The 55,399-nt window shown below is 70.2% G+C and carries 53 protein-coding genes and 1 tRNA gene (1 of these 54 cut by a window edge); 34 read left to right on the top strand and 20 right to left on the bottom strand.

What is annotated here, in order from left to right; translation table 11 throughout:
• The 9 genes from nuoL to G5C66_RS21015 form a co-directional block, all read left to right on the top strand.
• Nucleotides 1-1,716, top strand: partial view of an NADH-quinone oxidoreductase subunit L gene (gene nuoL / locus G5C66_RS21055; RefSeq protein ID WP_165112885.1) — the 3' portion only. Its footprint begins 150 nt before the window's first position; the window shows 1,716 of its 1,866 coding nt (coding positions 151-1,866); its start codon lies off the left edge, out of view; its stop codon occupies nt 1,714-1,716.
• Nucleotide 1,717: 1 nt separating this feature from the next.
• Nucleotides 1,718-3,142, top strand: coding sequence for a complex I subunit 4 family protein (locus tag G5C66_RS21050; RefSeq protein ID WP_165112884.1), 1,425 nt, complete (start codon nt 1,718-1,720; stop codon nt 3,140-3,142).
• A 4-nt stretch (nt 3,143-3,146) separates the two neighbouring features.
• The gene (gene nuoN, locus G5C66_RS21045; protein WP_165112919.1) at nt 3,147-4,691 is read left to right on the top strand and encodes an NADH-quinone oxidoreductase subunit NuoN; all 1,545 of its coding nucleotides are present in this window, start codon (nt 3,147-3,149) and stop codon (nt 4,689-4,691) included.
• Entirely contained in the window at nt 4,688-5,701 is a 1,014-nt protein-coding gene (locus G5C66_RS21040) for a polyprenyl synthetase family protein (RefSeq protein ID WP_338144263.1), read from the top strand. Before nuoN ends, G5C66_RS21040 begins: the two co-directional genes overlap by 4 nt.
• 61 nt (nt 5,702-5,762) lie before the next feature.
• On the top strand, nt 5,763-6,680 hold the full coding sequence (gene rarD / locus G5C66_RS21035; protein WP_165112883.1) for an EamA family transporter RarD: 918 nt from the start codon (nt 5,763-5,765) through the stop codon (nt 6,678-6,680).
• A gap of 145 nt (nt 6,681-6,825) precedes the next feature.
• Nucleotides 6,826-7,902, top strand: a complete 1,077-nt coding sequence (locus tag G5C66_RS21030; protein WP_165112882.1) for a sulfate ABC transporter substrate-binding protein — start codon at nt 6,826-6,828, stop codon at nt 7,900-7,902.
• A 7-nt stretch (nt 7,903-7,909) separates the two neighbouring features.
• Complete coding sequence (gene cysT, locus G5C66_RS21025; RefSeq protein WP_165112881.1) at nt 7,910-8,761, top strand: sulfate ABC transporter permease subunit CysT; 852 nt, start codon at nt 7,910-7,912, stop codon at nt 8,759-8,761.
• Nucleotides 8,754-9,596: a sulfate ABC transporter permease subunit gene (locus G5C66_RS21020; RefSeq protein ID WP_165112880.1), complete on the top strand. Its 843-nt coding sequence runs from the start codon at nt 8,754-8,756 to the stop codon at nt 9,594-9,596. Before cysT ends, G5C66_RS21020 begins: the two co-directional genes overlap by 8 nt.
• Before the next feature lie 13 nt (nt 9,597-9,609).
• Complete coding sequence (locus tag G5C66_RS21015) at nt 9,610-10,587, top strand: sulfate/molybdate ABC transporter ATP-binding protein (protein ID WP_165112879.1); 978 nt, start codon at nt 9,610-9,612, stop codon at nt 10,585-10,587.
• A gap of 116 nt (nt 10,588-10,703) precedes the next feature.
• Here the strand turns inward: G5C66_RS21015 and G5C66_RS21010 are convergent, their stop codons facing one another.
• Genes G5C66_RS21010 through G5C66_RS21000 form a run of 3 tightly spaced genes read right to left on the bottom strand, consistent with a single transcriptional unit; the run spans nt 10,704 to nt 12,192 of the window.
• Complete coding sequence (locus G5C66_RS21010) at nt 10,704-11,162, bottom strand: Rrf2 family transcriptional regulator (RefSeq protein ID WP_165112878.1); 459 nt, start codon at nt 11,160-11,162, stop codon at nt 10,704-10,706.
• Nucleotides 11,163-11,201: 39 nt separating this feature from the next.
• Entirely contained in the window at nt 11,202-11,696 is a 495-nt protein-coding gene (locus tag G5C66_RS21005) for an SRPBCC domain-containing protein (RefSeq protein ID WP_165112877.1), read from the bottom strand.
• Between the two features lie 4 nt (nt 11,697-11,700).
• Nucleotides 11,701-12,192 (bottom strand): YajQ family cyclic di-GMP-binding protein, encoded by a 492-nt coding sequence (locus G5C66_RS21000; RefSeq protein ID WP_165112876.1) that lies wholly within the window; start codon nt 12,190-12,192, stop codon nt 11,701-11,703.
• Nucleotides 12,193-12,316: 124 nt separating this feature from the next.
• On the opposite strand from G5C66_RS21000, the gene G5C66_RS20995 reads away from it, so the two are divergent.
• The 3 genes from G5C66_RS20995 (at nt 12,317) to G5C66_RS20985 (ending at nt 13,280) form a co-directional block, all read left to right on the top strand.
• Nucleotides 12,317-12,398, top strand: a tRNA-Tyr gene (locus tag G5C66_RS20995).
• Between the two features lie 112 nt (nt 12,399-12,510).
• Nucleotides 12,511-12,840 (top strand): nucleoside triphosphate pyrophosphohydrolase family protein, encoded by a 330-nt coding sequence (locus G5C66_RS20990; protein ID WP_165112875.1) that lies wholly within the window; start codon nt 12,511-12,513, stop codon nt 12,838-12,840.
• A 26-nt stretch (nt 12,841-12,866) separates the two neighbouring features.
• Nucleotides 12,867-13,280 (top strand): pyridoxamine 5'-phosphate oxidase family protein, encoded by a 414-nt coding sequence (locus G5C66_RS20985; protein WP_165112874.1) that lies wholly within the window; start codon nt 12,867-12,869, stop codon nt 13,278-13,280.
• Between the two features lie 6 nt (nt 13,281-13,286).
• On the opposite strand, the gene G5C66_RS20980 is transcribed toward G5C66_RS20985, so the two are convergent.
• Nucleotides 13,287-14,165 (bottom strand): helix-turn-helix domain-containing protein, encoded by an 879-nt coding sequence (locus G5C66_RS20980; protein WP_165112873.1) that lies wholly within the window; start codon nt 14,163-14,165, stop codon nt 13,287-13,289.
• Between the two features lie 166 nt (nt 14,166-14,331).
• Here G5C66_RS20980 and G5C66_RS20975 point away from each other — a divergent pair, with 166 nt between their 5' ends.
• Nucleotides 14,332-15,345, top strand: coding sequence for an alpha/beta hydrolase (locus G5C66_RS20975; protein ID WP_165112872.1), 1,014 nt, complete (start codon nt 14,332-14,334; stop codon nt 15,343-15,345).
• On the opposite strand, the gene G5C66_RS20970 is transcribed toward G5C66_RS20975, so the two are convergent.
• Nucleotides 15,238-16,026: a carbonic anhydrase family protein gene (locus tag G5C66_RS20970; protein ID WP_165112871.1), complete on the bottom strand. Its 789-nt coding sequence runs from the start codon at nt 16,024-16,026 to the stop codon at nt 15,238-15,240. The two genes, G5C66_RS20975 and G5C66_RS20970, sit on opposite strands and share 108 nt — an antisense overlap.
• A gap of 119 nt (nt 16,027-16,145) precedes the next feature.
• Here G5C66_RS20970 and G5C66_RS20965 point away from each other — a divergent pair, with 119 nt between their 5' ends.
• The gene (locus G5C66_RS20965; protein ID WP_165112870.1) at nt 16,146-16,523 is read left to right on the top strand and encodes a VOC family protein; all 378 of its coding nucleotides are present in this window, start codon (nt 16,146-16,148) and stop codon (nt 16,521-16,523) included.
• A 10-nt stretch (nt 16,524-16,533) separates the two neighbouring features.
• Here the strand turns inward: G5C66_RS20965 and G5C66_RS20960 are convergent, their stop codons facing one another.
• Nucleotides 16,534-17,301: an IclR family transcriptional regulator gene (locus G5C66_RS20960; protein ID WP_338144262.1), complete on the bottom strand. Its 768-nt coding sequence runs from the start codon at nt 17,299-17,301 to the stop codon at nt 16,534-16,536.
• Between the two features lie 162 nt (nt 17,302-17,463).
• On the opposite strand from G5C66_RS20960, the gene aceB reads away from it, so the two are divergent.
• The 7 genes from aceB to G5C66_RS20925 all read left to right on the top strand — a co-directional run bounded on the left by aceB (nt 17,464) and on the right by G5C66_RS20925 (nt 24,095).
• A complete protein-coding gene (gene aceB, locus G5C66_RS20955; protein WP_338144261.1) occupies nt 17,464-19,053 on the top strand; it encodes a malate synthase A in 1,590 nt (529 codons plus the stop codon).
• Complete coding sequence (locus tag G5C66_RS20950) at nt 19,050-20,303, top strand: DUF6986 family protein (protein WP_165112867.1); 1,254 nt, start codon at nt 19,050-19,052, stop codon at nt 20,301-20,303. Before aceB ends, G5C66_RS20950 begins: the two co-directional genes overlap by 4 nt.
• A 50-nt stretch (nt 20,304-20,353) precedes the next feature.
• Nucleotides 20,354-20,821, top strand: coding sequence for a helix-turn-helix domain-containing protein (locus tag G5C66_RS20945; RefSeq protein WP_165112866.1), 468 nt, complete (start codon nt 20,354-20,356; stop codon nt 20,819-20,821).
• A 100-nt stretch (nt 20,822-20,921) separates the two neighbouring features.
• Entirely contained in the window at nt 20,922-21,431 is a 510-nt protein-coding gene (gene uraD, locus G5C66_RS20940; RefSeq protein ID WP_165112865.1) for a 2-oxo-4-hydroxy-4-carboxy-5-ureidoimidazoline decarboxylase, read from the top strand.
• Nucleotides 21,428-21,766 (top strand): hydroxyisourate hydrolase, encoded by a 339-nt coding sequence (gene uraH / locus G5C66_RS20935; RefSeq protein ID WP_165112864.1) that lies wholly within the window; start codon nt 21,428-21,430, stop codon nt 21,764-21,766. Before uraD (G5C66_RS20940) ends, uraH begins: the two co-directional genes overlap by 4 nt.
• A 1-nt stretch (nt 21,767) precedes the next feature.
• Nucleotides 21,768-22,673: a factor-independent urate hydroxylase gene (pucL, locus tag G5C66_RS20930; RefSeq protein ID WP_165112863.1), complete on the top strand. Its 906-nt coding sequence runs from the start codon at nt 21,768-21,770 to the stop codon at nt 22,671-22,673.
• A 9-nt stretch (nt 22,674-22,682) separates the two neighbouring features.
• Nucleotides 22,683-24,095: a nucleobase:cation symporter-2 family protein gene (locus tag G5C66_RS20925; RefSeq protein WP_165112862.1), complete on the top strand. Its 1,413-nt coding sequence runs from the start codon at nt 22,683-22,685 to the stop codon at nt 24,093-24,095.
• 430 nt (nt 24,096-24,525) lie between these two features.
• Here G5C66_RS20925 and G5C66_RS20920 read toward each other — a convergent pair whose 3' ends face one another.
• The 6 genes from G5C66_RS20920 to G5C66_RS20895 form a co-directional block, all read right to left on the bottom strand.
• Nucleotides 24,526-25,827 carry a guanine deaminase gene (locus G5C66_RS20920; protein WP_165112861.1) on the bottom strand — a complete coding sequence of 434 codons (1,302 nt, stop codon included), beginning with the start codon at nt 25,825-25,827 and terminating at the stop codon, nt 24,526-24,528.
• 8 nt (nt 25,828-25,835) lie between these two features.
• Nucleotides 25,836-26,663 carry a xanthine dehydrogenase accessory protein XdhC gene (gene xdhC / locus G5C66_RS20915; protein ID WP_165112860.1) on the bottom strand — a complete coding sequence of 276 codons (828 nt, stop codon included), beginning with the start codon at nt 26,661-26,663 and terminating at the stop codon, nt 25,836-25,838.
• Nucleotides 26,664-26,667: 4 nt separating this feature from the next.
• Complete coding sequence (gene xdhB, locus G5C66_RS20910) at nt 26,668-29,052, bottom strand: xanthine dehydrogenase molybdopterin binding subunit (protein ID WP_165112859.1); 2,385 nt, start codon at nt 29,050-29,052, stop codon at nt 26,668-26,670.
• Entirely contained in the window at nt 29,049-30,515 is a 1,467-nt protein-coding gene (locus G5C66_RS20905; RefSeq protein ID WP_165112858.1) for a xanthine dehydrogenase small subunit, read from the bottom strand. Before G5C66_RS20905 ends, xdhB begins: the two co-directional genes overlap by 4 nt.
• Nucleotides 30,512-32,467 (bottom strand): 2-oxo-4-hydroxy-4-carboxy-5-ureidoimidazoline decarboxylase, encoded by a 1,956-nt coding sequence (uraD, locus tag G5C66_RS20900; protein ID WP_165112857.1) that lies wholly within the window; start codon nt 32,465-32,467, stop codon nt 30,512-30,514. Before uraD (G5C66_RS20900) ends, G5C66_RS20905 begins: the two co-directional genes overlap by 4 nt.
• Before the next feature lie 287 nt (nt 32,468-32,754).
• Nucleotides 32,755-34,287, bottom strand: a complete 1,533-nt coding sequence (locus tag G5C66_RS20895; protein WP_165112856.1) for a PucR family transcriptional regulator — start codon at nt 34,285-34,287, stop codon at nt 32,755-32,757.
• Nucleotides 34,288-34,470: 183 nt separating this feature from the next.
• Between G5C66_RS20895 and G5C66_RS20890 the strand changes: the two genes are divergently transcribed.
• The 8 genes from G5C66_RS20890 to G5C66_RS20855 all read left to right on the top strand — a co-directional run bounded on the left by G5C66_RS20890 (nt 34,471) and on the right by G5C66_RS20855 (nt 43,173).
• Nucleotides 34,471-35,304 (top strand): hydroxypyruvate isomerase family protein, encoded by an 834-nt coding sequence (locus tag G5C66_RS20890; protein ID WP_165112855.1) that lies wholly within the window; start codon nt 34,471-34,473, stop codon nt 35,302-35,304.
• On the top strand, nt 35,196-36,230 hold the full coding sequence (locus G5C66_RS20885) for a 2-hydroxy-3-oxopropionate reductase (RefSeq protein WP_420901753.1): 1,035 nt from the start codon (nt 35,196-35,198) through the stop codon (nt 36,228-36,230). The genes G5C66_RS20890 and G5C66_RS20885 overlap by 109 nt, the downstream gene beginning before the upstream one ends.
• A 1-nt stretch (nt 36,231) precedes the next feature.
• Nucleotides 36,232-38,007 (top strand): glyoxylate carboligase, encoded by a 1,776-nt coding sequence (gene gcl / locus G5C66_RS20880; RefSeq protein ID WP_165112853.1) that lies wholly within the window; start codon nt 36,232-36,234, stop codon nt 38,005-38,007.
• A gap of 3 nt (nt 38,008-38,010) precedes the next feature.
• On the top strand, nt 38,011-39,141 hold the full coding sequence (locus G5C66_RS20875) for a glycerate kinase (RefSeq protein ID WP_165112852.1): 1,131 nt from the start codon (nt 38,011-38,013) through the stop codon (nt 39,139-39,141).
• Nucleotides 39,142-39,375: 234 nt separating this feature from the next.
• A complete protein-coding gene (locus G5C66_RS20870; protein ID WP_165112851.1) occupies nt 39,376-40,260 on the top strand; it encodes a fumarylacetoacetate hydrolase family protein in 885 nt (294 codons plus the stop codon).
• Nucleotides 40,257-41,609 carry an allantoinase AllB gene (allB, locus tag G5C66_RS20865; RefSeq protein WP_165112850.1) on the top strand — a complete coding sequence of 451 codons (1,353 nt, stop codon included), beginning with the start codon at nt 40,257-40,259 and terminating at the stop codon, nt 41,607-41,609. Before G5C66_RS20870 ends, allB begins: the two co-directional genes overlap by 4 nt.
• Nucleotides 41,606-42,439, top strand: coding sequence for a bifunctional allantoicase/(S)-ureidoglycine aminohydrolase (locus tag G5C66_RS20860; protein ID WP_165112849.1), 834 nt, complete (start codon nt 41,606-41,608; stop codon nt 42,437-42,439). The genes allB and G5C66_RS20860 overlap by 4 nt, the downstream gene beginning before the upstream one ends.
• On the top strand, nt 42,439-43,173 hold the full coding sequence (locus tag G5C66_RS20855) for an SDR family oxidoreductase (RefSeq protein ID WP_165112848.1): 735 nt from the start codon (nt 42,439-42,441) through the stop codon (nt 43,171-43,173). The genes G5C66_RS20860 and G5C66_RS20855 overlap by 1 nt, the downstream gene beginning before the upstream one ends.
• Before the next feature lie 96 nt (nt 43,174-43,269).
• Here the strand turns inward: G5C66_RS20855 and G5C66_RS26940 are convergent, their stop codons facing one another.
• Nucleotides 43,270-43,413, bottom strand: coding sequence for a GNAT family N-acetyltransferase (locus tag G5C66_RS26940; RefSeq protein WP_338144265.1), 144 nt, complete (start codon nt 43,411-43,413; stop codon nt 43,270-43,272).
• Nucleotides 43,414-43,481: 68 nt separating this feature from the next.
• On the opposite strand from G5C66_RS26940, the gene G5C66_RS20850 reads away from it, so the two are divergent.
• On the top strand, nt 43,482-44,840 hold the full coding sequence (locus G5C66_RS20850; RefSeq protein ID WP_165112847.1) for a cryptochrome/photolyase family protein: 1,359 nt from the start codon (nt 43,482-43,484) through the stop codon (nt 44,838-44,840).
• A gap of 65 nt (nt 44,841-44,905) precedes the next feature.
• Here G5C66_RS20850 and G5C66_RS20845 read toward each other — a convergent pair whose 3' ends face one another.
• Both G5C66_RS20845 and G5C66_RS20840 read right to left on the bottom strand, forming a co-directional pair.
• A complete protein-coding gene (locus G5C66_RS20845; RefSeq protein WP_206444389.1) occupies nt 44,906-46,183 on the bottom strand; it encodes an ankyrin repeat domain-containing protein in 1,278 nt (425 codons plus the stop codon).
• Nucleotides 46,180-47,172, bottom strand: coding sequence for an SMP-30/gluconolactonase/LRE family protein (locus tag G5C66_RS20840; RefSeq protein WP_165112846.1), 993 nt, complete (start codon nt 47,170-47,172; stop codon nt 46,180-46,182). Before G5C66_RS20840 ends, G5C66_RS20845 begins: the two co-directional genes overlap by 4 nt.
• 186 nt (nt 47,173-47,358) lie before the next feature.
• Between G5C66_RS20840 and G5C66_RS20835 the strand changes: the two genes are divergently transcribed.
• Both G5C66_RS20835 and G5C66_RS20830 read left to right on the top strand, forming a co-directional pair.
• Nucleotides 47,359-48,618, top strand: coding sequence for a sensor histidine kinase (locus G5C66_RS20835; protein ID WP_165112845.1), 1,260 nt, complete (start codon nt 47,359-47,361; stop codon nt 48,616-48,618).
• Nucleotides 48,611-49,246 (top strand): response regulator, encoded by a 636-nt coding sequence (locus G5C66_RS20830; protein ID WP_165112844.1) that lies wholly within the window; start codon nt 48,611-48,613, stop codon nt 49,244-49,246. The genes G5C66_RS20835 and G5C66_RS20830 overlap by 8 nt, the downstream gene beginning before the upstream one ends.
• Before the next feature lie 23 nt (nt 49,247-49,269).
• Here the strand turns inward: G5C66_RS20830 and G5C66_RS20825 are convergent, their stop codons facing one another.
• Both G5C66_RS20825 and G5C66_RS20820 read right to left on the bottom strand, forming a co-directional pair.
• Nucleotides 49,270-50,520 carry a serine hydrolase domain-containing protein gene (locus tag G5C66_RS20825; RefSeq protein WP_165112843.1) on the bottom strand — a complete coding sequence of 417 codons (1,251 nt, stop codon included), beginning with the start codon at nt 50,518-50,520 and terminating at the stop codon, nt 49,270-49,272.
• 62 nt (nt 50,521-50,582) lie between these two features.
• Nucleotides 50,583-51,566 (bottom strand): metallophosphoesterase, encoded by a 984-nt coding sequence (locus tag G5C66_RS20820; protein ID WP_165112842.1) that lies wholly within the window; start codon nt 51,564-51,566, stop codon nt 50,583-50,585.
• Between the two features lie 111 nt (nt 51,567-51,677).
• Between G5C66_RS20820 and G5C66_RS20815 the strand changes: the two genes are divergently transcribed.
• Entirely contained in the window at nt 51,678-52,844 is a 1,167-nt protein-coding gene (locus G5C66_RS20815) for a Fic family protein (RefSeq protein WP_165112841.1), read from the top strand.
• A gap of 136 nt (nt 52,845-52,980) precedes the next feature.
• Here the strand turns inward: G5C66_RS20815 and G5C66_RS20810 are convergent, their stop codons facing one another.
• The 3 genes from G5C66_RS20810 to G5C66_RS20800 form a co-directional block, all read right to left on the bottom strand.
• Nucleotides 52,981-53,556: a type III effector gene (locus G5C66_RS20810; RefSeq protein WP_241248723.1), complete on the bottom strand. Its 576-nt coding sequence runs from the start codon at nt 53,554-53,556 to the stop codon at nt 52,981-52,983.
• Between the two features lie 329 nt (nt 53,557-53,885).
• Complete coding sequence (locus tag G5C66_RS20805; protein WP_165112840.1) at nt 53,886-54,431, bottom strand: type III effector; 546 nt, start codon at nt 54,429-54,431, stop codon at nt 53,886-53,888.
• Between the two features lie 257 nt (nt 54,432-54,688).
• Complete coding sequence (locus tag G5C66_RS20800; protein WP_165112839.1) at nt 54,689-54,937, bottom strand: hypothetical protein; 249 nt, start codon at nt 54,935-54,937, stop codon at nt 54,689-54,691.
• Between the two features lie 38 nt (nt 54,938-54,975).
• Between G5C66_RS20800 and G5C66_RS20795 the strand changes: the two genes are divergently transcribed.
• Nucleotides 54,976-55,368, top strand: a complete 393-nt coding sequence (locus G5C66_RS20795) for a hypothetical protein (RefSeq protein WP_165112838.1) — start codon at nt 54,976-54,978, stop codon at nt 55,366-55,368.
• The last annotated feature ends 31 nt before the right edge of the window (nt 55,369-55,399 follow it).

Genomic DNA, 55,399 nt, shown 5'->3' with positions numbered 1-55,399 from the left:
GCCGGCGCGTCCTTCGTGGTCAGCCTGGTTCTCTTCATCGCCGCCCTCGGCCGCGACGAGGAGAGCCGACAGGTCGTCCAGCACCTCTACACCTGGTTCGACACCGGGGACCTGAGCGTCGGGTTCGACCTGCTCTACGACCAGCTCTCCAGCCTGTTCCTGCTGCTCATCACCGGTGTCGGCACGCTGATCCACGTCTACTCGGTCGGCTACATGGCCCACGACGAGCGGCGCGCCCGGTTCTTCGGCTACCTCAACCTGTTCCTCGCCGCGATGCTGATGCTGGTGCTGGCGGAGAACTACGTCGGCCTCTTCCTCGGCTGGGAGGGCGTCGGTCTGGCGTCCTACCTGCTGATCGGCTTCTGGCAGCACAAGCCGTCCGCGGCCGCTGCCGCCAAGAAGGCGTTCGTGATGAACCGGGTCGGCGACATGGGGCTCTCGCTGGCGATCGCGCTCTGCTTCGTCACCTTCGGGTCGACCTCCTTCTCCGCGATCGACATCAGCGAGACGTCCACGACGACCCTCAACTGGCTCGGCATCCTGCTGCTCGTCGGCGCCTGCGGAAAGTCCGCGCAGGTGCCGCTGCAGGGCTGGCTGCTCGACGCGATGGAGGGCCCGACCCCGGTCTCGGCACTGATCCACGCGGCGACGATGGTGACCGCGGGCGTCTACCTCATCGTCCGCAGCAGCGCGGTCTTCGACGCCGCCGAGGCCGCCTCGACCGCGGTCGTGGTCGTCGCCCTGGTGACGATCATCTGGGGTGCCGCGGTGAGCTGCGTGAAGGACGACATCAAGAAGGTCCTGGCCGGTTCGACGATGAGCCAGATCGGCTACATGATGCTCGCCGCCGGGCTCGGCGGGCCGGGCTACGCGTTCGCGATCTTCCACCTGCTCACCCACGGTTTCTTCAAGGCCAACATGTTCCTCGGGGCCGGCTCGCTGATGCACGGCATGAACGACGACGTGAACCTCAAGCACTACGGCGCCCTCAGCCGGGCGCTCCCGGTCACGTTCCTGACCTTCGCGATGGGCTACCTGGCGATCATCGGCTTCCCCGGTTTCGCCGGCTTCTGGTCGAAGGACAAGATCCTCGAGGTCGCCTTCGCGGAGAGCTGGCTGGTCGGCATCATCGCCCTCCTGGCCGCCGGTGTGACCGCGTTCTACATGACCCGCCTGATGATGCTCGCCTTCTTCGGCCGCAAGCGGTGGCCCGAGGGCGTACACCCGCACGAGTCGCCGCGGATCATGACCGGGCCGCTCGTCGTCCTCGCCGCGCTGTCGGTCCTCGGTGGTGTCTTCGCGCTCGGCGGCTGGATCGAGCACTGGCTCGAGCCGGTCGTGGCGATCGGCCACGCCGAGCACCACGGTCCGCTCCCGGTCTGGGCGACCTCGGTCCTCGCGGTGGTCGTCGTCGCGATCGGCGTCGCGGCCGCCGGGTTCGTCTTCGGACGCCGCCCGACCACGACCGCGCCGACCCGCTACCTGCCGGTCCCGCACATCGAGGACGTCGTCGTCCCGCCCGGGATGGCGATCACCCGCGGCACCCTCGCGACCGACAAGTACGCCGTCGACGGCCTGATGAGCGGTGGCCCGATCGCGCTGGCGGCGATCGCCGGTGAGCTCCGCAAGGCGCAGACCGGCTACGTACGCTCCTATGCCCTCTCCGTCCTAGGCGGCACCGTCCTCGTTGCCCTGGCCCTGATCGTGGTGAGCTGACTTGCTGACACTCCTCGTTCTCATCCCGTTCGCGGGTGCGCTGATCACCGCGGTGATGCCGGCCCGGCCCAAGCTGTGGGCCTTCGGCTTCGCGATCGCCACGTTGATCGCCGGCCTGGTGACGATGTTCACCGCCCCCGACACCGACCTCGTCTGGATGGAGCCGCTCGGCGTCCACTGGGCGCTGGAGATGGACGGCTTCGGCAAGCTGATGGTGCTGCTGACCGTCGTCCTGGTGCCGCTGGTGATGGTGGCCGCGGTCAAGGACCACGACAAGCGGTGGTACGCCTGGGCGCTGGCTCTGGAGGCCTTCGCGCTGCTCACCTTCCTGGCTGCCGACCTGTTCGTCTTCTACATCGCCTTCGAGGCGACGCTGATCCCGGCGTACTTCATGATCGGCCAGCACGGTGGGCCGAACCGGGCCAAGGCCGCGCTCAAGTTCCTGATGTTCCAGCTCGGCGGCGGCCTGGTGCTGCTCGGTGCGCTGATCGGGTTCTTCGTGGTCTCCTCGGAGGCCGGTGCGCCGTCCTACCTGATCAGCGACCTGGCCCAGCTCGACATCGGCACCACCGCCGAGCGCTGGATCTTCGTGGCGATGTTCATCGCGTTCGCGGTGAAGGCGCCGCTGTTCCCGGTGCACACCTGGCTGGCCGACACGACCGAGCAGGCGACCACGCCGACCTCGGTGCTCCTGGTGTGCGTCCTCGACAAGATCGGCACCTTCGGCATGATCCGGCTCTGCCTGGGTCTGGTGCCGGAGGCCTCCGCCTGGGCGACGCCGGTCGTCATCGTGCTGGCGCTGATCTCGATCGTCTACGGCGCCGTGCTCGCGATCGGGCAGGACGACCTGCTCCGCCTGATCGGCCTCACCTCGCTCTCGCACTTCGGGTTGATCACCCTCGGCATCTTCGCCGCGACCCGCGAGGGCCTGGTCGGCGCGATCCTCTACATGGTCAACCACGGTGTCGCGACCGCGGCGATGTTCCTGATCGCCGGGTTCCTGATCACCCGCAAGGGCACCGCCTCGATCTCGTCGATGCGGGGGCTGGAGAAGGCCACCCCGGTGCTGGCCGGCACGTTCCTGATCGCCGGCCTGGCCACCGCGGGCCTTCCCGGGCTCTCCCAGTTCGTCTCCGAGATCATGGTCCTGATCAGCGCCTTCGACTACCACTGGCTGGTCGGTGTCATCGCGGTCACCGCGATCGTGCTCGCCGCGATCTACGTGCTGTGGGCCTACCAGCGGATCTTCACCGGGCCCGCGCAGCTCTCCCGAGGGCCGGTCCGCGACCTCGACCGGCGGGAGGTCGGCGTACTCGTGCCGCTGCTGGTCGCGCTCTTCTTCTTCGGCTTCGTCCCCGCACCGCTGATCTCGGCGGCGTCGCCGGTCGTGGAGCCTCTCGTCAATGTGATCCAGGCAGGTGAGTGACGCGATGTTCGAGTCCCCCGGAATTTCGTACGCCACCATCTGGCCCGTCCTGCTGGTGCTCGGCGTCGCGTGCGCCGGTGTCGTCGTGGAGGCCTTCGCGCCCCGCGCCGCCCGGTTCAACGCCCAGGTGTCGCTGGCGCTGGCCGGGCTGGTCGCCGCGCTCGCCGGGACGGTCGCCGTCGGCGCCGGGTCGGGGCTGGGTGTCTCGACGGGCGAGGGAGCCCTCGTCATCGACGGTCCCGGGGTCTTCTCCCAGGGGCTGGTGCTGCTGGTCTCGCTCGGCAGCGTCGCGCTCTTCGCCGAGCGTCGCCTCGACAACGGCGTGAGCGTCTTCGCAGGTCAGGCGGCTGCACTGCCGGGCACCTCGGCCGAGCGCACCGCCTCCCAGCGGGGCCTGGAGCACACCGAGGTCTACCCGCTCATGATGTTCGCGGTCGGCGGGATGATGCTCTTCTGCGTCTCCGGCGACCTGCTGATGCTCTTCGTGGCGCTCGAGGTGCTCTCGCTGCCGCTCTACCTGCTGACCGGTCTGGCGCGGCGTCGCCGGCTGCTCTCCCAGGAAGCGGCGCTGAAGTACTTCCTGCTCGGCGCCTTCTCCTCCGGCATCTTCCTCTACGGTCTCGCGCTGGTCTACGGCTTCGCCGGGTCGATGTCGCTGGCGGAGATCGGCGAGGCGGCGGCTGCCGACGGTTCCAGTCCGCTGCTGCTCCTCGGCATCGGTCTGATGGCGGTCGGCATGCTCTTCAAGACCGGTGCGGTGCCGTTCCACTCCTGGACGCCGGACGTCTACCAGGGCGCCCCGACGCCGGTGACCGCCTGGATGTCGGCCGCCACCAAGATCGCCGCGTTCGCCGCGATGCTCCGGCTCTTCTACGTCGCCTTCGGCGCCGAGGGCGACATCTGGCGTCCGGCGATCGGGGTCGTCGCGGTGCTGACCATGCTGCTGGGCGCGTCGTTCGCGATCGTCCAGAGCGACGTGAAGCGGATGCTCGGCTACTCCGCCGTCGCCCACACCGGCTTCCTGCTCACCGGTCTCCTCGGTGTGCAGACCGACGCCTTCGGGTCCACCCAGGCGGTGCTCTTCTACCTGACCGCCTACGGGTTCGCCACGCTCGGCGCGTTCGCGATCGTCTCCCTGGTCCGCGGGCCCAACGGCGAGGTCGGCTCGCTGGACCGGTGGGCCGGCCTGGGACGTACCAACCCATGGGTCGCGGCGACCTTCGCCGTCTTCCTGCTCTCGATGGCCGGACTGCCGCTGACCGCCGGGTTCATCGGCAAGTGGGGCGTCTTCGCCGCGGCCCTCGGCGCGGGTCAGTGGCCCGTCGTCGCGGTGGCGATCGGCTCCAGCATCATCGCGATCTTCTTCTACGTACGCGTCATCATGCTGATGTTCTTCACCGACGCGCGCGAGGACGCGGCCACGGTTTCCACCCCGTCCTACGCCACCTCCGTCGTGATCGCTCTGAGCGCTGTCGCCACCGTCTTGTTGGGTGTAATTCCGGGCCCTGTGCTCAGCCTGTTGGTGGATGCGGGAGGATTCATCGGGTGAGCACCAGCGCACCCACCGACCGAGCCCCTGAACTCGCCCTCCCGATCACCGATCCCGAGCTCGAGCAGCGACTGCGCGCGCGCCTCGCAGTGATCGAGAAGGACCTGGCGGGTCACACCCAGAGCCGGTCCCGTTTCGTCACAGAGGCGGCCTCCCACCTGCTGGAGGCCGGCGGCAAGCGGTTCCGGCCGCTGCTGGTGTGCCTGACGGCGGAATGCGGACCGGATGCCGATGCGCCCGAGGTGATCACTGCCGCCTCGGTCGTCGAGCTGACCCATCTGGCGTCGCTCTACCACGACGACGTGATGGACGAGGCGCTCGTACGCCGCGGCGCCGACTCCGCCAACGCCCACTACGACAACAACGTGGCGATCCTGACCGGCGACTTCCTCTTCGCCAGGTCCTCGGAGCTGACCGCGACCCTGGGGGCAGAGGCCGTACGCATCCAGGCCGAGGCCTTCCGGCGACTCGTCGAGGGCCAGATCCTGGAAGGTGTCGAGCCGGAGGAGGGCGTCGACCCGGTCGACCACCATCTCGAGGTGCTCGCCGGCAAGACCGGCTCCCTCATCGCCACAGCGGCGCGCTACGGCGCCCTGTTCTCCGGTGCGTCGCAGGAGATCCAGGAGGCCCTGGTCGCGTACGCCGAGATCGTCGGCGTCGCCTTCCAGCTCTCCGACGACATCCTCGACATCGCCTCGGACGAGTCCGGGAAGACGCCGGGCACCGACCTGCGCGAAGGCGTGCCGACGCTCCCGGTGCTGTTCGTCCGCCGTGCGAACGACCCCGGCGACGCCCGTCTCCTCGAGCTGCTCGACGGCGATCTCACCGACGACGCGGCCCTGGCCGAGTGTGTCTCCCTGCTCCGCGCCCACCCGGCGCTGGCCGAGGCCCGTGCCTACGTCCAGGCCCGCGCGGAGGAGGCCAAGACCGCGCTCGCCCCGCTCCCCGAGGGCCCGGTCCGTACGGCCCTCGAGGCCTTCGCCGACATCGTCGCCGTCCGCTCCGTCTGAGGAGGGTCTCGACTTTCGGCCTCAGGTAAAAAGACGTTACCCGGAGCGGTAACGTAAGGCTGTGAGTGAGCAGCGTCGTGGAGTGATGTTCGGCGCTGCGGCGTACGTCATGTGGGGTGCGTTCCCGCTCTACTTCCCGCTCCTGGAGCCTGCCGGTGCCTGGGAGATCCTGGGCCACCGGATCGTGTGGTCGCTGATCGTGGCCGCGGCACTGGTGCTGATCGTGGGGCGCCGCAAGCAGGTGGCGGCGATCCTGCGCGACCGGCGCAAGCTCATGCTGCTGGCAGCGGCGGCCGCGGTGATCTCGATCAACTGGGTGACGTACATCTGGGGGGTCAACAACGGGCGGATCGTCGAGACGAGCCTGGGCTACTTCACCAACCCGCTGGTCACGATGCTGATGGGCGTGATCATCCTGCGCGAGCGGATGCGGAAGCTCCAGTGGGTAGCCCTGGGGATCGCGTTCGTGGCCGTCGTCGTGCTCACCATCGACTACGGGCGGCTGCCCTGGGTCGCGCTGGTGCTGGCGTTCTCGTTCGGCACCTACGGGCTGCTCAAGAAGAGCGCGGGAGTCGGCCCGTTCGAGTCGCTGGCCGTCGAGACCGCCGTGACCGCGCCGTTCGCGCTGGCGCTCATCATCGCGCTCCAGGCCACCGGGAACGGCACGCTCTTCGGGAACGGCGTCCTCCACGTGCTCATGCTGATCAGCCTCGGCATCATCACCGTGGTGCCGCTGGCCTGCTTCGGCGCGGCCGCCATCCGGGTGCCGATGGTCACGATCGGGCTGCTGCAGTACCTGGCGCCGATCCTGCAGTTCGCCGTCGGCGTCTTCATCGCCCACGAGGCGATGCCTCCCGGCCGCTGGGCCGGCTTCGCGATCGTCTGGGTCGCGCTGGTCATCTTCAGCGCCGAGGCGGTCCACCACCGGCGCAAGGTCCTGCGCGAGCAGCTCGCCCCGCTGAGCACCACCGGCGTCTAGCCGAGAGGTCAGCCCCGCAGGCTGGTCGGCGTCCACGAAGCGGACCGATCGCTCGTTTTCACATTCACTCGACTAAGTCCAGTATTGTCCTCGACATTCGTAACCCGATCGACCTTGACTCGGCAGGGCAGAAGTGAGGAACCAGATGAAGAAGATCAAGGTTGCAGTGGCGCTGGCCGCTGCGAGCATCCTGACCTTGACCGCATGCGGTGGCTCCGGCGGTGGCACTGACGCGGAGTCGATCTCCATCGTCGGATTCGCCGTCCCCGAGACGGCCAACAAGGCGATCGCCAAGGAGTTCAACAAGACCCCCGAGGGCGAGGGCGTCACCTTCGAGACCTCGTACGGCGCCTCCGGTGACCAGAGCCGCGCGGTCGAGTCGGGTCTGAAGGCCGACTACGTGCACCTGTCCGTCGGCACCGACGTACAGCGCCTGGAGAAGGCCGGCCTGGTCGACCCGACGTGGGACGACGGCGACAACAAGGGCATCGTGTCCAGCTCGGTCGTCGTGCTCGGTGTCCGTGAGGGCAACCCGAAGAACATCCAGGGCTGGGACGACCTGATCAAGCCGGGCGTCGGCGTGGTCACCGCCAACCCGGCCTCCTCCGGAGCCGCCCGCTGGAACGCGCTGGCCGCCTGGGGCTCGGTCGTGAAGAACGGCGGCTCCGAGGAAGAGGGCAAGGCGTACCTCGACAAGCTCTTCAAGAACGTCGTCACGCTCACCAACTCGGGTCGCGACGCCACGACCGCCTTCCTCGGCGGCACCGGTGACGTACTGCTCGCCTACGAGAACGAGGCGATCCTCGCCGCCCAGCAGGGGCAGGGCTTCGAGTACATCGTCCCCGACTCGACCGTGCTGATCGAGAACCCGGGCGCCATCCTCAAGGACTCCTCGAAGCCGTCGCAGGACTGGCTCGACTTCGTCCTCGACCCCCAGGGCGGTCAGAAGCAGTTCGCGCTGACCGGCTTCCGCCCGGTCAACACCGCCGAGCCCGGCGTCGTCGACTGGGACGCGATCGGTCTGAAGCCGGAGGACATCAAGGGGGCCAAGGACCCGGCCGACCCGTTCCCGGCGCCGAAGCAGCTGCTCACCCTGGAGAACGACTTCGGCGGCCGCGACTGGTCCGGCGTCAAGGAGAAGCTCTTCGGCACCGGTGAGGACGGCGAGGCGCTCGGCATCGTGACCGACTCCATCGCGAAGTCCGGCAAGGCCTCCCAGTAGTCCGGTCATGACCACAACCATCCCTACGGCCGGGCCGGCTGCCCCACGTTCGACACGGTCCAGTCGGCCGGCCTCCACTCTGACAAGGACCAGCGGCATCGGGCTCGGCGTCACGATGCTCTGGTTCAGCCTGCTCGTCCTCATCCCGCTGGTCGCGGTGATCATCACCGCGTCCAGCGGGGGCTGGTCCGCCTTCGCGAGCCAGCTCGGCAACGAGCAGACCGCCTCCGCCATCTGGCTCACGATCCGCGCGGCCGTCGTGGTCACGCTGATCAACGTCGTCATCGGCACCGTCATCGCGTGGGTCCTGGTGCGCGACAGGTTCTGGGGCAAGGGCCTGCTCGAGGTCATCATCGACATCCCGTTCGCGCTCCCGACGATCGTCGCCGGCCTCGTGCTGCTCTCCCTCTACGGCGCCGAGTCACCGCTCGGCCTGCACTTGGCGAACACGTCGATGTCGGTCTACCTGGCGCTCGCCTTCGTGACCCTGCCCTTCGTCGTACGCATGGTGCAGCCGGTCCTCGAGGAGCTGGACGCCGACGTGGAGGAGGCCGCGGCCTCCCTGGGGGCCTCCCGGTTCACCACGTTCCGGCGGATCATCCTGCCGTCGCTGGCCCCGGCCATCGCGGCGGGTGCGGCGCTCTCGTTCGCGCGCGGGATGGGGGAGTACGGCTCCCTGGTCCTGCTCTCGGGCAACCTGCCGTTCAAGTCCGAGGTCGCCTCGGTGCGGATCCTGTCCGCGATCGAGAACGACAACCCGGAGGGCGCAGCGGCGATCGCGGCGATGCTGCTCGTGGTCTCGCTGCTCGTCATCGTCGTCCTCGACCTGATCCAGCGGAGGATGGTCCGCCGTGGCTGAGACCCGTCGCGCTCCGCGCACACCACTGACGTACGTCCTCCGTCTGGTCGTCATCGCCTATCTCTGTCTGCTCGTGGCCTGGCCGGTCGTCCTGGTCGGCTGGAACGCCTTCCACGTCCCCGACGTCGGGTTCACGACCGAGGCGTTCGCCGGGATCTTCAGCGACCCGCAGATGATGCACGCGATCCGGCTGACCTGCATCGCCGCCGTCGTCGCGACGCTGATCAACCTGGTCTTCGGCGTCTCGATCTCGCTACTGCTCGTCCGGACCGAGTTCCCGGGCAAGCGCATCCTGAGCGCGCTGATCGACCTGCCGCTGTCCGTCTCGCCGATCGTCGTCGGCCTGGCGCTCGTGCTCGTCTACGGCGGCCGCGACGGCTGGTTCGGGCCTGCCCTGGAGTCCGCTGGGATCCAGGTCATCTTCTCGACGCCCGGGATCATCATGGCGACCGCGTTCGTGTCGCTGCCGCTGGTGATCCGCGAGGTCATCCCTGTCCTGGAGGAGATCGGGACCGAGCAGGAACAGGCCGCGGCCTCGCTGGGCGCGAGCTCGTGGCAGACGTTCTGGCGGATCACGCTGCCGGGCATCAAGTGGGCCGTCGTCTACGGCGTCGTGCTCACCCTGGCCCGCTCGCTCGGCGAGTTCGGTGCGGTCAAGGTCGTCTCCGGCAACGTGCTCGGCCAGACCCGCACCGCGACCCTCGCCGTCGAGGAGAAGTACCTCAACTTCGACCAGCAGGGCGCGTACGCCGTCGCCTTCCTCCTCGCCAGCGTCTCGGTCGTCTGCATCCTCATCGTCTTCGTGCTGCGCGCCCGCGGTGCGCGCGTACGGTGAAAGGACCCATCCCATGAGCATCGAAGTAACCGGTGTCAACAAGCGTTATGGCGACTTCGTCGCGCTGGAGGACATCAACCTGACCATCCCGACCGGGCAGCTGACCGCCCTGTTGGGGCCCTCCGGCGGTGGCAAGACCACGCTGCTGCGGGTCATCGCCGGGCTGGAGACGCCCGACTCCGGGTCGGTCGTGATCGAGGGCAACGACGCGACCTCCCTGCCCGTCCAGAAGCGCAACGTCGGCTTCGTCTTCCAGCACTACGCGGCCTTCAAGCACCTCTCGGTGGCCAAGAACGTCGCCTTCGGGCTGGAGATCCGCAAGCGTCCGCGTGCGGAGATCCAGGCGAAGGTCGCGGAGCTGCTGGAGCTCGTCCATCTGTCGCAGTTCGCCAACCGGCTGCCCTCGCAGCTCTCCGGCGGTCAGCGGCAGCGGATGGCGCTGGCGCGCGCGCTCGCGATCGAGCCGTCGGTGCTGCTGCTCGACGAGCCGTTCGGCGCGCTGGACGCGAAGGTACGCAAGGAGCTGCGCGACTGGCTCCGACGGCTCCACGACGAGGTGCACGTGACCACCGTCTTCGTGACCCACGACCAGGAGGAGGCCCTCGAGGTCGCCGACGAGATCGTGGTTGTCAACCAGGGCGGGATCGAGCAGATCGGCACCCCCGAGCAGCTCTACGACGAGCCGGCCAACGACTTCGTGATGTCGTTCCTCGGCGACGTGACCACGCTCGGTGGCGCCCTGATCCGGCCCCACGACGTCGAGGTCACCCCGTCACCGATCTCCGAGCATTCGCTCGAGGGCACCGTCTCGCGCGTCCTGCGGATCGGGTTCGAGGTGCGCCTCACGGTCCTCACCGATGACGGTGAGGTCGTGACCGCCGAGCTGACGCGTACACATGCCCGGGCGCTGCAGCTCGAGGAGGGCGTCAACGTGTTCGTCACGCCGTCGCCGGGGGCTTACACGATGCCGGCGCCTTCGCCGGCGGCGTAGGGGGCCGTTGGGATACCCGGTCGACCGGGTATCCCTGGGCTGGACGGGCACTGAAACGCCCGTCCAGTCCACGAAGTGCCCGTCCAGTCACGGCCCGGGTCTCACTCCGTGGATGATCAGTGAGGCAGCCAGGCCTCTTCGCGCGAGGAGCGGGTGGTGACCTCGTCGGGCAGCTCACGAGAAGCGAGCTCGGCGATCGAGACCTTCTCGAAGACCTCGCGCAGCGAGTCGCGCGCGGCGATCCACACGTGCTGGAGGACGTCGGCACGCTCGTTGTAGGTGACCGCCTCGGGACGCAGCCCGTAGACCGAGACCAGCGGGCCGTCGACGGCGCGGATCACGTCGGCGACGGACACGTCCGACGCCTTGCGGGCCAGGCGCCAGCCGCCCGACTGCCCGCGCTGTGAGATGACGACGCCGGCCTTGCGGAGGTCGGCGAGGATCGCCTGCAGGAACCCGTGGGGGATCTCCTGGGCGCGGCCGAGCTCCTCGGCGCTGACAGCTTTTCCGTCCTCGCGCGCGGCCATCTCGATGAGGGCGCGGAGGGCGTAGTCGGACTTGGCAGATACTCGCACGGACACATTCTTGCAGATGAATGCAGAATTTCGCTCAATCTAGTGGTCAAGTCCACTTTCGTTTGCGAGCGTCTCGGCACGCACCTTGAGAGCGGCAGCGTGACGCCGGAACCCCTCCGCGACCCGCTCCGGACCGGCCAGCCGGACCAGCGGACCCGAGAACTCCTCGACCGTCTCGTAGCGCGTCGGCCCGCCGGGCCGCTGCGTCAGCCGCTGGTGACGTACGCCCCGGACCAGGCCCAGTCGCGCCGGCCAGCCCGCATAGACATAGGCCAGGTACGCCACCCCGACCCCGTCCTCGCCGACCACCGGTGCGTCGACCGCCGAGATCCGTTCCGGTGAGCGCGTGCGGCCACCGTTCGCCCAGGTCACGTGCAGGATGATCGGGTTGCCCACCGCCGCCGGCTGCGCGGTCTCGGCGCGGACGACGAACGGGTTCCACGCGGCGTACTCGTCGGTCTCGACCATCACCCGCCACACCACGTCGATCGGGGCGTCGATCTCGACCGAGGCGCTCGGGTCCTCGTAGGCCACGAGGTCAGCGGTAGTTGATGAACTGCACCGCGAAGTCGTAGTCCTGCGCCTTGACCAGCGAGATCACGGTCTGCAGGTCGTCGCGCTTCTTGGAGGAGACGCGGAGCTCGTCGCCCTGGATCTGCGCCTTGACGCCCTTGGGGCCCTCGTCGCGGATCAGCTTGGAGATCTTCTTCGCGTCCTCGGAGGAGATGCCCTCCTTGAGCGTGATCGAGATCTTCGACTGCTGGCCCGACTGACGCGGCTCGCTCGCGTCGAGGATCTTCAGCGACTGCTTCCGCTTGATCAGCTTGTCCTGGAAGACCGAGAGGACGGCGCTGGCGCGGTCGTCGGCGGAGGCGGAGATCTCGATCCCGTGCTCACCGCTCCACTCGATCGACGCGTTGGTGCCCTTGAAGTCGAACCGCGTCGCGACCTCCCGCGCGGTCTGGCTCAGTGCGTTGTCGACCTCCTGACGGTCGATCTTGCTCACGATGTCGAACGACGAGTCGGCCATGACTCTCTCCTCTGTTTCTGACCAAGTCTGTGGTGTCTCACCCTAGGACCTCGTCCCGTTTTCGTACGCCGCCAGCCCCTGCGCTATGGTTTCTTCGCTACCACGATGATTCGTGGTGCACCCAGGCAGGTTGCCCGAGCGGCCAATGGGAGCGGACTGTAAATCCGTCGGCTTTGCCTTCGAAGGTTCGAATCCTTCACCTGCCACACCAGGGAGAACGCCCCGGTGACCAGCACAAACACTGGTCACCGGGGCGTTTCGCTCTGACGCCGCGGCTGAGTTCTCGTAGGCCAGCCGGACGCGCGATAGGTTCCGGGCATGGACCTGAACGCCTACCAGCAGGCAGCGCTGCGGACTGCGGCGACGAAGGACACGCCCAACGAGGTGTTCCACCTGCTGTTGGGGCTGGTCGGAGAGACGGGCGAGATCGCCGAGAAGGCGAAGAAGATCATCCGGGACCACGACAGCGACTTCGCTCAGTGGGACCGCGATGATCTCGCCAAGGAGCTGGGCGACACACTGTGGTACCTGGCCGTTCTCGCTGACCACTTCGGGCTTCCGCTCGCGGACGTCGCCGAGCTCAACATCAAGAAGCTCGCCGATCGTCAGCAGCGCGGCGCCCTCGGTGGCAGCGGTGATGACCGCTGACCCCTTGGCTCAGAGAAGGAGCACCCATGACAGTCGACGCAACTCCCACCACCGCCGAGAACGACGAGTTCTGGCGGGAGCGGCGGGTCTGCTTCCTGACCACGAGCCGCCCGGACGGCAGCCCGCATCTCGTGCCGGTGGGGGTCACGTTCGACCCGGAGACCGGGATCGCCAGGGTCATCAGCAGCGCCACCAGCAAGAAGGTGCGCAACGTACGCGCGGCTGAGCCCGATGCGCAGGTGGCGGTCAGTCAGGTCGACGGGCGGCGGTGGTGCACGCTGGAGGGCACCGCGGTCGTCAAGGACGACAAGGAGTCGGTGGCCGAGGCGGAGCGGCGGTACGCCGAGCGCTACAAGCAGCCTCGACCCAACCCCGAGCGTGTGGTCATCGAGATCACCGTGGCCCGGGTGCTGGGCAACACGCGTCCATTGGGCTGGTGAGCACTCCTACTGGGAGCGGATTGTAAATCCGTTGGCATTGTCGGCGTCGGCCTGCCACGAGGTCAGGATGCGCAGGCGATCATCGGACGGGCTGCCAGCGGGGGCGGTGAGCACCATCAGGCGCTGACCGGAGCCGTCAGGGCTCTGCCAGGTGTCGCAGTCCAGGGTCAGCTCACCGACCGCAGGGTGGTGGTAGTGCTTGGTCCCGGAGCCTGCGGAGTTCACGTGCCGTTCCGCCCACCACGTACGGAAGTCGGGGTCTCTCACGGAGAGCTCGCCGACGAGCTTGGCGAGGTCGGGATCATGCGGATCTTTCGCTGCCTCCATCCGCAGGGCGGCCACGGCGTCGCGGGCGTCGTGTTCCCAGCGGGCATGCAGTCCGCGTACGTCCGGATGGGTGAACATCAAACGGATGTAGTTGCGGTCCGGTTCGGGGATCGTCGAGAAGTCGATGAACAACGCGGTGGCGGCCTGATTCCAGTCGAGGACATGGAGCCGCCTCCCCAGGACCAGTGCGGGGGTGTCGGTCAGCTGGTCGAGCAGCCGGCGCGCGGCGGGGCGAACCGTCTGCGTGGTCCGCCGTCGCCTGGGGAGCGCATCGACCTTGCCCGCGATCTCGTACAGGTACGCCTGCTGGTCCTCGTCGAGCCGAAGTGCGCGTGCCAGCGTCTCCAGGACGGCGGCCGATGCCTTCACCCGTCCCTGCTCGAGACGGGTGTAGTAGTCCACGCTGATCACCGCGAGGGAAGCGACCTCCTCCCGGCGCAGGCCCCGGACCTTGCGGTGTTTTCCCAGGTCAGGCAGGCCCACGTCGCCGGGGGTCAGGCGTGCCCGACAGGCTTTGAGGAACGCTCCGAGCTCGTCGGGTACGGCTGGGTTGCTCATGGTCCCATTGTGGACGGAACCCAGGAACGCTGGGAGGGAAGAAACCTTCCCAGGCAGATACTGGCCGCTTTCGCGCTCCTTCGAAGCGGTGGAACTTGGTGTGTGCCGGCGGCGAACCCGCCGGTGCGGACCGGATGGACCGGCCGCCTGTACGAAGGAGAGACCCATGGTCACCAAGCTCGATGTCACGTTCGACAGCGCAGGGATCCAGATCGCTGCGCACCTCTACGTCCCCGAAGGCGCCACCAAGGCGCCCGCCATCGTCGTCGGTCACCCGGGGACCGGGGTCAAAGAACAGGCTTCGGGCCTGTACGCCTCACGCCTTGCCGAGCAGGGCTTCGTGACCGTCGCCTATGACGCCGCGTACCAGGGCGCCAGCGGTGGTCTTCCCCGCGGGCTCGAGGACCCGGCTCAGCGCATCGAGGACATGAAGGCGGCAGTGTCGTTCCTGACCACCCGGCCCGAGGTGGACGGCGAACGAATCGGACTGCTCGGCATCTGCGCGTCGGGTGGCTACTCGCTCCCGGCGACGGCCAGTGACAAGCGGATCAAGGCGCTCGCGACGGTCAGCGCCGCTGATGTCGCCCGCCAGTTCCGTCTCGGCGCCAACGGCACCCAGGACCCGGCGGTGTTCCAGGCGATGCTCGACGGCGCGGCGGCCGCCCGTACCGCCCGTGCCCATGGCGAGGATCCCGGGATGCTTCCGCTCTTCCCGGCGACCGCGGACGAGGCGCGAGCGCTCGGCGGGGAGCATGCGGTCGAGGGCTTCGACTACTACTGCACCCCGCGTGCCGACCACGAGCGCGCCGCCAAGGCGTTCGACTGGACGAGCGTCGACAAGATGGCGACGTTCGACGCGTTCGTGCAGGTTCCGCTGATCGGGCAGCGACCGCTGCTCATGATCGTCGGCACCCGCGCCGAGACGGCCTGGATGACGATCGACGCCTTCCAGCGAGCGGTCGGGCCGAAGGAGGTCTTCTGGGTCGAGGGCGCGAGCCACGTGGACCTGTACGACAGGGAGCCGTACGTCGGCGCGGCTGTCGAGCGGATGGATGCGTTCTTCACCCAGGCTCTAGAAGGGCCCGCGGTCGGTGCGGACCACCCGGCCGTTGAGGTCCTGAACGTCACGGCGGTTGCCGGTCGGGAACATGGCGCGGAAGCGGTCGATCTGGCGGGGTGAGGCGGTGATGGGGTCGGTGAGCATGACCCACTGGACGCCTTCGGTGTAGGGCGCGGTCGTCAGGGAACCGTCGTAGCGGTAGGACGTGTGCCGGCGGGGCAGGAGGGCACCGACGTCGATGTGGCCGACCGGGTCGTCGGCGGTGCACTCCGAGACCAGGTGGTCGTAGAGGTGGCCGAGGGTCCGGTTGGTCGGGCCGGGGGTGACCCAGACGCCGACGACCAGCGTGTGGCCGGAGGAGTCCTGGTGCACGAAGTGCATCTCGATCGGATACTCCCGCGCGACGACGAGATGCTCGCTCGGGGTGTGCCAGTGGAACTGCCTCAAGCCGTACGTCACACCAGCCACCGTGAGCGACCCGACCCCGGGCGGGAGCTCGGCGCGTACGGTCTCCTCGTCGCCGCGCACCGTGCAGCCGTCGGGCTCGTCGGCGTCCTCACGGACGTACGTCATGGTGACCGTGGCGTCGTGGGGGTAGTGGACGTGCAGGGTGGGGAGGTGGGCCGGCTCGGTGGTGCTGGGGCGGATCCGGATCGGGCTCTGGCGCGACCCCGGCCCGCCGGCGGAGGTGGTGGAGGTGGCGGAGGCGCCCGCGGACGACGACAGAGCGGTGAGCCCCGCGACGACGGCGGCGCCCTGGAGCAGCGCGCGGCGGTGCAGGCTGTGGCTGGTGCGCAACATGGAATCTCCCGAGATCCCGGGTCGACGTGACCCGTAGACAGCAATACGTACCACGAATTGCGGTCGGCAACGCCCTGTCGGCGACCTAGAGTCGTAGGGAAGCGAGACAGGAGATCCCGATGAGCGTCGAGCTGAACCACACGATCGTCCACGCCTCCGACCGGGAAGCGATGGCGACCCATCTGACCGAGATCCTCGGGCTGCCGGAGGCTCAGGTCTACGGCCCGTTCCGGATCGTCGAGCTGTCCAACCAGGTCAGTCTCGATGTGGTGGAGGACCGCGACTTCCGGCCGCAGCACTATGCGTTCAAGGTGTCCGAGACCGAGTTCGACGAGATCTTCGGGCGGATCACCGAGCGCGGCATCACCTACTGGGCCGACCCGTTCCACCGTCAGGAGGGCCGGATCAACCACAACGACGGTGGCCGTGGCGTCTACTGGGAGAGCCCCGACGGCCACAACCTCGAGATCATCACGGTCCCGTACGGCGGTGGCTGACCCGCGAGTCTCAGGCGAGGTCGGCGGCGAGCTGCTTGCCGGCCTCGGTGAGCAGCGGGACGGCGCGCTCGATGAGCTCGTCGGTCATCCGGCCGGTCGGCCCGCTGATCGACATCGCCAGGCGTGGCGCATAGTCGGGGACGGCGACGGCGACGCAGCGTACGCCTGCCTCCTGCTCGCCCTCGTCGATGGCGTAGCGACGGTCGCGGACCTGCTCGAGCTGGTCCAGATAGTCCTCGCGCGAGGTGATCGTGGTCGAGGTGTAGGGGACCATGTCGGTGCGGCGCAGGATGTCGCGGACCTGGTCGGGAGCCATGTCGGCGAGGATCGCCTTGCCGACGGCCGTGCAGTGCGGGGAGACCCGGCGGCCGACCTCGGTGAACATCCGCATCGACTGGCGCGACTCGGTGTGGGCGACGTAGACGATCTGGTCGCCGTCGAGCATCGCCAGGTTGGCCGACTCGCCGACCTCGTCGACGAGCCGCGCGAGGTGGGGGCGGGCCCAGGTGCTGAGCATGCGGGAGGAGCTCTCGCCGAGCCGGATCAGCTTGGGGCCGAGGACGTACTGACGGTTGGCCTCCTGGCGGAGATAGCCCAGGTCGACGAGGGTGCGCACCAGACGGTGGATCGTCGGCAGTGGCAGGCCGGAGGCGGCGGCGAGCTGGGAGAGCCCCATGGTGCCGCCGGCGTCGGCCATCGTCTCCAACAGCGCGAATGCACGCTCGATCGACTGCACGGCACCGGCGCGTGCCTTCGGCGCCTTCTCGTTCTCGCTCACCTGGACTCCCGATCTCATGGTGGTGACTTCCGAATGACGGAAGTCTAGCGTCGTGTAGAGGAAATCCGGCTGGTTGCGCCCCTGGTCGCCCCGGATTAATATCCGCAATGCGGAAAGAAGAATCCATTCAAAGGAAATCTGTGCCCTGGGAGGGTGGAGCTCGTGAACATTCAGATCACCGGTGGCGAGGTCGAGCCAGGAGCAGAGATCCTCACCCCCGAAGCCCTCGACTTCGTCGCCGAGCTGCAGCGACGGTTCGGGGCCCGTCGCGACGAGCTCCTGGCTGCGCGTCGCGCTCGCCGTGAGGAGGTCGCCCGCACCGGCCGTCTCGACTTCCTGCCGGAGACGGCCGACGTACGCGCCGGCGACTGGACCGTGGCACCCGTGCCCGAGGACCTCCGGGACCGCCGGGTCGAGATCACCGGCCCGACCGACCGGAAGATGACGATCAACGCCCTCAACTCCGGGGCGCGGGTCTGGCTGGCCGACATGGAGGACGCCAGCACCCCTCACTGGGGCAACGTCGTCGGCGGACAGGTGAACCTGCGCGACGCCGTCCGGCGCGACATCTCCGCGATGTCGCCGCAGGGCAAGCTCTACGAGCTCAAGCAGGACCAGCGCCTCGCCACGATCGTGATGCGCCCGCGTGGCTGGCACTTCGACGACAAGCACGTGCTGGTCGACGGCAAGCCGGTCGTCGGCGCCCTGGTCGACTTCGGGCTCTACTTCTTCCACAACGCCCGCGAGCTGCTGGCGCAGGGGAGTGGGCCGTACTTCTATCTCCCCAAGATGGAGAGCCACCTCGAGGCACGGCTGTGGAACGACGTGTTCACCTTCGCCCAGGCCGCGTTGGAGATCCCGCACGGCACCGTGCGCGCGACCGTGCTCATCGAGACCATCCCGGCCGCTTTCGAGATGGACGAGATCCTCTACGAGCTGCGTGACCATGCCTCCGGGCTCAACGCCGGCCGCTGGGACTACCTGTTCAGCCTGATCAAGTACTTCCGCGACGCCGGGCCGTCCTTCGTGCTGCCCGACCGCGCCACGGTCGGGATGACCTCGCCGTTCATGCGGGCGTACGCCCAGTTGCTGGTGAAGACCTGCCACCGCCGCAACGCCCACGCCATCGGCGGCATGGCGGCCTTCATCCCGAGCCGCCGAGACCAGGAGATCAACGCCACCGCCTTCGCCAAGGTGCGCGAGGACAAGGAGCGCGAGGCCGGTGACGGGTTCGACGGCTCCTGGGTCGCCCACCCCGACCTGGTCCCGATCTGCCAGGAGATCTTCGACGGGGTCCTGGGCGATCGCCCGAACCAGGTCGACCGGAAGCGTGACGACGTCTCGGTCGCCGCTGAGGACCTGCTCGACGTCGCCTCTGCGGACGGCGCGATCACTCTGGCCGGGCTGCGCGACAACGTCGAGGTCTCGCTGGTCTATCTCGACGCCTGGCTCGGCGGCGCCGGCGCGGTCGCCATCCACAACCTGATGGAGGACGCCGCCACGGTCGAGATCTCGCGCTCGCAGATCTGGCAGTGGATCCACAACGAGTCGAAGCTCGACGACGGGACGCCGGTGACCGCCGACCTCGTACGCCAGGTGCTCGACGAGGAGATGGCGAAGCTGCTCGCGGCCGCCGAAGGGATCGAGCACCGCCTGGAGCAGGCCCGCACCATCTTCGAGGAGGTCGCCCTCGCCGACGACTACATCGACTTCCTGACCCTGCCGGCCTACGAGCAGGTGGTCCGTTCATGAGCCACCTGGAGGAGCTTGCCGCGAGGCTCGACTCGGTTCTCGCCGGCGCCGACGCGGCGCTGGCGGCTGACTATCCGGGGGACCGTGGCGTACGCCAGCCGGTGCACACGGTCTACGTCCCGGGCGACCGCTACACCGACAAGACGGTCGCGGAGTGGTCGGCCGAATCTGTCGCCGTGCTGGATGAGTTCGGGGGCTCGGCGGCCGAGATCGTGTCCGTGTTCGACCTGGCGCCCGACCTGGTCGATGCGATCCACGACCGGGTGCGCGCCAAGCTCTCCGCCGAGCCTGTCGAGGACCTGCGGATCGACTTCGAGGACGGCTACGGTTCCCGGCCCGACGCCGACGAGGACGCTGCGGTCGTGGCGGCTGCCGAGGCGCTCGCGGCCACCGTCCGTGACGGTTCGGCGCCGCCGTTCCACGGCATCCGGATCAAGTCGTTCGAGGCTCCGACGCGGCATCGGGGGCTGCGTACGCTCGATCTCTTCCTGGACGCGCTCGCTCAGGCGGGCGGCCTGAGTGGCGGTTTCGTCATCACCCTGCCCAAGGTGACCTCGGTCGAGCAGGTCACTGCCATGGTCACGGCGCTGTCCGCGCTCGAGGCGGTCCACGGGATCGAGGCCGGAAGCCTGCGGTTCGAGATCCAGGTCGAGACGCCGCAGGCGATCCTCGGGTCCGACGGGACCGCGCTGGTCGCCCGGATGATCGCCGCCGGTGACGGTCGCGTCATGGGTCTGCACTACGGGACGTACGACTACTCGGCGTCGCTCGGGGTGGCCGCTGCCCACCAGAGCATGGAGCACCCGGTCGCCGACCACGCCAAGGACGTGATGCAGGTGGCCGCGGCCGGCACCGGCGTCTTCGTCTCGGACGGCTCGACGAACGTGCTCCCGGTCGGAGACGCGTCGGCCGTACGTTCGGCCTGGCAGCTCCACGCGCGACTGGTGAGTCGCTCGCTCGCGCGCGGGATCTACCAGGGCTGGGACCTGCACCCGGCCCAGCTGCCCAGCCGCTACATCGCGACGTACGCGTTCTTCCGGGACGGGCTCGAGGTCGCCTCCGCCCGGCTGCGGGCGTACGTCCACGGCGGCTCGTCCAGCTACCTGGACGAGCCGGCCACCGCTGCCGCGCTCGCCGCGTTCGTGCTGCGCGGGGTCGAGTGCGGTGCTGTTGCGGCCGACGAGGTCGAGCGGCTGGCCGGGATCGACCAGGCCAAGCTGGCAGAGCTGGCCCGTCGGCGGATCGGCTGACGCGGCAGAGCATCCCGATCGCATGGCGGCAGGCTGGGTAGCCTGCCGCCATGCGCGTCGAAGCCGAGTTCACCACCGAACCCTTCCGAGGCGAGGGCGAGCCTCCCGAGCACGCGACGGCGGCCCTCGAGGCCGCCCGCGAGGCCGGTCTGGAGTGCGACTTCGGCCCGCTGGGCACGTCGGTTCGCGGCGACCGTGACGCTGTCCTGGCCACCCTTGCTGACGTGGTGGCCGCCGGACTGGACCACGGCGCCGACCAGATCACCTTCCAGGTGCGCGTCGAGGGACGCGGTGCTCCGCGGCGTACGGCCGGTGGGTTGGACGGGCTGCTCGCCGAGGTCGCCGAGAGCCTCGGTGGCGACCTGCGGACGCTGGACCGGCGGGGGAAGCAGCGGGCCGTGCGGCTGCTCGAGGAACGCGGTGCCTTCGACTACCGCAAGAGCGCCGAGATCGTGGCCGCCGCGCTCGGCGTCACCCGGTTCACGGTCTACAACTACCTGAACCGCGAGCGGGAGTAGCCCCCGGACTTTTCAACAAACTGTTGACTGTGACGAGTGACACATGCGATCGTTGTTGTTGTACGGAAATTAGTTTCCGCATAGCGAGAGAGAACGGTTCATGGATCTCCAGAGCTTCAACACCTCACCGGCGGATGTCGTCCGGCCCGCGCTGCAGGCCTGCTGCGACGCGCCGAGCTGGGTCGCCGCCGTCCTCGCCGGTCGCCCTTACGCCGACGAGGCCGACGTCGTCCGCGCCGCCGACGAGGCGGCGCGACGGTTCACCGCCGCCGACGTCGACCAGGCGCTGGCCGCTCACCCGCGGATCGGGGAGCGCGCCGAGGGCGAGCACGCCGAGGCCGCCTGGTCGCGGCGTGAGCAGGCCGCGGTCGGCACCGACCCGGCCACCGCACAAGCCCTCGCCGAGGGCAACCGGGCCTACGAGCAGCGCCTCGGCCGGGTCTTCCTGATCTGCGCCACCGGCCTCTCGGCCGACCAGGTCCTGGCCTCGCTCCGCGAGCGGCTCGGCCACGAGCACGACGAGGAGGCGGCCGTCGTCGCCGACGAGCTGCGCAAGATCGCGCTGCTACGCCTCGAGCGGGTCCTGGACGCCGAGGAGGTCTCGGTTTGAGTGCCATCACGACCCACGTGCTCGACACCGCGCTCGGTCGTCCCGCCACGGGCGTCCCGGTCCGGCTCAGCCGGATCGACGCCGACACCCACCAGATCTCCGACCTCGCCGACGCCACCACCGACGACGACGGCCGGGTGACCGACCTGGGGCCCGATCAGGCACCTGCCGGCACCTACCAGCTCCGATTCGACACCGCCGCCTACTACGCGGCGACCGGTCAGGAGTGCTTCTACCCGGAGGTCCTCGTCACCTTCGCGGTCACCGATCGGCGGCACCACCACGTGCCACTTCTGCTGAGCCCGTTCGCCTACTCCACCTACCGAGGGAGCTGACATGCCCATCCACCTTGGATCCAACCAGTACGGCAAGGCCGAGAACCGCGTCGTACGCATCTACCGCGACACGCCTCGCCACCAGATCCGGGACCTCAACGTCTCCACCGCGCTGCGCGGCCGCTTCGACGAGGCGCACACCAGCGGCGACCAGAAGGACGTGCTGCCCACCGACACCCAGAAGAACACCGTCTTCGCCTACGCGAAGAAGATCGGCGTCGCCTCGATCGAGGAGTTCGCGCTCGCCCTCGCCGACCGCTACCTCGAGGCGTGCCCTGCCGCCGAGGGCGCCCGGGTCGAGGTCGACGAGTACGCCTGGGACCGGATCGTGGTCGACGGCACCGGTCACGACCACTCCTTCGTCCGGTCGGGTGGCGGCGTACGGACGACTGTTGTCAATGTCGACGGGCGTGGTGAGGACCGGGTGGCGCACGTCGTCTCCGGCATCAAGGACCTGGTCGTGCTCAAGTCCACCGGCTCGGAGTTCCACGGCTTCCTCAAGGACGAGTACACCACCCTCCAGGAGACCACCGACCGGATCCTGGCGACCTCGCTGGTCGCTCGCTGGCGCTATTCCGGCACCGAGATCGACTGGGACAAGACGTACGACTCCATCCGGGCGCTGCTGCTGCAGCGGTTCGCGGAGATCCACAGCCTCGCCCTGCAGCAGACCCTGAACGGGATGGGCACCTCGGTGCTCGAGCAGCACGGTGAGGTCGCCGAGATCAAGTTCTCCGCGCCCAACAAGCACCACTTCCTCTCCGACCTCTCGCCGTTCGGCCTGGACAACCCCGGCGAGGTCTTCTACGCCGCGGACCGGCCCTACGGCCTGATCGAAGCCTCCGTCGTACGCGACGAGGCCCCTGACGCCGGCAACGCCTGGCACGCCATCCCCGGATTCTGCTGAGGACCGGCCATGTTAGGTCGTAGGAGACAGGCAACCGCATCGGTCTCGACCCGTCCCGAGGATGAACGTCATCCGCCGGGCCAGCTCCTCGCCTACGGCACGCAGCACATCCTGACGATGTACGGCGGCGTGATTGCGCCGCCGCTCATCGTCGGGGGTGCCGCGGGCCTCTCGGGCACGGACCTCGCGCTGCTGGTGACCGCAGGCCTCTTCGTATCGGGACTCGCCACGCTGCTGCAGACGCTCGGTCTCGGGCCGTTCGGCAGCCGGCTGCCGATCGTGCAGGGCATCTCGTTCGCCAGCGTGTCGACGATGGTCACCATCGCCAGCGAGGACGGGCTGCGCCCGGTCTTCGGCGCGATCATCGTCGCCGGACTGATCGGGCTCGTGCTGTCCTCGTTCTTCGCCCAGCTCGTCCGGCTCTTCCCGGCCGTCGTCACCGGCACGATCATCACGGTCATCGGGCTCTCGCTGATGCCGGTGGCGTTCCGGTGGGCGATGGGCAACGACGCCTCCGCGCCGGACTACGGCTCGATGGCCAACATCGCGTACGCCGGGCTCACGCTGCTCATCATCCTGGTGATCAGCCGGGTGTTCCAGGGTGCGATCTCGCGGCTCTCGATCCTCATCGGGCTCGTCGTCGGCACCGTGATCGCACTGATCGCGGGGCAGGCGGACTTCTCCTCCGTGGGCGACGGCGACCTGGTCGCGCTGCCGCCGCTGCTCCACTTCGGCAGCCCGACCTTCGAGGTCGGCGCGATCGTCTCGATGACGATCGTGATCCTGGTGATCATGACCGAGACGACCGCCGACATCCTGGCGATCGGCGAGATCGTGGACACCGACGTCGACGCTCGACGTGTCGCGCGTGGTCTCCGCGCCGACATGGCTGCCACGACGGCTGCGCCCTTGTTCGGAACGTTCCCGTGCAGCGCGTTCGCACAGAACGTCGGGCTGGTCGCCCTGACCGGCATCCGGAGCCGGTACGTCGTCGCCACCGGTGGCCTCGTCCTGCTGCTGCTCGGGCTGCTGCCGGTGGTCGGCGCGGTCGTCGCCGCGATCCCCTATCCCGTCCTGGGCGGTGCCGGCATCGTGCTCTTCGGCTCCGTCGCGGCCTCCGGGATCCGCACGCTGTCCCGGGTCGACTACGAGGACAACCTCAACATGGTGATCGTCTCCGTCGCCATCGCGGTCGGCATCCTTCCGATCGCCGCGCCGACCTTCTGGGACGCCTTCCCGGAGTGGCTCGGTGTCGTCATGCACTCCGGCATCAGCGCCACCGCCCTGGTCGCGGTCGTCCTCAACCTGCTGTTCAACGAGATCACCGTCGGCAACCGCTCCGGCGCCTCGGTCTTCGCCGCCTCCCAGGACTCGCGCGAGGGCTTCGGGGACCGGCTCGACGACGACATCGAGAGGTCGTGACCGGCTGAGGGGTGCCGTACGGAGGCCGAGTCGGCTCGTCCTCACCCGAAATCACGCCGAGTCGGCTCGTCATGACGAGCCGACTCGGCGTGATTTCGCGTCAGGGTGCGCCGACTCGACCTTGGGAGAACGGCGGGTTGGTCAGACAGCCGAGACGTCACTCCGGTCGGCCGAGACGTCACTTGGGTCGGGCGAGAGGTCACTCCGGTCGGGCGAGTCGGCACGACGGTGACCACTCGGCCGACCGAGGTGACGTTTCGACTGACGTACGTGACGCTTCGCTGGTCGTGACGAGGCTGCCCCCGGTTCGATTGCCGAGGCGTCACTCGCGTCGGCCGAGTTGGCCTCGCATTGACCGCTCGACCGACGGGAGCGACGTCTCGGCTGACCGGGGTGACGCCTCGGCCGACGTACGTGACGCCTCGGCGGGCTAGCCCACGAGGTGGGGGGCAGACGTGTTGACGAGCTCGCCTTCGATCCAGACGCTGCGTACGTCGGCGGGGGTGCCGAGGGCGAACATCTTGGCCAGGGCGTCGCCGGCATCCGCGGCGTGGGCGAGGCCGACGGCGAGCGGGGTGCTCGGGGCGGGCTTGATCCACTGGGCGTCGAAGCGGCGGCCGGGGGAGAAGTCGCCGACGGCGGCTCCCAGGCCGAGTGCCTCGGCGCCGGCGACCGTGGCCAGGTGGAGGAGGTGTGTGGGGGTCAGGGGGTGGCCGGCCTCGCCGAGGAGCTGCTGGGCCACGTACGCTCCCAGGCCCTCCTTGAGCAGGGAGAACCCGGTGCCGGCGCCGACGTCGGAGCCCATCGCGACGCGTACGCCGTGGGCGCGGTGGCGGGCGAGCGGGAACAGGCCGCTGCCGAGGGCGGCGTTGCTGGACGGGCAGTGTGCGACGGCGGCTCCGCGGGCGGCCAGCAGACCGAGCTCGGCGTCGGTGGGGTGAACGTTGTGGGCCAGGACGGTGCCGGGGCCGACGAGGCCGTGGCGGTCGTAGGAGGTCACGTAGTCGCAGCCGCACAGCTCCTCGACGGTCGCGATCTCGCGAGTGTTCTCGTTGACGTGGGAGGTGAGCATGGCGCCCGGTACGGCACGCAGCACGTCGGCGCACGCCTCGAGCAGCGGCTCGGAGCAGGACAGCGAGAACCGCGGGGTCACCGCGTAGCGGGCCCGGCCGACGCCGTGCCAGCGGGCAGCGAGCGCGAGCGACTCCTCCCGTGCCCGGTCAGGGTCGGTGAACAGGTCCTCGCGGATGAGCCGGTCGCTGACCACGAGGCCGCTGGTGATCCGCAGCCCGACCCGCGCGGCCTCGGCGAAGACCGTGTCGACCGCCGGCGCGAAGTGGCTGCCGAAGACCAGAGCCGTGGTGGTGCCGGCGCCGACCAGGCCGCGTACGAAATCGGTGGCCACGCCCGCGGCATAGGCCGGGTCGGCCAGGCGGGCCTCCTCGGGGAGGGCGGTCTGGTCCAGCCAGTCGAGCAGCGGCATGCCGAGGCCGCCGATGACGCGTACCTGCGGGAAGTGCACGTGGGTGTCGACGAATCCGGGCAGCACGAAGCCGCCGGAGAGGTCGACGACCTCCTCCTCGGGGTGTTGGCCGCGAAGGCCTGCGAAGGAGCCGCGAGCGCGGATCACGCCGTCGCGTACGAGCAGGGCGCCGTCCTGCTCCGTGCGGAGCTCACCGCCGGAGAACGGGTCGGAGGGAGTGTCGAGGAAGGTTCCTCGGAAGAGCGTCATCGTGGGTTTCACCTTGGTTGTTGTTCGGTTGATGCGGGCTCGCCCGCGAAGAGCTGCAGCAGCCGGGCCGCGACGCTGACCGCGATCGTGGCCGGCTCCTTGCCACCGAGATCAGGGAGGCCGATGGGCGTGGTGATGCGGGCGATCGCCTCGGGGGCGTGGCCCTCGTCGGCGAGCTTGGCCCGGAACCGGCTCCACTTGGCGCTCGAGCCGATCAGCCCGATCGATGCCAGCTGCCCGGCGCGGAGAGCCGCGTCGCAGAGCGCGGCGTCCTCGGCGTGGTCGTGGGTCATGATCAGCACGTGGGTGCCCTCGGGCAGCTCGCCGATGACGAGCTCGGGCAGCACCGGCACCTGGTGGACGTGGATGCCGGCGACGGCGTCGTCGAGCCCGCGCAGCTGCTCCGGTTCGAGCTGGGCGGCGCGGGAGTCGACGAGGTGGAGCTCGATGTCGTGGCGGGCCAGGATGCGCGCGAGCTCGACCCCCACGTGGCCCATCCCGAAGATGGCCACGGACGGGACCACGGGCAGCGGCTCGAGCAGCAGCTCGACCTCGCCACCGCAGCACTGCACGCCGTGCTGGTAGGGCGCCTTGTCGGAGAGCGACACCTTCAGGCTCTCCGGCACCCCACGATCCTCGGCGAGCATCTCCCGGGCGCGCTCGATCGCGACCGCCTCGAGGTTGCCGCCGCCGACTGTGGCCCAGGTGCGGTCGGCCGAGACGACCATCTTGGCCCCGGCCTCGCGCGGCGAATGACCGCGCACGGACGTCAGGGTCACCAGTACGCCGGGGACCCGCTGCTCGCGCAGCCGCTGGACGGCCTTCAGCCACTCCATGTGATCACCTCTCTCCGGCCATGACCGGCTCGGCGCCGGTGTCGCTCGGCTCAGGGGCCTGCGGCGTACGCGCCTTGTCGAGGGCCCAGTAGACGGCCTCGGGCGTCGCCGGGGATGCCAGGTCGACGCTGGTGCCGCTCGGACCGAACGCGGCGGCCGCCTCGCGCAGCGCCTCACGCACCGAGAAGGCGAGCATCAACGGCGGCTCGCCCACGGCCTTGGAGCCGTAGACGGCGCCCTCCTCGTGGGCCTTCTCGAGCAGCTTCACTCGGAAGTCCTCGGGCATCTCGGAGAAGCTCGGGAGCTTGTAGGTGCTCGCTGCCTGGGTCGCCAACCGACCCCGGTGAGGCCCGTCGGAGGTGTCCCAGCGCAGGTCCTCCAGGGTCAGCCAGCCGGCGCCCTGCACGAAGCCGCCCTCGATCTGGCCGATGTCGATCAGCGGGCTCAGGCTGTCGCCGACGTCGTGGACGATGTCGACGCGCCGCAGCGTGTAGGCACCGGTGAACCCGTCGACCTCGACCTCGGACGCGGCGACCCCGTTGGCGAAGTACTTGAACGGCTCGCCCTGCATGACGGTGGGATCCCAGTGCAGACCCTCGGTGCGGTAGAAGCCAGCGGCCCAGAGCTGTACGCGCTGGTGGTAGGCCGTGTTGACCAGCTCGTTCCAGCCGACCTCCCCCGAAGCGGGCGAGAGGCCGCGGACGACGCCGTCCTCGATTCGTACGTCGTGCGGGCTGATCCCGAGCATGCCCCCGCCCACCTGGACGAGCCGCTCGCGGATCTGCTCGCAGGCGTTCTTGATGGCGGCCCCGTTGAGGTCGGCGCCGGAGCTGGCCGCGGTCGCCGAGGTGTTGGGCACCTTGTCGGTGCGCGTCGGCGCCAGCCGGACCCGGGACAGCGGCAGGCCGAGCGCGGTGGCAGCGACCTGGAGCATCTTGGTGTGCAGGCCCTGGCCCATCTCGGTGCCGCCGTGGTTGATCAGCACCGAGCCGTCCTTGTAGACGTGGACGAGGGCACCGGCCTGGTTGAAGGCGGTGAGGTTGAACGAGATGCCGAACTTCACCGGCGTCATCGCCAGGCCCCGCTTGGTGTGCGGGTGCCGACGGTTGAAGTCGGCGATCTCCGCGCGCCGGCGAGCCACCTCTCCCGACGCAGCGACCTGGTCCCAGCAGGCCGCCAGCCGGTCGGCCTGGCGCACCTCCTGGCCGTAGGGCGTGGTCTGGCCCTGCTGGTAGAAGTTGCGGCGGCGCAGCTCGATCGGGTCGATCCCGAGCAACGGCGCACACCGGCCGAGCAGGTCCTCCATGACGAGCATGCCCTGCGGGCCGCCGAAGCCGCGGAAGGCGGTCTGCGAGGTCTTGTTGGTGCGGGCGACCCGGCCGTCGACGCGGATGTTGGGCACCCAGTAGGCGTTGTCGATGTGGCACAGCGCGCGGGCCAGCACCGGCTCGGAGAGATCGAGGCTCCAGCCGCCGTCGGCGGTGAGGGTGGCCTCGAGAGCCACGATGTGGCCGTCGTCGTCGAACCCGGCTCGCCAGGTGCTGTGGAAGCCGTGGCGCTTGCCGGACAGGGTGATGTCCTGGGTGCGGTTGAGGCGCAGCCGCACCGGCCGCCCCGTCAACCGAGCGCCCAGCGCGGCGATGGCGGCGTAGCCGTGCGGCTGCATCTCCTTGCCGCCGAACGCGCCACCCATCCGCAGGCACTGGACGGTGACCTCGTGGCTCGGCACCCCGAGCACGTGGCCGACGATCTCCTGGGTCTCGGAGGGGTGCTGGGTGCTGCTGTGCACGAGCACCTGGCCGCCCTCGTCGACCAGCGCCAGCGAGACGTGGGTCTCGAGGTAGAAGTGCTCCTGACCTGCGAACTCGAACTCGCCCTCGAAGACGTGGGCGGCGTCCTTCAGGGCGGCGCCGGCGTCGCCGCGGGAGAGGCTGCGCGGGGTGCCCTGGAAGCTCTCCGCCGCGATCGCCTCCTGCACGGTGACGAGCGAGGGCAGCGGCTCGTAGTCGACCTCGACCGCGGCCGCGCCCAGCCGGGCGGCCTCCAGGGTCTCGCCGAGCACCCAGCACACCGCGTGGCCGTGGAACATCACCTCGGTCGGGAAGAGCGGCTCGTCGTGCTTGACGCCGGCGTCGTTGATGCCGGGTACGTCCTCGGCGGTCAGCACACGTACGACGCCGGGCACCTCGTAGGCCTTCTCGGGGCGGAGCGAGGTGACCAGGGCGTGGGTGTGCGGCGCCTGGACCGGCCAGGCGTGCAGCGCGCCGGTGAGCCGACCGACGAGGTCGTCGGTGTAGAGCGCCTCGCCGGTGACGTGCAGTGTGGCGCTCTCGTGCGGGAGCGGGATCCCGACGACAGGGTTGTCGGGGCGTTGGGACAGGGCGCTCATGCGGGCACCTCCTCGCGGTGGGTGTGGGCGTGGAACAGGCGCAGCAGGGACTGGCCCAGCATCGCCGAGCGGTAGGACGCGCTGGCGCGGTGGTCGTCCATGGGTGTGCCCTCGGTGGTGAGGACGGATGCGGCGCGGCGTACGGACTCCTCGGTCCATGGCCTGCCGACCAAGGCGTCCTCCGTGGCGACGGCACGCAACGGGGTGGCCGCCACACCGCCGAGGCCGATCCGGGCGCGGACGACGGTGCCGTCGGCGATCTCGAGCGCGTAGCCGACGGCCACGCTGGAGATGTCGTCGAAGCGGCGCTTGGCGATCTTGTGGAAGCCGACGAGAGGAGCCAGCGGCAACGGCAGTCGTACGCTGCGGATCAGCTCGTCCGCGGCACGGACCGTCTCCCGGTAGCCGGTGAAGTAGTCGGCCAGCGGGACGACCCGCTCGCCGCGCGGCGAGGCCAGCACGACCTCGGCGTCGAGCGCGAGCAGTGCCGGCGGGGCATCGCCGATGGGAGAGGCGGTGCCGATGTTGCCGCCGATCGTCGCGCTGTTGCGGATCAGGCGCGAGGCGAACTGCGGGAACAGCTCGGCCAGGAGCGGCACCCGGCCGTTGAGCTTGCGCTCGATCTCGGTCAGGGTGAGGGCCGCGCCGATCTCGACGTGGCCGGTCCGGAAGGAGAGCTCGCGCAGCTCGGGCAGCCGGTCGATCGCCACGACCAGCGGCGCGCGGCGGCCGCGGATGTTGACCTCGACGCCCCAGTCGGTCGAGCCGGCGACGACCTGGGCCTCCGGCCGCTCGGCCAGCAGACCCAGCGCCTCGGACAGCGTCTGCGGACGTACGAACTCGGCGCCGTCGACCGCGATCCGGGTCGGGCGGGCCTCGGGCGGCGGCTTCTGCTGGCGCGCGGCGAACGCGTCGTCGGCCTCGGGGGTGCCGAGGGCATAGGCGGCGTCGCGGATCGGGCGGTAGCCGGTGCAGCGGCACAGGTTGCCGCTCAGCGCGTGCAGGTCGACGCCGTTCGGGCCGTGCTCGTGGTCGCAGACGGCGCCGTCCGCATCTGCGGGTGCTGGTTCCCGGTTCGGGCGGTAGTACTCCGCGGCGAGGCTGCAGACGAAGCCGGGCGTGCAGTAGCCGCACTGCGACCCGCCGCGGACGGCGAGCTCCTGCTGGACCGGGTGCAGGTCGGTGCTGGTGCCGAGGCCCTCGCTGGTGACGACCTCCTGACCGTCGAGCGCGGCGACCGGCACCAGGCAGGCGTTGACCGAGGTCCACTCGGTCGGTGAGGTGGTGCCGGGCCGGGCGACGAGCACCGAGCAGGCGCCGCACTCGCCCTCGGCGCAGCCCTCCTTGGCGCCGGTCAGGCCGCGGTTGCGTAGCCAGTCGAGCGTGGTGGTGTGGGTGGCGACCCCGGTCAGGGACACCTGGTCCCCGTTGACCGTGACACAGGGGGTGCTGGGATCGGTCATGGCTGGCTCCGGATCGGGTTGCGGGTGCGGGCGCTGTGGATGGGGTTGGCGTCGCGCAGGAAGTCGTCGAAGCGGTGGCCGGCGATCTTGGCGATCTCGATCAGCGCGGCGGCGTGCTCCTGGCGTTCGCAGTTGCCGAGCCGGGCCCGGCCCTCGGCCAGGATCCGGTCGAGCGAGTCGGAGTCGCGTACGGAGATGACCAGCGGGAAGCCGAACCGCTCGTGATAGGCGTCGGTGAGCGAGGTCAGCGCCTCCTGGTCCGGCTCGGCCAGGTGGGTCAGGCCCTTCGAGGACTGGTCGCGCAGCGACTCCTCGCCGACCAGCCCCTCGGAGACCAGCTTCGAACCGAGCTCGGGGTAGGCCTCGATCAGCTCGCGCTGCTCCTCGACGGAACCGCTGAACAGGGCGTCCTGGAAGGCACGGCGCAGCGCGTGGGTGTCGGCGAAGGGCCGCTGCTCCCAGGCCCGCTCCACCATCCACCGCGGTCCCTGGAAGAGACCGTCGAACGTCTCCACGAACTCCGTACGTCCCATCTGGTTGACCTGGTCGAGCCGGACGCCCTCGCCGGGCTGGCCGGCGACGGCAGGCCCGAAGTCGGGGCCGACGTGGTGGAACAGGATGTTGAGCAGGATCGCCGTCAGGCTGCCGAGGGTGATGCCGCTGCCGAAGATGATCTCGGCCCAGCCCGGGACGGCCTGGGCGACCTCCGGCTGCGCGGTGACGTACATGGCCAGACCGACGCTCGTCGCCACGATCACCACGTTGCGGTGGTCGTGGAAGTCGACCTTGCTGAGCGTCTGGAAGCCGACGACGGCGACCGTGGCGAACATGGCCAGGGCGGCGCCGCCGAGGACCGGGTGGGGGATGCCGGCGACGATCGCGCCGACCTTCGGGAGCAGTCCGATGAACACCATGATCAGGCCGGCGGCGGCGACGACCCAGCGGCTCTTGACCCGGGTCAGCCGGACGAGCCCGACGTTCTCGGCGAAGCAGGTGTAGGGGAAGGAGTTGAAGACGCCGCCGATGGTGGTGGCCAGGCCGTCGGCGCGCAGGGCGCGGGCGATGTCGGTGCGGCCGATCCGCTTCTCCACGATCTCGCCGGTGGCGAAGACGTCACCGGTGGTCTCGACCGCGGTGATCAGCATGACCACGATCATCGACACGATCGCGGCCGCGGAGAACTGTGGCCAGCCGAAGTGGAACGGGGTCGTGACGCCGACCCAGTCGGAGCCGGCGACCGCGTCGAAGTGGGCATCCCCGAGAGCCCACGCGACCAGGGTGCCGACGACCAGGCCGATGAGCACGGCGACGGTGGCCATGAAGCCCTTGAAGACCCGCTGGATGACCACGATCAGGGCCAGGGTGCCCAGGGCGTACGCCAGGTTGCGGCCGCTCGTCGGGTCCGAGGTCGGACCGGCGCCACCGGTCGCGTCCGCGGCCGCGACGGGCAGCAGCGCGATGCCGATGATGGTGATCACCGAGCCGGTCACGACCGGCGGGAAGAACCGGATCAGCCGGCTGAAGTAGGGGGCGATGAAGAAGGTCGCCAGACCGGCCACGATCACCGCGCCGTAGATGACGAGCAGGCCGTCGGTGCCGCCGCCGGCCGCCATCCCGATCGCGATCATCGGCGAGACGGCGGTGAAGGTGACGCCCTGCAGGAGCGGGAGACGTACGCCGACCTTCCAGAAGCCGACCGACTGGATGATCGAGGCGATGCCGCAGGTGAAGAGGTCGGCGTTGATCAGGTGGATCAGCTCCTGCTGATTCAGCCCGATCGCGTTGGCGAGCAGGATCGGCACGATCACCGCACCGGCATAGAACGCGAGCACGTGCTGGAGGCCGTAGACGGCGAGCTTGCCGGCCGGGAGCACCTCGTCCACGGGGTGGGTGGGGCCGGCACCGACCTTCTTCTGCGGCCGTATCGACCTCAGGACTGCTCTCGCGTTCATCCTCACACCTTTCTCGGGGGCGCCCTGGCGGGCAGGTGAGCTGTGACTAACACCACAGCCTGGTCTCTTCGGGCCCCGAGCGGCACCCGCCGATCATCCGAAGATGGGGTCTGCGTGGATGCGGCCTTTGTGTGAACCTCCAGGATGGCGTTCTGGCGGTTTCGGATCGGTTTCGGCGAGGTGAAGAAGGTCGCGGCGGATCGGGTGTAACACGCTGTTCGTAGGACTATCCGGTCGTTCCGATAGGGCGAGTAGTCCTACGAACGACGTGTTACACCGGCAGCGGCTCAGAGCGATCGGAGGGCGAGGAAGACGTCGACGCGGTCCTCCATCGTGGTCAGGTCACGGCCGGTCAGCTCCTCCACGCGGGAGATCCGATAGCGCACGCTGTTGACGTGGAGGTGGAGCGATTCGGCCGTACGCGTCCACGACCCGGCGTACGTCAGGAACCGGTCGAGCGTCGGCACCAGATCGCTCCCGGTGCGCTGGTCGTGCTCGAGGACGGGGCCGAGGACGCGCTGGGCGTAGGTGCGGCGGATGTCGTCGGGGACAGTGGCGAGGAGCAGCACGTGGGAGGTGACCTCCTCCGAGCTGGACAGCGCGACCGCGCCGCCGCCGGAGCGGGCGACCCGATGCGCGAATCGCGCCTCCTCGAGGGCGCCGGCCAGGGCGTCGAGGCCGCTCTCCCCGCTCAGCCCGACCGACAGCGAGCCGCGGACCAGGGCCGGCGCCAACCGGGAGAGTGAGCGGCGGAGCTGGTCGGTGAGGTCCGGGCGAGCGGGGAGGAACGCCACCGCACAGCCGTCGCGGGCGCTGGCGACGACGGACGGTCCCAGGCCGAGGGCCACGTCCTCGAGCACCGCGGCCACCGCGTCGGGCGGACCGCCGGGGCCGAGCTCGGCCATGGCGAGGACGAGCGGCCGCTCGGGATCGAGCCCGGACTGACGCAGCCCGGCGGCGATCTCGGCCGGTGAGGCGCCGGCCTCCAGATGGGCGAGGGTTGCGGCCGCGAGCGGCCGCCTCACTCGGAAGCCCTCGTCGCGCCGCGAACGGTCCAGGGCGGTGATGGCCCCGAACTCGTGGACCATGTCGAGGTCCTCCCGAGGCCAGGAGGTGTGGTCGCCCTCGACCACCACGGTCCAGCCGGTCACCCGGTCGGCGAGCCCCGACCCGACGGGGAACAGGGAGAAGCGATGGTCGCCGGCCTCGGCCACCGCGGGCAGCATGTCGGCGGTCAGGAAGCGGCGGGTCAGGGCATCGACCGTCTCCGGATCCAGCTCTCCGGGACCGGGTACGACGTGGCGGCCGCTGGCCGTGAGCACCCGGCACGCGTGGCCGATCTCGGAGGCCACCCGGGCGGCCAGCTCGTCGAGGCTGCGGCCCGAGGCGATGGCGGAGAGGAGCTGACGCTGGCGGGCGAGGCTCGCCGACATCCGGGCGCTCTCGCCGGCGGCGCCGGCGGCCGCGACGTACTCGGTGACGTCGGCGAACGCAACGTCGCCGGGCACCTCGACCAGGGCGACCTGATGGCGGCGGCAGGCGTCGACGAGGTCGTCGGGCACCGCGCCGAGGAGGGCCGCGCCGGCCAGCAGGCAGGTCGCGCCGCCGGAGGCGATCGAGGACACGAACGTCTCGCTGTCCTCGGGGCCGCGGCGCCAGACGAGGCCGGTGAGTACGAGCTCGCCGCCGTTCAGGTAGCGGCCCGGCTCGAGCAGGTCGATCGTGATCGTGCGTCCGACCGGACGCTCCAGCGATCCCTCGGGTGCATGCAGGAGTCGCAGGCCCAGGCTGGGCGTCTCCAACAGCTCGGCAAGCAGCACGGGTGCCTCCACACGGTCCGTCTTGGAGGAACGTACAACGCCCGCGTACGTGCGTGCGAGGCCGTTGTCGGTTCGTCATCAGTTTGCGGCCCGAGGTTCGGACGGGGTTGACGTGACTCCGCTCACATCCTTATATTTCGAATGTCAGAAATCAAATTCCGCAGTACGGAAGGAATGGTGAGGATGTCCCACCAGCTCCGCTACGAGGTGAACTGCTCGATCCTGTTCACCGAGCTCCCGCTGCTCGAGCGCCCCGCGGCGGTGAAGGCCGCCGGCTTCGACGCGGTGGAGTTCTGGTGGCCGTTCGCCGAGGCGGTGCCGTCCGACAAGGACGTGGACGCCTTCGTCGCCGCCGTTCAGGACGCCGGGGTCCAGCTGGTCGGCCTCAACTTCTTCGCCGGCGACATGCCTGCCGGTGACCGCGGCCTGGTCTCCTGGCCGGCCCGGTCGGCGGAGTTCCGCGACAACATCGACGTCACCATCGGCATCGGCGAGCGGCTCGGCTGCACCGCGTTCAACGCGCTCTACGGCAACCGCGTCGAGGACGCCGCCCCCGAGGCGCAGGACGAGCTCGGCGCCGAGAACCTCGCCCTGGCTGCCCGCGCCGCGGCCCGCATCGGCGGGACCGTGCTGGTCGAGCCGGTCAGCGGCGCAGACCGCTACCCGCTGCTCACCGCCGCCGACGCGGTGGCCGCGATCGACCGTGCCGGTGAGCCCAACATCGGCCTGCTCGCCGACCTCTACCACCTCGCCGTGAACGGCGACGACGTCGACGCGGTGATCGCTGCGTACGCCGCTCGCATCGCCCACGTCCAGATCGCCGACGCCCCGGGCCGCAACGAGCCCGGCACCGGCGACCTTCCGCTCGAGCGGCAGCTCGCCGCCCTCGAGGCGGCCGGCTACACCGGCTGGGTCGGGCTGGAGTACAAGCCCGCCACGAGCTCGACCGGAGGCTCCGTCGAGAGCTTCGACTGGCTGCCGCGCGAGCGCCGCAGCGCCGCGACCGCCACCCGCTGACCAGCCCTGACCATCCCGCAGGAGAGATCATCATGACCAACATCGCATTCATCGGCCTGGGCATCATGGGCAACCCGATGGCCGTCCACCTGGCCGACGCCGGCCACACCGTCGCCGGTTACGACCACAACGCCGAGCGGGCCCAGGCCCTCGTCGAGGCCGGCGGCCGCGCCGCCGACTCGACCGCCGACGCCTGCCGTGACGCCGAGGTCGTCTGCGTCATGGTGCCGGACTCGCCCCACGTCGAGGAGGTCCTCGCTGCCGAGGGCGGGGTCTTCGACTCCGCCCCGGCCGGCGCGCTGATCATCGACTTCTCCAGCATCCGGCCCGACGTGACCTCCGCCCTCGCGGAGCAGGCCACCGCCCGTGGTTTCCGCATCCTCGACGCCCCGGTCTCCGGTGGTGAGGCCGGGGCGAAGAACGCGGCCCTCTCGATCATGGTCGGCGGCTCGGCCGACGACTTCGCCACCGCGAAGCCGCTCTTCGACGCGGTCGGCAAGACCATCGTCCACGTCGGGCCGAGCGGCGCCGGCCAGACGGTCAAGGCGGCCAACCAGCTCATCGTCGCCGCCAACATCCAGGCGCTGTCGGAGGCGGTCGTCTTCCTCGAGGCGTACGGCGTGGACACCAAGGCCGCCCTCGAGGTGCTCGGCGGCGGGCTCGCCGGCTCGGCGGTGCTCAACCAGAAGAAGGAGAACATGCTGACCCGCTCCTTCCAGCCGGGCTTCCGGATCGACCTGCACCACAAGGACATGGGGATCGTCACCGCCGCCGCCCGCGAGGCCGGCGTGGTGGTCCCGCTCGGCTCGCTGGTCGCTCAGCTGATGGCGAGCGCCCGGGCCAACGGCGACGGCGGCCTGGACCACTCCGCGCTGCTCCGGGGCGTCGAGCGCCTGAGCGGCTCCGACTCCAAGGGAGAGAACTGACATGGCACGCATGCGCGCGGTCGACGCCGCCGTCCTGATCCTGGAGAAGGAGGGTGCGACGCAGCTGTTCGGCCTTCCCGGCGCCGCGATCAACCCCTTCTACAGCGCGATGCGTGCCCACGGTGGTCTCGACCACGTGCTCGCCCGTCACGTCGAGGCGGCCTCCCACATGGCCGAGGGCTACACCCGGGCGAAGGCCGGCAACATCGGCGTCTGCGTCGGCACCTCGGGTCCCGCCGGCACCGACATGATCACCGGTCTCTACTCGGCCTCCGCCGACTCGATCCCGATCCTGTGCATCACCGGGCAGGCGCCGGTCGCGAAGCTCCACAAGGAGGACTTCCAGGCGGTCGACATCGCCGCCATCGCCGGCCCGCTCACCAAGATGGCGGTCACCGTGATGGAGCCCGCCCAGGTCCCGGGCACTTTCCAGAAGGCCTTCCGGTTGATGCGGGGAGGACGTCCCGGCCCGGTCCTGATCGACCTGCCGCTCGACGTCCAGCAGGCCGAGATCGACTTCGACATCGAGACGTACGAGCCGTTGCCGATCGCCCGGCCGGCGGCCAGCCGTGCCCAGGCGGAGAAGGCGCTGACGATGATGCTGGCCTCCGAGCGCCCGCTGATCGTCGCGGGTGGTGGCGTGATCAACGCCGACGCCGCCGACCTGCTGGTCGAGCTCGCCGAGGTCACCGGGGTCCCGGTCGTCCCGACCCTGATGGGCTGGGGCACGATCCCCGACGACCACCGGCTCAACGCGGGCATGGTCGGCCTGCAGACCTCCCACCGCTACGGCAACGCGACCATGCTGGCCAGCGACTTCGTCCTCGGCATCGGCAACCGGTGGGCCAACCGCCACACCGGCTCGGTCGAGACCTACACCGCCGGACGTACGTTCGTGCACATCGACATCGAGCCGACCCAGATCGGCCGGGTCTTCGCGCCGGACTACTCGATCGTCTCCGACGCCCGCGCGGCGCTGGAGGTGCTCGTCGAGGTCGCGCGCGAGTGGGCGGCGTCCGGTCGTCTCGCGGACCGTACGTCCTGGGCCGAGGAGTGCGCCGAGCGCAAGCGGACCCTGCACCGCAAGACGCACTTCGACAACGTCCCGATCAAGCCGCAGCGGGTCTACGAGGAGATGAACCGCGCCTTCGGCTCCGGCACCCGGTACGTCACCACGATCGGCCTGTCCCAGATCCAGGCGGCACAGCTGCTGCACGTCTACAAGCCGCGGCACTGGATCAACGCCGGCCAGGCCGGTCCGCTCGGCTGGACCCTTCCGGCCGCGCTCGGGGTCGCGACCGCCTGCCCCGACGGTCAGGTCGTCGCGCTGTCGGGCGACTACGACTTCCAGTTCCTGATCGAGGAGCTGGCCGTCGGTGCGCAGTTCAACATCCCCTACATCCACGTCGTCGTGAACAACTCCTACCTCGGCCTGATCCGCCAGGCCCAGCGCGGGTTCGAGATGGACTACTGCGTCCAGCTCTCCTTCGACAACGTCAACAGCCCGGAGGTCGACGGCTACGGCGTCGACCACCTCAAGGTCGCCGAGGGCCTCGGCTGCAAGGCAATCCGGGTGACCGACCCGAGCGATCTGGGTGCGGCCTTCGAGAAGGCGAAGGCGCTGATGGCCGAATACCGCGTGCCGGTCCTGGTCGAGGTCATCCTCGAGCGCGTCACCAACGTCTCGATGGGCGTCGAGATCGACGGTGTCGTCGAGTTCGAGGAGCTGGCCGAGCGTGGTGAGCACGCCCCGACCGCGCTCGTCCCGCTGGACTGACTGATGGTCCGCGTGCTGGTCGCCTCCGACAAGTTCAAGGGGTCGCTCACCGCTGCCGAGGTCGCGGCGGCGGTGAGCGCGGGTCTCCGCCGAGGGCGTCGGAGCGTGCTCGTGGACTCGATCCCGGTCGCCGACGGTGGCGACGGCACCCTGGCGGCGGCCGAGTCCGCCGGGTTCGTCCTCGTGCCGGTTCGCGTGGCCGGGCCGACCGGAGAGCCGGTCGAGACGGCGTACGCCCGGCGGGACGACGTCGCGGTCGTCGAGCTCGCCGACGCTTCCGGGTTGGCGCGGCTGCCGGGCGTGCCGGATCCGCTGCGCGCCTCCAGCCTCGGGGCCGGGCAGGTCATGGCGGCCGCGATCGACGCGGGCTGCCGCCGGATCGTGCTCGGGATCGGAGGCAGCGCCAGCACCGATGGGGGAGCCGGTCTGCTCTGCGGGCTGGGCGCCCGGTTGTTCACCGCTGCCGGGGACCCGGTGGGTCCGGGTGGCGCCGGACTCGAGGAGATCGCCCGGATCGAGGTCGGCGAGCTGCGCCGGCGTCTCGAAGGGGTCTCGGTCACCGTCGCGTGCGACGTCGACAATCCGCTCACCGGTTCCACCGGTGCGGCCGTGGTCTATGGCCCGCAGAAGGGTGCCGATGCGAACCAGGTCCGGCGGCTGGACGCCGCGCTCGGCCGCTGGGCCTCTCTGGTGGCGTCATTCACCGGGACCGATCTCTGCGACCACCCCGGAGCCGGGGCCGCCGGCGGTGTCGGCTTCGCGGCCCTCGCCCTGCTGGATGCCGAGCTCCGCTCGGGGATCGACCTCGTCCTCGAGCTGGTCGACTTCGCCTCCGGCCTGGACGGCGCGGCCCTCGTCGTCACCGGCGAAGGGGCGCTCGACGAGCAGACCCTGCACGGCAAGGCCCCGGCCGGCGTCGCCGCCGCGGCAGCCCGCGCCGGTGTCCCGGTCGTGGCGGTATGCGGGGTCAACCACCTCGATCACGACCGGCTGCGGAAGGCCGGGATCGAGGCTGCGTACGCGTTGACGGACATCGAACCCGACCGCCAGCGCTGCCTGACCGACGGTGCGGCCCTGCTTGCGCAGATCGCCGAGCGGATCGCCGCCGACCATTTGATCAAGGAGGACGCATGAGCGAGCGGCGGAATGCTCACCGAGTTACCTCGGTGAGCGGTCACCTCCTTCGTGGAGTTCCGCGAGGGGAGTGCATGCTGGCCGAGGTACCTCGGCCAGCATCCGGAGGGCCCGCGACAGCGGCCCGCGGAATGTCCACCGAGGTAACTCGGTGAGTGCCCACCTCCTTCGTGGAGTTCCGCGAGGGGAGTGCATCCAGACCGAGGTAACTCGGTCAGCATCCGAGGAGGACGCATGAGATTGCTGAGCGTGGGACCGCCGGGGCAGGAACGCCCCGCCGCTCTCGACGACCAAGACATCCTGCGCGACCTGTCGGCCGTCGTGCCGGCGATCGACGGGAACCTGCTGGGCGACCCCGAGCGGCTCGCCTCGGTCAGAGCGGCAGTCGCATCAGGCCGCCTTCCGAGAGTCCCCGACGGCACCCGGATCGGACCGCCGGTGGCGAGACCAGGCAAGGTCGTCGGCGTCGGGCTCAACTACGAGGACCACGCCGAGGAGGCTGGCGTCGCGATCCCGGACGAGCCGGTCGTCTTCCTCAAGCCCTCGACCTCGATCGTCGGTCCCTACGACGCGATCGAGCTGCCGCCGGGTTCGACGACGACCGACTACGAGGTCGAGCTGGGGGTGGTCATCGGGCGAAAGCTCTCCCGGTGCCCCGACCCGCAGCAGGCTCTGGCCGCAGTCGGCGGCTACCTCACGGCCGACGACGTCAGCGAGCGGTCGCGGATCGCGGCCGGGCCGACCTGGGCGAAGGGGAAGTGTGCCGACACCTTCACGCCCATCGGTCCCTGGCTGGTCACGCCCGACGCCGTGGCCGACCCGCAGGCCCTCGGTCTGGAGCTGTGGGTCGACGGCGAGCGGCGGCAGCACGGGACGACCACCCGGATGGCCTACGGCGTCGGTGAGGTCCTCGCCTTCCTCAGTACGCTGATGACACTCGAACCCGGCGACCTGGTGCTGACCGGGACGCCTGGCGGGGTCGCAGCGTTGCGGCCCGAGCCCCGGCCCTTCCTGCGGGAGGGGCATGTGGTGGAGGCCGAGGTGACCGGCCTCGGCCGCCAGCGTACGCGGGTCGTGGCAGTCGAAGAGGCAGTCGATGAGGCGGAGGTGAGGGTGTGAGTCGAGAACTCGAACTCGTCATCCGGGCGGCGCGGATGGTGACCCCGGACGGCGAGAGGTCAGGCTCGGTCGGAGTACGCGACGGGAAGATCGTCGCCGTCGAGTCGGCCGATCTGACGGCGGCCCGTGAGGTCGCGCTCGCCGCCGACGAGGTGCTGATGCCCGGCGTCGTCGACGCCCACGTGCACGTCAACGACCCCGGCCGGACCGAGTGGGAGGGCTTCTCCTCCGCGACCCGCGCAGCAGCCGCCGGCGGGGTCACCACGATCGTCGACATGCCGCTCAACAGCATCCCGCCAACCTGCGACCTCCCGGCGCTCGACCTGAAGCGCAAGACCGCGGCGAGCCAGGCCTTCGTCGACGTCGGCTTCTGGGGCGGCGCGATCCCCGGCAACCTCGCCGAGCTGCGCCCTCTCCACGAGGCGGGGGTCTCCGGGTTCAAGTGCTTCCTGCTGCACTCGGGCGTCGACGAGTTCCCGCCGCTCGACCGTGCACAGCTCGAGCTCGCGATGCGCGAGATCGCTTCCTTCGACGGTCTGCTGATCGTGCACGCCGAGGACGCCCACGCGATCGAGCACGCGCCCGCGGCGGTCGGAGGGACGTACCAACGCTTCCTGAGCAGCCGCCCCCGGGACGCCGAGAACCTCGCGGTCGCCGGGGTGGTCGAGCTCGCCCGGAAAACCGGGTGCCGGGTCCACATCCTGCACGTCTCCAGCTCCGACGTGCTCGCGACGATCGACGCGGCCCGCCGCGACGAGGTCCCGATCACGGCCGAGACCTGCCCCCACTACCTGACCTTCGCCGCCGAGGAGATCCCCGACGGCGCGACGCAGTACAAGTGCTGTCCGCCGATCCGCGAGGCGGCCAACCGCGAGCTGCTCTGGCAGGGCCTGCGCGACGGCGTCATCGACATGGTGGTCACCGACCACTCGCCCTCGACCCCCGACCTGAAGGCCCTCGACACCGGCGACTTCGGGATCGCCTGGGGCGGCATCTCGTCGCTCCAGCTCGGCCTGTCGGCCGTCTGGACCGAGGCCCGGGCCCGTGGTTTCCGGCTCACCGACATCGCCCGCTGGATGTCGGATGCTCCCGCCCGTCATGCGGGGCTGGACGGCAAGGGGCGCATCGCGGTCGGGTACGACGCCGACTTCGCGGTGCTCGCCCCCGACGACTCCTTCGTCGTCGATGCCGCGAGGCTCCATCACAAGAATGCCGTCACGCCCTACCACGGTCGGTCGCTCGCAGGCGTCGTCCGCGCGACCTGGCTGCGCGGCGAGAAGATCGACATCGAGGCCGCGCCCCAGGGCCGGCTGCTCAGCAGAGTCACCACCGAAGGAGCCCGACCATGAGCGAACCTCGCTACTACGCCCCGACCGGCGGCCACCCGTCGCAGCGGGAGCTGACCACCGACCGGGCCGTCTTCACCGAGGCGTACGCCGTGCTCCCGCGTGGCACCATGCGCGACATCGTCACCAGCAAGCTCCCGTTCTGGGAGGGCACCCGGCTGTGGGTCATCGCCCGGCCGCTCTCGGGCTTCGCCGAGACGTTCTCCCAGTACATCGTCGAGGTCTCGCCCGGCGGCGGCAGCGACAAGCCGGAGCTCGACCCGGGCGCCGAGGGCGTCCTGTTCGTGGTCGAGGGCGCGCTGACGCTCTCGATCGAGGGCGAGAAGCACTCGCTCGCGCCGGGTGGGTATGCCTTCCTCCCGCCCGGCTCCGCCTGGACGCTGCACAACACCAGCGACCAGGTCGCCCGCTTCCACTGGATCCGCAAGGCCTACCAGCGGGTCGAGGGCATCGACGTGCCGGAGCCGTTCGTCACCAACGAGGTCGACGTGCCCGGCGGCGAGATGCCGGGCACCAACGGCGCCTGGAAGACCCAGCGCTTCGTCGACCCCGATGACGTACGCCACGACATGCACGTCAACATCGTCAGCTTCGAGCCGGGCGGCGCGATCCCGTTCCCGGAGACGCACGTGATGGAGCACGGGCTCTACGTCCTCGAGGGCAAGGCCGTCTACCTGCTCAACAAGGACTGGGTGGAGGTGCAGGAGGGCGACTTCATGTGGCTGCGGGCGTTCTGCCCGCAGGCCTGCTACGCCGGTGGCCCTGGCCGGTTCCGCTACCTGCTCTACAAGGACGTCAACCGCCACGCGGTCCTGTCGCGGCAGTTCGGCTGATGCCAGTCGCGGTCGTCACCGGTGCCGGTTCGGGCCTGGGTCGAGTGATCGCCCAGGCCCTGGACGGGGCCGGCTTCCAGGTCGCGCTTCTCGGGCGCACCGAGTCCTCCCTCGAGGCGACCGCGTCGCTGATGGCGCGGTCTCTCGTCCTGCCCACCGACGTCGCCTCCGCCGCCGAGGTGGAGGCGGCGTTCGCCGCCGTCGTCGGGACGTGGGGGCGCGTCGACCTGCTGGTCAACAACGCCGGCACCTTCGGACCGAGCGGGGATCCCGACGAGATCCCGCCCGAGGAGTTCGCCGCGACGCTGGCGGTCAACGTCACCGGCTCGTTCCTGTGTGCGCGCGCGGCCTTCGCCCAGATGAAGCGTCAGGACCCGCGCGGCGGCCGGATCATCAACAACGGTTCGATCTCCGCCCACGTACCCCGCCCCGGCAGCGCCGCCTACACCACCTCCAAGCACGCGATCACCGGCCTCACCCGCTCGCTCGCCCTCGACGGCCGCGCCCACGACATCGCCGTCGGCCAGATCGACATCGGCAACGCCGCCACCGAGATGACCGCCGGCATCGCCGTCGGCGCCCGCCAGGCCGACGGCACCGTACGTCCCGAGCCCACCTTCGACCCCCAGCACGTCGCCGACGCCGTCGTGGCCATGGCCCAGCTCCCGCTCGGCGTCAGCGTCCCGGCGATGACCATCCTCGCGACCGGGATGCCGTACGCCGGCCGCGGCTGACCCCAGTGCGCCGGGCGAATGAATTTTCGTTCGCGGGGGAGGGTGCGGTGAACGAATATTCGTTCACCGCACGACGGTCACTCGTGCGTGAAACATTCAGGCGAGGTCGAGGCTGAGCGATGTCAGACCTTCGACCGGCCTGAATCCGAGTCTGCGGTACAGACTGAGCGCGGCGTCGTTGTCGATCTCGGTCACCAGTGACAGCCGGGTGGCGCCTGCGGCGAGCGCCGCGTTCTCGATGCTCGTGCCGCTGCCTCAACGTGGTGGACTCGCCAGGTAGGCGTGATCGATGTCGAGAGGTGGGGCCGATGAGCGGCGACAGGCGAGTGCTCTGGTTCCGCCGGGACTTGAGGCTGCTCGACCATCCGGCCCTGCTCGCAGCGGCCGAGGGCGGGGCGGAGGTGCTGCCGCTCTACGTGCTCGATGAGCGGTTGCTGGCGCCGGCGGGACCGAACCGCGTCGCCTGGGTGCTGGCATCGGTCCGGGCGCTGGCCGACGAGCTGGCCGAGCACGGAGCCACGCTGGTGGTCCGCCACGGTGACCCGGCGGAGGTGCTGCCCGCGGTGGTGGCTGACACCGGGGCGCGGGAGGTGCACATCAGCGCCGATCACGGCCCCTACGGCCGGGCTCGCGACGCCCGGGTCCGGGAAGCGCTCGGCGAGGTGCCGCTGGTCGAGACCGGGTCGCCGTACGTCGTCTCGCCGGGGCGGCTGCTGACCGGCTCGGGCAACGGCTACCAGGTGTTCACGCCCTACTACCGGGCCTGGCTGGCGCACGGATGGCGTGCTCCGGCCGAGAGCGATCCCACGCAGGTGGTCTGGGCGTCCGCCCCGGCGGACGAGATCCCGAGCGCGGAGCTTCCTCCCGGCGTACGTCTCGAGCCTGGGGAGTCCGCCGCCCGGCGGCACTGGGCGGAGGCGCTGGGGCGGATCGCCGACTATGCGACCGCGCGGGACCGCCCCGACCTCGATGCCACCTCCCGGATCTCGCCCTACCTCAAGGTCGGGGCCCTGCATCCGCGGACGCTGCTGGCCGACCTGGCCGACCACCCGGATGAGGCGTTCCGCCGCGAGCTTGCCTTCCGCGAGTTCTACGCCGACGTGCTCCACCACCGTCCCGAGACCGCACGGGACTATGCCCGGCCGGAGCCCCGCGGGCTGCCGTACGTCACCGGAGCCGCCCTGCGCGAGCACCTCGACGCGTGGGCGGCCGGGCGGACCGGCTACCCGCTCGTCGACGCCGGGATGCGGCAGCTGCTCGCGGAGGGGTGGATGCACAACCGGGTGCGGATGCTGGTGGCGTCGTTCCTGGTCAAGGATCTCGGTGTCGAGTGGACGCATGGTGCGCGCCACTTCCTGCGCCACCTGATCGACGGCGACCTGGCCAGCAACCAGCACGGTTGGCAGTGGGCCGTCGGCTGCGGCACGGACGCGGCCCCCTACTTCCGGATCTTCAACCCGACCACGCAGGCCCGCACGTTCGATCCGGACGGCACCTACATCCGCCGCTGGGTCCCGGAGCTCCGTTCGCTCACCGGCAAGGCGATCCACGAGCCGTGGACCGCGCCGAGCGGTCCGCCCGACGGATACCCGCCCCCGATCGTCGACCACGCCGAGCAGCGCGCCGCGGCCTTGGAGGCCTACCACGCACTCCGCGCCGGCCGTTGAGGCAGGTCGAGGCCCCGACGGGTGGGGGAACCGGTCAGGGCCTCGGGCTGTGGGGCGGCCGCAGATCAGCCGCCGTGCTGTTCGATGATGCGAGCGATCTCGGTGAACCCGCGGCTGCGGGCGTGCTCGAGCGGCGTCACCCCGTCGCGGTCGGCGATGCTCGGGTCGGCACCGTTCTCGAGCAGGCTGCGGACGACCCGCTGCCAGCGGTCGGAGCCCTCGCCCAGGATCACGGCCTCGAGAAGAGCGGTCCAACCGAGGTCGTTGATGTGGTTGACATCGATCTCGGTGCGCGCGACCCGCTCCACGTAGTCCGCGTGGCCACGCTCGCTCGCCGGGATGATCGAGACGCCGCCGTAGCGGTTGCGTACGGTCAGGTCCGGGTCGACGCTGAGCAGCAGCTCGGCCATCGGCACGCTCCCGGTGACGCCGGTGACCAGCCAGGGGGTGTCGTGCTGGCCGTCGAGGGCATCCGGGTCGGCACCCAGGAACACGAGCAGACGGGCCGTCTCGAGGTGGTCGTCGGTGACCGCGAGCAGCAGCGGCGTACGCCGGTTGCCGTCGCGCGCCTCCAGGTCGGCGCCGCCGCGGAGAGCGGCCGCAGCAGCGTCGGCGTTCCCGGCCGAAGCGGCGCGCAGCAGCTGCGCATCGCCGTCGGCCACCCGCTCCGAGGCCGTACGCAGCGTCGACACGATCGCGTCGAACCCGCGTTCCTCGGCGTGCTGGAGGGCGGTCTTGCCGTCCCGGCCCGCCTTGATCGAGATGTCCACGCCGGCCGCGACGAGCACGCGTACGGTGTCGGCCGCGTCCGGGCCGTCGTCACCCAGGACGACCGCTTCGTGCAGTGCGGTCCAGCCCAGGTTGTTGACGTGGTCCAGGTCGATGCCGGCCTGCACCAGCCGCCCGACGATGTCGGCGTGCCCACGCTCGGCGGCGCGGATCAGCGCGGTGCCGTTGTAGGAGTCCTTCGCGTTGATCTCCGCGCCGTTGCGGAGGGTCAGGTCGAGCAGGTCGACGTACCCCTCGCTCGCGGCGATGAGGTAGGCGCTCTGCTGGGTGTCGTCCTGATAGTTGACGTCCGCGCCGTCCGTGATGAGCTGCCGGGCGCGAGCGAGGTCGTTGTCCCAGGCGGCCTTGATCAGCTGCTCGTTCATCCGCTGTAGCTCCTCGGGGTCGGGGGTCCTCTTCGCCGCTTCGGACTTGGCCGGCGCCGAGCTCGACGGCGAGTTCGACGGGGCGCTCGATGGCGGCCGATCGGCGGTCTCCGACGGTGCCGCGGCGCAGCCTGCCAGAAGCACGGTCAGCGCCGCGGCGGCCATCGACCACCGCAGGTGGGTGGTCATCGGGGCATCCGTGCGGTGACGATCTCGTACGGCCCCTGCGCGGTCTGCTCGTCGAAGTGGCTGTCGACGAGCAGCATCCGGCCGTCGAGCAGCTTGCCCGTGGTGAAGATGCGGTTCGGGTCGGTCGCGGTCGACGAGACGAGCTCGGCGGAGGTCGCGGACGGGTTCAGCTCGAGGTGCACGATCTGCTTGTCGAAGTTGCGGATCACGACGAGGTCGCGACCCTGCCGGATCAGGCCGTCCGCGTTGCGCAGGTTCGCGCCGTCGGTGTCGATCTCGCTGACCTCACCGGTGGCGATGTCGAAGCGCCACAGCTGGCCGGTGTTGCCCTGGGCGACGACGAAGGCGGACTCGTCCGTGCTCGTCACGATGCCGCCGAGGTTGAAGCCCTCCTGCCGGGTGATCAGCGAGCTGCCGTCGGCCCACTCGGTCGCCTCCCAGCCGTTCGCACCCTCGGCGACGCGGATGATCGTCGGGTCGTTGGAGTTGGTGAAGTACGCAGCCCCGTCCGGCCCGATCGCGACGTCGTTCAGGAACGCGTCGTTGTCGGGCACCCGGAGGGCGGCGAGCAGTTCGCCGGAGGGGCTGTAGACCCACAGGTCGGGGCGGTCGTTGCCGGTGCCGTTCGGGCCACCGGCGATGTAGATGCGGCCCTCGTCGTCGACGGTGATGCCGCGAGCGGTGTAGCGACCGTCGGTGCCGTCACCGGCCAGCCACTCCTCGGCCTGGGCCTGGTCGGCGGAGCCACGCTGGATCTCGCCGCCGGTGACCTCGCTGACGTAGAACTTACCGGACTCCTGGTCCACGCCGATCCCCTCGAACTTCGAGCCGCCCTGGGCGAACGACTCGCCCTCGAGCAGGTAGGTCCCGGGGCGGCCGGTGCCCTCCGCGGCGTTGGCTGCGGTGCCCAGGCCGAGACCGGTGAAGGACAGGGCGGAGGCGGCGATGCCGGCGAACCCGGCGAGGGCGGCGATTCGGGACGTACGCATGGTGGTTCTCCTGTGTCGATTGCGGTGCGGTCGATATGTGTGGTCGACCTGATGCATCAACCATCGCTCCCGGGAACCGGTCCGGACATCGGGTGACCGGCGACGTCTGGATAGCCGTCCGGCGACACCCCGGATAGCCGATCGGATGATGCCGGGACACCCCGAGCGGCCTAGCCTGGAACGACCATGTCGACCGACGCCGCACCATCATCATCCGCCGCCGGTGGGATCCTGGCCGGCCAGTCGTTGCTCGACCGCTGGCTCCACATCTCACTGGTGGTACTCGTCGTCGCCTCGGTCGTGCGCTATCTGCAGGGCCACGGCTTCGGTGACCAGGCCGAGGTGGTCCTGCCCGGCGCCGCCCTCCTCCTGGTCGCGTACGCAGCAGGCCGCCGCCTCACCGGCACGGCCGCGGTCGTCTGGCTGGCCGCGGTGGTCGCCTGCTGGACCGTGCTGGCGCTGATCGCGCCGTCGTTCTCGTGGGCCGCGGTGCCGCTGGTCTTCCTGGCCCTGCGCGTGCTGCCCTTCCGCTGGGCGGTGGCTGCGACGGTGTTCCTGGTGGCCGTCGTCGCGTTCGCCTGGAGCAGGATGACCGGCCTGGCCGACCCGACCGTGCTGCTCGGCCCGGTCTGCGTCGCCGTGCTCGCGGTGACCGCCTACCGCGCACTCGAGCGCGATGCCGAGACCCGGCGTGCGCTCCTCGCCGACCTCGAGGCGGCCCAGGACGAGGTCGCCGACGCCGAGCGCCGCGCCGGGGTCGTTGCCGAGCGCGCCCGGCTGAGCCGGGAGATCCACGACAGCGTCGCCCAGGGCCTGACCAGCATCAACCTGCTGCTCCAGGCGGCCGACCAGGAGTGGGACTCGCGTCCCGCCGACGCCCGCGACCACGTCGACCAGGCGGCCGGCATGGCTCGCGCCTCGCTCGACGAGGCCCGCCGGGTCGTACGCGACCTCGCCCCTGCGGAGCTGGCCGGCGGGTCGGCCCTAGTCACCGCCGTACGCCAGGTCGCCGACGATGTCTCCGCCACCACCGGGCTCGACGTCCCGGTGCATGTCCACGGCGACCCGCACCAGGTCGGCGGGCGGGTCGCAACGGCCGTCGTACGCACCCTCCGAGGTGCCCTCGCCAACGTCGCCGAGCACGCCGGCGCGACCACCGCCGTCGTCTCCCTCACCTTCCACGAGGGCGGGGTCGCCCTGGACGTACGCGACGACGGGGCCGGGTTCGACGCGGCCGGTCGAAGCGGAGCCCGAGACGATCCGTTCAGCCTCCGGGACGAGTCGGACGGCCTGCGCGGACACGGCCTGGCCGGGATGCGGGCCCGCGCCCGGCTGCTGGGTGGAGACTTGGTCATCGAGAGCGCCCCGGGCGAGGGCACCGTTGTCGCCGTCTCGTTCGAGGCCGGTCAGTCAGCATCCGTCCAGGGGGAGGAACGTCGTGGTTGAGCAACACATCCGGGTGGTGCTGGTCGACGACCATCCGGTGGTCCGGGCCGGCGTCCGTGCCCTCGTCGACGCCCAGGACGACCTGGACGTCGTCGGCGAGGCCGCCGACTCCGCCCAGGCCGTCGCGGTCGTGGGCGAGACGAAGCCCGATGTGGTGCTGATGGACCTCAGCCTCGGCGAGGGGCCAGGTGGCGCAGAGACGACCAGGCTGGTCCGCGATCTGCCGGAGCCGCCGCAGGTGCTCGTGCTGACCACGTACGACACCGAGGCCGACGTGCTCGAGGCCGTCGACGCCGGCGCGGCCGGCTACCTGCTGAAGGACGCCCCGCCCGACGAGCTCTTCCGGGCCATCCGGGGAACGGCACGGGGAGAGACCGTGCTGGCCCCCTCGGTCGCCACCCGGCTGCTGCAGCGCGCCGCGTCACCGGCGCCGAAGGTGAGCCCGCGCGAGGTCGAGATCCTGCGCCTGCTCGCCAAGGGCCTGGGCAACAAGGAGATGGCCCGCGAGCTCCTGGTCAGCGAGGCGACCGTCAAGTCCCACCTCTCCCACATCTACACCAAGCTCGGCGTCGACACCCGTGCCGGTGCCGTCGCCACGGCCATCGAGCGCCGCATCCTGCGACCCTGAGGCCGGCGACGGCACCCAGTGTCTCAGCAGGTCGCCAGCAGCATGGGCTCGAGCAGGAGGCCGAGGTCGTAGATCGGGTCGGTGCTGTCCCAGTTGCGACCGGTCCAGCCGAGCGTGATCTGGCGGGTGCCGTCCGGTGAGCCCCAGCTGATCGACTGCGCACCCATGTGGGCGCCGTCGTGGCCGTAGAGATACTCGCCGGGGGTGCACGGGTCAGCGACCCGGTAGATCCCGAACCCGTACTCCGGGTCGGCGCTGCCCGCGATCGGCGGCAGCATCTTCTCGACAGTCTCCGGACGGACCAGCTGCCCGGTGAGGAGCGCCTCGTTGAGGTCGGCGAGGTCCTCGGTGGTGCTCGTCGCGGCCCCGGCGGCGTGGAAGATGCTCGGGTGCAGGTCGGTCATCGGCCGCCAGCGGCCCTCGTAGTGGCCGGCATCTTCGAGGAACGGGCCGCGGTTGCGGGCCTCGGTCGGGTAGGCGCTCTGGCGCATCCCTGCGGGCTCGAGCACCCGGTCGCGTACGAGATCCTCGATCCGCTCGCCGGTCTCCTTCTCGAGCATGACGCCGAGGGCGACGTAGCCGTAGTTGGAGTAGGAGAAGTCGGTGCCGGGCTCGAAGAGCCAGCCGGCGCCGCGCATGAAGGCGAGGTGCTCGGCCTCGGAGTAGTACTGCCCGAGCGCGTCGATCAGCTGGTCCCACGAGGTCGGATCCCCGACACGGTCGAAGAGGATCTCCTCGGGTCCGCGCGGGGCGCCGGAGGTGTGGCTGAGCAGGTGCTTGATCGTGACCCCCTCGGGGAAGGTTTCCGGAAGCACGTGGTTCGCGGGCGTGTCCAGGGTCCAGCCGCCGCGCTCGACCTCCTGCATCACCAGGGTCGCGATCAGCGTCTTGGTGTTGCTGGCGATGTGGAACCGGTCGCCGGGCCTGACCGGCCGCTTCTTCCCGACCTCGCGTACGCCACCCGCCCCCGCCCACACCAGGTCGGGCGTCTCGACGCGCGCGGTGACGCCGACGGCACCATCCGCGATGAGCGCGTCGACGGCACGGTCGAGGTCGGCGGCGGTGGGGGTCGCCGACCGGGTGCGGAGCCCTCGTCGCTCGGCGGCCGCCCGCTCGGCGATCGCGGTCGCCTCCCGGGTCAGCGCGGTCGGGTCGGGCGCGACCGCAGCCGCAGGGCGAGGATCAGGATCGGCGTACGCGGCCGGGACGGCCGTCAGGGGAAGGAGCACCGCGGCCAGCGCTGCGGTGCCCGTGCGGACGATGGTCCGAGACATGGCTGCTCCTGTCGTCGTGGACGTGTCGCAGCAATCGTTCCGGGCTCGGCCGTACGCCCACATCAGCCTCGAGTCGGAGATCGAGGCCGCCCTGGTCGGTCTCGAAGCTGACGCCGCAGGGCCCGCGCGGCCTTGCCCTTGCGGGAGAAGAGATCGCGACGCTCGGCCGGCGTCATCGGGCCGAGCTTCTCGAGGACCGAGGAGGGGAAGCCGGCGACCTCGGGTGCCTCGCCGATCGGGACGGTGGTGTGGACGACCGGGGCGCCCGGGACGCCGCCGACGCCCTCGTCGTAGAGGTGGACCAGCGAGATCGCCTGGTGACCGTCGACGGAGGCGGAGTAGCGGCCGAGGGTCGCCGGGGCGGCGGTGTAGCAGCTCGCTGAGGCGACCGAGACCGGGATCCCGGCGAAGGTGGTGCTGGTCGAGTAGTGCAGATGACCTGCGAGAACGGCACGTACGTCCGTCCCGGCCAGCACCGGGGCGAGCCGGTCCTGGCCGTCGAGCTCGATGATCACGCTGGCCTCGTTGAGGGGGAGCGGGATCGGCGGGTGGTGCATCGTGAGCAGGGTGCCGTGCGGTGCCGGCTCGGCGAGCACGTCGCTCAGCCACTCCAGTTGGGCCTCGCTGATGTCGCCGTGGTGCCAGCCGGGCACGGTGGTGTCCAGGGAGATGATCCGCAGCCCGTCGATGTCGTACACCCGGTCCTGGGGGTCATCGGAGGGCGACCCGAAGAGCACCTCGGAGTAGACCTCGCGCTCGTCGTGGTTGCCCATCACCCAGATGATCTCGGCCCCGAGGTCCGCGGCGACCGGCTCGACCTGCTTGCGCAGACGTACGTAGGCGTCGCGCTCGCCCAGGTCGGCGAGGTCGCCGGTGAAGACGATCGCCTGCGGCGGGACGGTCATCCCGCGCAGCCGGTCCAGGGCACGCTCGAAGCCGGGGTTCGGGTCGACCTTGCCGAAGATCCGCCGGTCACCGGCGTAGAGGTGGGGGTCGGAGAGGTGGGCGATCGTATGACGGGGCGCGGGATACTGACCGAACTGCACGATCCACAGCGTAGGTCCGACTTGGATGTTGGCCGGGAACTCCCAAGTCGCACTGGGAAGTTCCCGCAAACTTCCAACTCATCACGCTGTTGACTGGTAAGTTGACCGGTCATGGATCCGGAGAGGTACGACGCTCCGCAGTTCGGCCGGGCGGCCCGCGAGCCGGGGAACAAGTGGGCCTACTGGTATTACAAACCCGCCCACATCCCGCGTGACCTGCCGTTGGAGCCGCTCACCGTGAAGGCGCTCTCGGACGCCGACGCCGCCCTCGGTCGCCTGCAGGGCGTGAGCGCCCTGATCCAGGATCCCGAGCTGCTGATCGGGCCCTACCTGACCCAGGAGGCGGTCGCCTCCTCCCGGATCGAAGGCACCCGGACATCGCTGGAGGAGGTCCTCCAGGACGAGGCCAGCGGCCAGGCGACGAAGAGCGAGGACGTCGCCGAGGTCAAGGCCTACCTCGCCGCGACCCGGCAGGGCTTCGAGCTCATCAAGAGCTGGCCGCTCAGCCAGCGCCTCGTCCTCGAGCTCCACAGGACCCTCCTCACCGGTGTCCGGGGGCAGGAGCGCCACCCCGGTGAGTTCCGGCGGATGCCGGTCTGGGTCGGCTCGACGACCGACAGCCCCACCACCGTCGCGTACGTCCCACCCCTCCCGTCCGATCTGCCGGAGCTGATCGCCGACTGGGAGGCGTACGTCAATGTCCCCGACCTCAGCCCGACCCTGGTGCGCTGCGCGCTGATGCACTACCAGTTCGAGACGATCCACCCGTTCCTCGACGGCAACGGCCGCATCGGCCGGCTGCTGATCAACCTGATGCTGATGGAGGAGGGGCGGATGACCACACCGCTGCTCTATCTCTCCGGCTACATCGAGGCCCACCGGCAGACCTACTACCAGCGGCTGCAGAGTGTCCGGGAGCGCGGCGAGATGCAGGAGTGGCTGCAGTTCTTCCTCACCGGGGTGCGGCGCTCGGCTGAGGACGCCACGACCAGGTCCGAGCGCCTGGTCGGGCTCCGCGAGGGCTACCTCGAGGAGGCCGCCACCTCGCGCGCCAACCTGTCCGGGCTGGTCACGCTGCTGTTCGCCAACCCCTACCTGACCGTCAAGCGCGTCCAGGACGCGACCGGTCTGACCAACCAGGGAGCGCGCAACCTCATCCAGGACGCCGAGCGGAGGGGGTGGCTCCAGGCCGCCGGCCGGTCGGGCCGCGGCGGCCGTCACTACTGGGTCGCCAGGGCGGTGATGGACGTGATCGAGGAGCCGCTGGCGTACGACTGAAGCCTGACGGGGTTCGGATGGGCCTGGGAAAAACGTGCAGGTGGCCCCGGCTGTGCACGTGTGCACGCCCAGGGCCACCTGTGTGACGTTGCCGAGCAGTCGGTAGGGGTTGATCACTCGGCCATGGTCAACTCGCTCAGAAGGTGCCGAGCGGACCCAGCGGGTTCGGGACGTCCTGGACCGGGAGGCCGTCGAGGGCCGGGTTGTCCATCGGGAGGAGGAAGGAGACCTGGTCCATCTCACGGTCGGACAGCTCGGTCGGCATCGCGCCGCCCATGATCTTGTCCATCACGGTGCCGGGCGCACCGACCCAGACGCCGGAGACGACCATGGCGGCACCGGTGCCGACCTGGTGCGCGCCACCGTCCCAGTTCACCCAGGCCTTCTTCTGCGCCGGGCTCAGCTCGTCGCCGGTCGCACCCATCAGGAGCAGGCCCGGAGCGCCGACCCAGGCGCCGCTGACCATGCGAGCGGCACCGCCGGTGGCCTGGCCGGCGCCACAGATGAAGTCGGCCCAGGCCTTCTGGGTCGAGGGCGAGAAGTCCGAGTTGCCGCCGGTGTTCTCCTTGACGCACTGAGTGGCGGTGCGGTTGTGGTCCTTGTCGTGGGTGACCGGAGCGGCGTTGGCGGTGCCGGTGGTCAGTGCGATGGCGACACCCGAGAAGGCGGCGACGGCCGCAGCGCGGCGGAGCAGCCCTGTCTTCTTGTTCATTTCGTACCTTTCGTCGATCAATTCGAATTGAAGCAACACGCATGGACGCGGCCCCCGGATCGATATGGCATCGATACGTCCGCATCCGGGAAATGATGCTAAGAGCATCAACGCGCACAATGGCAAGCGACACGGCTGTTTTCGTGTCAACTACGTACCGAAAGAAATGTAATGACGTAATTTCGGTCAACCTGCAACGTTCTTGACTGAACGCGCGTAAATGCGCAGATGGCCCGGTCGTGCACGAGTGCACGGCTGGGCCATCTGTAGACGGCACCGATCGGATCGTGGTGGGAGCTACGTCCGGCCGGCAGCGGTCATGTCGCCGCTCAGAAGGTGCCGAGAGGAGCCATCGGGTTGGGGACCTGGTCGGTGGCGACACCGTCGAGCGCCGGACTGCCCTCGGGGATGAGGAAGCTGACCTGCTCGAGCTCGGCCGGGGACAGGTCGCCCGGGGTCGCACCGCCCGCGATCTGGTCCATGATGTAGCCCGGGGCCCCGACGTAGGCGCCGGCGACCATCATGGCCGCACCCTCGCCGATCTTGCGGCCGCCGTCGTCCCAGTTCTCCCAGGCCGCCATCTGCTCGGGGGTGAGCGGGGCGCCGGTGGCGCCAGCGAGGAGCAGGCCCGGAGCGCCGACCCAGGCTCCGCTGACCATCTGGGCGGCGCCCTCGGTCACGTAGGAGCCGCCGAGGATGAAGTCCTCCCACGCCTTCTGCGTGGAGGGCGAGAGGTCCGACGTCGAGGTGCTGGCGGCGGCGGTCGCGGCGTCGGCCGGGGCAGCCGTGGCGGCTCCGGTGGACAGTGCGAAGGCGACACCCGAGAAGGCGGCGACGGCCGCGGCGCGGCGGAGCAGCCCTGTCTTCTTGCTCATTTCATACCTTTCGTCGTCAATTCGAATCGATCGCAACGCGGTCTTCGAGTCGGCAGCTGTTGCGCCGATACGCCCACGTGCGCCTCGCGACGCTAAAGAAACGCAACGACGGGTTGTTCGAGCGACACGGCATGGCGATTACCAAGTGAACGTAAACGTTGCATACCGCCCGGTAATACGGTGCCGGGCGGGGTTAATCACTTCCCGGCGCGAGCTCGGCACGCTAGATTGCCGCGTCCACTTCTTGGGACCCCCACCTAGAAGGCCACGATGAGCTCGGCAACGTACGCACCCTTGATCGCTGATTCCGGCCGGCCGAGGAAGGGCGGCAGGGTCTTCCTGGCGGTGCTCCTCGGCCTGCTGGGCGCGCCACTCCTTCTCGTCGGGGCGGGCCTGGCGATGGCGGCCGGGCCCGACGACGTGGTGATGGGCAAGGAGACCCCGATCGAGCAGGGGGCGGCGTACTCCACGCCGGAGGCGTTCGCCTTCGACCGGCTCCCGGTCACGGTGCGGGTGGAGGCGATGGGGGGAGTCGTACGTCGGCGTGGGCAACCCGGTCGACGTCCTCGACGTCGTCAAGGACACCAACGCCGTCGAGATCGCCGAGACCCCGCTGACCAGGGTCAGCGGTGCGGTCGGGTCGGGGGAGAAGGTGCCCGATGCCTCCCAGGCGCCGTGGTGGCACGAGAAGGTCTCGGGCTCCGGGACGCAGGAGCTGAACGTGACGCTCGAGGGTGAGCCGGTCTCGTTCCTCGCCGCGAGCCGGGACGGGGCGCCGATCAAGCTCGCCTTCGGCTACCGGATCGACGGGATCTTCGTGGTGGCGCTCGGCATCGCCGGCGGCGGTGCCCTGCTGCTCGGCGGCGCGGTCGTCCTCCTGGTGACCGGCAAGCGGCCGGCGAAGTCGGAGCCGCCCCCACCGCCGGCGGTGATGTAGATCGTGCCCTGCTCGGTGTCGACCGTGGCGC

It is taken from the genome of Nocardioides turkmenicus, assembly GCF_011045035.1.
In the GTDB taxonomy this organism is placed as follows: Bacteria; Actinomycetota; Actinomycetes; order Propionibacteriales; family Nocardioidaceae; genus Nocardioides; species Nocardioides turkmenicus.
The sequence above is the reverse complement of the archived record's forward strand: the minus strand, read 5'-3'. Positions and strand labels throughout refer to the sequence as shown.

Excerpts from the sequence above, each read along its gene's own strand:
- pucL (WP_165112863.1), top strand. The coding sequence starts at position 21,768 with ATGCCCATCCACCTTGGATCCAACCAGTACGGCAAGGCCGAGAACCGC.
- G5C66_RS20905 (WP_165112858.1), bottom strand. The coding sequence starts at position 30,515 with ATGACCGATCCCAGCACCCCCTGTGTCACGGTCAACGGGGACCAGGTG.
- G5C66_RS20835 (WP_165112845.1), top strand. The coding sequence starts at position 47,359 with ATGTCGACCGACGCCGCACCATCATCATCCGCCGCCGGTGGGATCCTG.
- xdhC (WP_165112860.1), bottom strand. The coding sequence starts at position 26,663 with ATGGAGTGGCTGAAGGCCGTCCAGCGGCTGCGCGAGCAGCGGGTCCCC.
- G5C66_RS21000 (WP_165112876.1), bottom strand. The coding sequence starts at position 12,192 with ATGGCCGACTCGTCGTTCGACATCGTGAGCAAGATCGACCGTCAGGAG.
- gcl (WP_165112853.1), top strand. The coding sequence starts at position 36,232 with ATGGCACGCATGCGCGCGGTCGACGCCGCCGTCCTGATCCTGGAGAAG.
- G5C66_RS21015 (WP_165112879.1), top strand. The coding sequence starts at position 9,610 with ATGAGCATCGAAGTAACCGGTGTCAACAAGCGTTATGGCGACTTCGTC.
- G5C66_RS20950 (WP_165112867.1), top strand. The coding sequence starts at position 19,050 with ATGAGCCACCTGGAGGAGCTTGCCGCGAGGCTCGACTCGGTTCTCGCC.
- G5C66_RS20870 (WP_165112851.1), top strand. The coding sequence starts at position 39,376 with ATGAGATTGCTGAGCGTGGGACCGCCGGGGCAGGAACGCCCCGCCGCT.
- G5C66_RS20975 (WP_165112872.1), top strand. The coding sequence starts at position 14,332 with ATGGTCACCAAGCTCGATGTCACGTTCGACAGCGCAGGGATCCAGATC.
- G5C66_RS20875 (WP_165112852.1), top strand. The coding sequence starts at position 38,011 with ATGGTCCGCGTGCTGGTCGCCTCCGACAAGTTCAAGGGGTCGCTCACC.
- G5C66_RS20805 (WP_165112840.1), bottom strand. The coding sequence starts at position 54,431 with ATGAGCAAGAAGACAGGGCTGCTCCGCCGCGCCGCGGCCGTCGCCGCC.
- nuoN (WP_165112919.1), top strand. The coding sequence starts at position 3,147 with ATGTTCGAGTCCCCCGGAATTTCGTACGCCACCATCTGGCCCGTCCTG.
- G5C66_RS20970 (WP_165112871.1), bottom strand. The coding sequence starts at position 16,026 with ATGTTGCGCACCAGCCACAGCCTGCACCGCCGCGCGCTGCTCCAGGGC.
- G5C66_RS20920 (WP_165112861.1), bottom strand. The coding sequence starts at position 25,827 with ATGACGCTCTTCCGAGGAACCTTCCTCGACACTCCCTCCGACCCGTTC.
- uraD (WP_165112865.1), top strand. The coding sequence starts at position 20,922 with ATGGATCTCCAGAGCTTCAACACCTCACCGGCGGATGTCGTCCGGCCC.
- G5C66_RS20850 (WP_165112847.1), top strand. The coding sequence starts at position 43,482 with ATGAGCGGCGACAGGCGAGTGCTCTGGTTCCGCCGGGACTTGAGGCTG.
- G5C66_RS20985 (WP_165112874.1), top strand. The coding sequence starts at position 12,867 with ATGACAGTCGACGCAACTCCCACCACCGCCGAGAACGACGAGTTCTGG.
- G5C66_RS20990 (WP_165112875.1), top strand. The coding sequence starts at position 12,511 with ATGGACCTGAACGCCTACCAGCAGGCAGCGCTGCGGACTGCGGCGACG.
- G5C66_RS20815 (WP_165112841.1), top strand. The coding sequence starts at position 51,678 with ATGGATCCGGAGAGGTACGACGCTCCGCAGTTCGGCCGGGCGGCCCGC.
- G5C66_RS20855 (WP_165112848.1), top strand. The coding sequence starts at position 42,439 with ATGCCAGTCGCGGTCGTCACCGGTGCCGGTTCGGGCCTGGGTCGAGTG.
- G5C66_RS20980 (WP_165112873.1), bottom strand. The coding sequence starts at position 14,165 with ATGAGCAACCCAGCCGTACCCGACGAGCTCGGAGCGTTCCTCAAAGCC.
- G5C66_RS20925 (WP_165112862.1), top strand. The coding sequence starts at position 22,683 with ATGTTAGGTCGTAGGAGACAGGCAACCGCATCGGTCTCGACCCGTCCC.
- G5C66_RS20810 (WP_241248723.1), bottom strand. The coding sequence starts at position 53,556 with ATGAACAAGAAGACAGGGCTGCTCCGCCGCGCTGCGGCCGTCGCCGCC.
- G5C66_RS20945 (WP_165112866.1), top strand. The coding sequence starts at position 20,354 with ATGCGCGTCGAAGCCGAGTTCACCACCGAACCCTTCCGAGGCGAGGGC.
- G5C66_RS21030 (WP_165112882.1), top strand. The coding sequence starts at position 6,826 with ATGAAGAAGATCAAGGTTGCAGTGGCGCTGGCCGCTGCGAGCATCCTG.
- G5C66_RS20840 (WP_165112846.1), bottom strand. The coding sequence starts at position 47,172 with ATGCGTACGTCCCGAATCGCCGCCCTCGCCGGGTTCGCCGGCATCGCC.
- G5C66_RS20845 (WP_206444389.1), bottom strand. The coding sequence starts at position 46,183 with ATGACCACCCACCTGCGGTGGTCGATGGCCGCCGCGGCGCTGACCGTG.
- G5C66_RS20825 (WP_165112843.1), bottom strand. The coding sequence starts at position 50,520 with ATGTCTCGGACCATCGTCCGCACGGGCACCGCAGCGCTGGCCGCGGTG.
- G5C66_RS20965 (WP_165112870.1), top strand. The coding sequence starts at position 16,146 with ATGAGCGTCGAGCTGAACCACACGATCGTCCACGCCTCCGACCGGGAA.
- uraD (WP_165112857.1), bottom strand. The coding sequence starts at position 32,467 with ATGAACGCGAGAGCAGTCCTGAGGTCGATACGGCCGCAGAAGAAGGTC.
- G5C66_RS20860 (WP_165112849.1), top strand. The coding sequence starts at position 41,606 with ATGAGCGAACCTCGCTACTACGCCCCGACCGGCGGCCACCCGTCGCAG.
- xdhB (WP_165112859.1), bottom strand. The coding sequence starts at position 29,052 with ATGAGCGCCCTGTCCCAACGCCCCGACAACCCTGTCGTCGGGATCCCG.
- G5C66_RS20890 (WP_165112855.1), top strand. The coding sequence starts at position 34,471 with ATGTCCCACCAGCTCCGCTACGAGGTGAACTGCTCGATCCTGTTCACC.
- cysT (WP_165112881.1), top strand. The coding sequence starts at position 7,910 with ATGACCACAACCATCCCTACGGCCGGGCCGGCTGCCCCACGTTCGACA.